Origin of the sequence: Hymenobacter metallilatus (assembly GCF_003944705.1) — a bacterium.
In the GTDB taxonomy this organism is placed as follows: Bacteria; Bacteroidota; Bacteroidia; order Cytophagales; family Hymenobacteraceae; genus Hymenobacter; species Hymenobacter metallilatus.
Map to the genome: position 1 here is coordinate 228,805 of NZ_RWIS01000003.1, position 57,671 is coordinate 286,475.

45 protein-coding genes and 1 tRNA gene (1 of these 46 running past the window's edge) are annotated in these 57,671 nt (G+C 60.5%); 19 read left to right on the forward strand and 27 right to left on the reverse strand.

What is annotated here, in order from left to right:
* Positions 1–21: 21 nt before the first annotated feature.
* The 6 genes from EI290_RS06550 to EI290_RS06575 form a co-directional block, all read right to left on the reverse strand.
* On the reverse strand, positions 22–639 hold the full coding sequence (locus EI290_RS06550) for a PKD domain-containing protein (RefSeq protein ID WP_125427934.1): 618 nt from the start codon (positions 637–639) through the stop codon (positions 22–24).
* A gap of 24 nt (positions 640–663) precedes the next feature.
* A complete protein-coding gene (locus tag EI290_RS06555; RefSeq protein WP_125427936.1) occupies positions 664–1,392 on the reverse strand; it encodes a LytR/AlgR family response regulator transcription factor in 729 nt (242 codons plus the stop codon).
* A 33-nt stretch (positions 1,393–1,425) separates the two neighbouring features.
* On the reverse strand, positions 1,426–4,968 hold the full coding sequence (locus EI290_RS06560; RefSeq protein WP_148103622.1) for a hybrid sensor histidine kinase/response regulator: 3,543 nt from the start codon (positions 4,966–4,968) through the stop codon (positions 1,426–1,428).
* A 167-nt stretch (positions 4,969–5,135) separates the two neighbouring features.
* Positions 5,136–7,181: an OmpA family protein gene (locus tag EI290_RS06565; RefSeq protein ID WP_125427940.1), complete on the reverse strand. Its 2,046-nt coding sequence runs from the start codon at positions 7,179–7,181 to the stop codon at positions 5,136–5,138.
* A gap of 151 nt (positions 7,182–7,332) precedes the next feature.
* Positions 7,333–8,400 carry a tetratricopeptide repeat protein gene (locus EI290_RS06570; RefSeq protein WP_125427942.1) on the reverse strand — a complete coding sequence of 356 codons (1,068 nt, stop codon included), beginning with the start codon at positions 8,398–8,400 and terminating at the stop codon, positions 7,333–7,335.
* 241 nt (positions 8,401–8,641) lie between these two features.
* Positions 8,642–8,935: a hypothetical protein gene (locus EI290_RS06575; protein ID WP_125427944.1), complete on the reverse strand. Its 294-nt coding sequence runs from the start codon at positions 8,933–8,935 to the stop codon at positions 8,642–8,644.
* A 169-nt stretch (positions 8,936–9,104) separates the two neighbouring features.
* Here EI290_RS06575 and EI290_RS06580 point away from each other — a divergent pair, with 169 nt between their 5' ends.
* Both EI290_RS06580 and EI290_RS06585 read left to right on the forward strand, forming a co-directional pair.
* Positions 9,105–9,527: a BrxA/BrxB family bacilliredoxin gene (locus EI290_RS06580; RefSeq protein ID WP_125427946.1), complete on the forward strand. Its 423-nt coding sequence runs from the start codon at positions 9,105–9,107 to the stop codon at positions 9,525–9,527.
* Positions 9,528–9,621: 94 nt separating this feature from the next.
* Entirely contained in the window at positions 9,622–10,350 is a 729-nt protein-coding gene (locus tag EI290_RS06585; RefSeq protein ID WP_125427949.1) for a GNAT family N-acetyltransferase, read from the forward strand.
* A gap of 63 nt (positions 10,351–10,413) precedes the next feature.
* On the opposite strand, the gene recQ is transcribed toward EI290_RS06585, so the two are convergent.
* Positions 10,414–12,612 (reverse strand): DNA helicase RecQ, encoded by a 2,199-nt coding sequence (recQ, locus tag EI290_RS06590; protein ID WP_125428286.1) that lies wholly within the window; start codon positions 12,610–12,612, stop codon positions 10,414–10,416.
* A gap of 174 nt (positions 12,613–12,786) precedes the next feature.
* Between recQ and EI290_RS06595 the strand changes: the two genes are divergently transcribed.
* Positions 12,787–13,764, forward strand: a complete 978-nt coding sequence (locus EI290_RS06595; RefSeq protein WP_125427951.1) for a KpsF/GutQ family sugar-phosphate isomerase — start codon at positions 12,787–12,789, stop codon at positions 13,762–13,764.
* 192 nt (positions 13,765–13,956) lie between these two features.
* Positions 13,957–15,084 carry a mannose-1-phosphate guanylyltransferase gene (locus EI290_RS06600; RefSeq protein WP_125427953.1) on the forward strand — a complete coding sequence of 376 codons (1,128 nt, stop codon included), beginning with the start codon at positions 13,957–13,959 and terminating at the stop codon, positions 15,082–15,084.
* Between the two features lie 72 nt (positions 15,085–15,156).
* On the opposite strand, the gene rlmB is transcribed toward EI290_RS06600, so the two are convergent.
* The 6 genes from rlmB to EI290_RS06630 form a co-directional block, all read right to left on the reverse strand.
* Positions 15,157–16,131 (reverse strand): 23S rRNA (guanosine(2251)-2'-O)-methyltransferase RlmB, encoded by a 975-nt coding sequence (gene rlmB, locus EI290_RS06605; RefSeq protein ID WP_317127464.1) that lies wholly within the window; start codon positions 16,129–16,131, stop codon positions 15,157–15,159.
* Positions 16,095–17,297, reverse strand: a complete 1,203-nt coding sequence (locus EI290_RS06610; RefSeq protein WP_125427955.1) for a GWxTD domain-containing protein — start codon at positions 17,295–17,297, stop codon at positions 16,095–16,097. The genes rlmB and EI290_RS06610 overlap by 37 nt, the downstream gene beginning before the upstream one ends.
* Positions 17,298–17,578: 281 nt before the next feature.
* Positions 17,579–20,566 carry a glycosyltransferase family 117 protein gene (locus EI290_RS06615; RefSeq protein ID WP_125427957.1) on the reverse strand — a complete coding sequence of 996 codons (2,988 nt, stop codon included), beginning with the start codon at positions 20,564–20,566 and terminating at the stop codon, positions 17,579–17,581.
* 264 nt (positions 20,567–20,830) lie between these two features.
* Positions 20,831–21,451, reverse strand: a complete 621-nt coding sequence (locus EI290_RS06620) for a T9SS type A sorting domain-containing protein (RefSeq protein WP_125427958.1) — start codon at positions 21,449–21,451, stop codon at positions 20,831–20,833.
* A gap of 179 nt (positions 21,452–21,630) precedes the next feature.
* The gene (locus tag EI290_RS06625) at positions 21,631–21,822 is read right to left on the reverse strand and encodes a hypothetical protein (RefSeq protein WP_125427960.1); all 192 of its coding nucleotides are present in this window, start codon (positions 21,820–21,822) and stop codon (positions 21,631–21,633) included.
* A 70-nt stretch (positions 21,823–21,892) separates the two neighbouring features.
* The gene (locus EI290_RS06630) at positions 21,893–22,684 is read right to left on the reverse strand and encodes a biotin--[acetyl-CoA-carboxylase] ligase (RefSeq protein WP_125427962.1); all 792 of its coding nucleotides are present in this window, start codon (positions 22,682–22,684) and stop codon (positions 21,893–21,895) included.
* Positions 22,685–22,699: 15 nt separating this feature from the next.
* Here EI290_RS06630 and rsfS point away from each other — a divergent pair, with 15 nt between their 5' ends.
* Positions 22,700–23,095 (forward strand): ribosome silencing factor, encoded by a 396-nt coding sequence (gene rsfS, locus EI290_RS06635; protein WP_125417949.1) that lies wholly within the window; start codon positions 22,700–22,702, stop codon positions 23,093–23,095.
* A 100-nt stretch (positions 23,096–23,195) separates the two neighbouring features.
* Positions 23,196–25,319, forward strand: a complete 2,124-nt coding sequence (gene ftsH, locus EI290_RS06640; protein WP_125427964.1) for an ATP-dependent zinc metalloprotease FtsH — start codon at positions 23,196–23,198, stop codon at positions 25,317–25,319.
* A 72-nt stretch (positions 25,320–25,391) separates the two neighbouring features.
* On the opposite strand, the gene EI290_RS06645 is transcribed toward ftsH, so the two are convergent.
* Positions 25,392–25,595: a hypothetical protein gene (locus EI290_RS06645; protein ID WP_125427965.1), complete on the reverse strand. Its 204-nt coding sequence runs from the start codon at positions 25,593–25,595 to the stop codon at positions 25,392–25,394.
* A 268-nt stretch (positions 25,596–25,863) separates the two neighbouring features.
* On the opposite strand from EI290_RS06645, the gene EI290_RS06650 reads away from it, so the two are divergent.
* The 4 genes from EI290_RS06650 (at position 25,864) to EI290_RS06665 (ending at position 31,253) form a co-directional block, all read left to right on the forward strand.
* Complete coding sequence (locus tag EI290_RS06650; RefSeq protein ID WP_125427967.1) at positions 25,864–26,526, forward strand: LutC/YkgG family protein; 663 nt, start codon at positions 25,864–25,866, stop codon at positions 26,524–26,526.
* The gene (locus EI290_RS06655) at positions 26,501–27,283 is read left to right on the forward strand and encodes a UDP-2,3-diacylglucosamine diphosphatase (RefSeq protein WP_125427969.1); all 783 of its coding nucleotides are present in this window, start codon (positions 26,501–26,503) and stop codon (positions 27,281–27,283) included. Before EI290_RS06650 ends, EI290_RS06655 begins: the two co-directional genes overlap by 26 nt.
* Before the next feature lie 271 nt (positions 27,284–27,554).
* Positions 27,555–28,277 carry a hypothetical protein gene (locus EI290_RS06660; RefSeq protein ID WP_125427971.1) on the forward strand — a complete coding sequence of 241 codons (723 nt, stop codon included), beginning with the start codon at positions 27,555–27,557 and terminating at the stop codon, positions 28,275–28,277.
* Positions 28,278–28,631: 354 nt separating this feature from the next.
* The gene (locus EI290_RS06665; protein WP_185816874.1) at positions 28,632–31,253 is read left to right on the forward strand and encodes a S8 family serine peptidase; all 2,622 of its coding nucleotides are present in this window, start codon (positions 28,632–28,634) and stop codon (positions 31,251–31,253) included.
* Between the two features lie 286 nt (positions 31,254–31,539).
* On the opposite strand, the gene EI290_RS06670 is transcribed toward EI290_RS06665, so the two are convergent.
* On the reverse strand, positions 31,540–32,343 hold the full coding sequence (locus tag EI290_RS06670) for a M57 family metalloprotease (protein ID WP_125427975.1): 804 nt from the start codon (positions 32,341–32,343) through the stop codon (positions 31,540–31,542).
* A 574-nt stretch (positions 32,344–32,917) separates the two neighbouring features.
* On the opposite strand from EI290_RS06670, the gene EI290_RS06675 reads away from it, so the two are divergent.
* Positions 32,918–34,315 carry a PSP1 domain-containing protein gene (locus EI290_RS06675; protein WP_246008875.1) on the forward strand — a complete coding sequence of 466 codons (1,398 nt, stop codon included), beginning with the start codon at positions 32,918–32,920 and terminating at the stop codon, positions 34,313–34,315.
* Positions 34,316–34,326: 11 nt separating this feature from the next.
* Positions 34,327–34,815 (forward strand): gliding motility lipoprotein GldH, encoded by a 489-nt coding sequence (locus EI290_RS06680; RefSeq protein WP_125427979.1) that lies wholly within the window; start codon positions 34,327–34,329, stop codon positions 34,813–34,815.
* 73 nt (positions 34,816–34,888) lie between these two features.
* On the opposite strand, the gene EI290_RS06685 is transcribed toward EI290_RS06680, so the two are convergent.
* Positions 34,889–35,080: a cold-shock protein gene (locus EI290_RS06685; protein WP_125417967.1), complete on the reverse strand. Its 192-nt coding sequence runs from the start codon at positions 35,078–35,080 to the stop codon at positions 34,889–34,891.
* A 138-nt stretch (positions 35,081–35,218) separates the two neighbouring features.
* On the opposite strand from EI290_RS06685, the gene EI290_RS06690 reads away from it, so the two are divergent.
* Positions 35,219–36,133: a hypothetical protein gene (locus EI290_RS06690; RefSeq protein ID WP_125427981.1), complete on the forward strand. Its 915-nt coding sequence runs from the start codon at positions 35,219–35,221 to the stop codon at positions 36,131–36,133.
* A gap of 67 nt (positions 36,134–36,200) precedes the next feature.
* Here EI290_RS06690 and EI290_RS06695 read toward each other — a convergent pair whose 3' ends face one another.
* Positions 36,201–37,073, reverse strand: coding sequence for a hypothetical protein (locus EI290_RS06695; RefSeq protein ID WP_125427983.1), 873 nt, complete (start codon positions 37,071–37,073; stop codon positions 36,201–36,203).
* 205 nt (positions 37,074–37,278) lie between these two features.
* Between EI290_RS06695 and EI290_RS06700 the strand changes: the two genes are divergently transcribed.
* Positions 37,279–38,040: a phosphatase PAP2 family protein gene (locus tag EI290_RS06700; RefSeq protein WP_185816875.1), complete on the forward strand. Its 762-nt coding sequence runs from the start codon at positions 37,279–37,281 to the stop codon at positions 38,038–38,040.
* A 95-nt stretch (positions 38,041–38,135) separates the two neighbouring features.
* Here EI290_RS06700 and EI290_RS06705 read toward each other — a convergent pair whose 3' ends face one another.
* A complete protein-coding gene (locus tag EI290_RS06705) occupies positions 38,136–39,185 on the reverse strand; it encodes a ComEA family DNA-binding protein (protein ID WP_125427987.1) in 1,050 nt (349 codons plus the stop codon).
* 175 nt (positions 39,186–39,360) lie between these two features.
* Positions 39,361–40,338 (reverse strand): hypothetical protein, encoded by a 978-nt coding sequence (locus EI290_RS06710; RefSeq protein ID WP_125427989.1) that lies wholly within the window; start codon positions 40,336–40,338, stop codon positions 39,361–39,363.
* 126 nt (positions 40,339–40,464) lie between these two features.
* On the opposite strand from EI290_RS06710, the gene EI290_RS06715 reads away from it, so the two are divergent.
* The 3 genes from EI290_RS06715 (at position 40,465) to EI290_RS06725 (ending at position 48,216) form a co-directional block, all read left to right on the forward strand.
* Positions 40,465–41,037 (forward strand): DinB family protein, encoded by a 573-nt coding sequence (locus EI290_RS06715; protein ID WP_125427991.1) that lies wholly within the window; start codon positions 40,465–40,467, stop codon positions 41,035–41,037.
* 264 nt (positions 41,038–41,301) lie between these two features.
* Positions 41,302–47,595, forward strand: coding sequence for an alpha-2-macroglobulin family protein (locus EI290_RS22850; RefSeq protein WP_125427993.1), 6,294 nt, complete (start codon positions 41,302–41,304; stop codon positions 47,593–47,595).
* A 168-nt stretch (positions 47,596–47,763) separates the two neighbouring features.
* A complete protein-coding gene (locus EI290_RS06725) occupies positions 47,764–48,216 on the forward strand; it encodes a hypothetical protein (protein ID WP_185816876.1) in 453 nt (150 codons plus the stop codon).
* Between the two features lie 87 nt (positions 48,217–48,303).
* On the opposite strand, the gene EI290_RS06730 is transcribed toward EI290_RS06725, so the two are convergent.
* From EI290_RS06730 to EI290_RS06755, 6 genes are all read right to left on the reverse strand, one after another.
* Positions 48,304–48,945, reverse strand: coding sequence for a hypothetical protein (locus tag EI290_RS06730; RefSeq protein ID WP_125427996.1), 642 nt, complete (start codon positions 48,943–48,945; stop codon positions 48,304–48,306).
* A gap of 333 nt (positions 48,946–49,278) precedes the next feature.
* Positions 49,279–49,605 carry a 2Fe-2S iron-sulfur cluster-binding protein gene (locus EI290_RS06735; RefSeq protein WP_125427997.1) on the reverse strand — a complete coding sequence of 109 codons (327 nt, stop codon included), beginning with the start codon at positions 49,603–49,605 and terminating at the stop codon, positions 49,279–49,281.
* Positions 49,606–49,697: 92 nt separating this feature from the next.
* The gene (locus EI290_RS06740; RefSeq protein WP_125427999.1) at positions 49,698–50,714 is read right to left on the reverse strand and encodes an NAD(P)/FAD-dependent oxidoreductase; all 1,017 of its coding nucleotides are present in this window, start codon (positions 50,712–50,714) and stop codon (positions 49,698–49,700) included.
* Between the two features lie 248 nt (positions 50,715–50,962).
* Positions 50,963–51,036 (reverse strand) — tRNA-Arg (locus EI290_RS06745).
* Between the two features lie 130 nt (positions 51,037–51,166).
* Positions 51,167–51,892, reverse strand: coding sequence for a TVP38/TMEM64 family protein (locus EI290_RS06750; RefSeq protein WP_125428001.1), 726 nt, complete (start codon positions 51,890–51,892; stop codon positions 51,167–51,169).
* 70 nt (positions 51,893–51,962) lie between these two features.
* Positions 51,963–52,898 carry a DUF2167 domain-containing protein gene (locus EI290_RS06755; protein ID WP_246008876.1) on the reverse strand — a complete coding sequence of 312 codons (936 nt, stop codon included), beginning with the start codon at positions 52,896–52,898 and terminating at the stop codon, positions 51,963–51,965.
* 211 nt (positions 52,899–53,109) lie between these two features.
* Between EI290_RS06755 and EI290_RS06760 the strand changes: the two genes are divergently transcribed.
* Both EI290_RS06760 and EI290_RS06765 read left to right on the forward strand, forming a co-directional pair.
* Complete coding sequence (locus EI290_RS06760; RefSeq protein WP_125428005.1) at positions 53,110–54,249, forward strand: cystathionine gamma-synthase; 1,140 nt, start codon at positions 53,110–53,112, stop codon at positions 54,247–54,249.
* A 141-nt stretch (positions 54,250–54,390) separates the two neighbouring features.
* Positions 54,391–55,092, forward strand: coding sequence for an SGNH/GDSL hydrolase family protein (locus EI290_RS06765; RefSeq protein ID WP_125428007.1), 702 nt, complete (start codon positions 54,391–54,393; stop codon positions 55,090–55,092).
* Between the two features lie 9 nt (positions 55,093–55,101).
* Here EI290_RS06765 and EI290_RS06770 read toward each other — a convergent pair whose 3' ends face one another.
* Positions 55,102–57,330: an efflux RND transporter permease subunit gene (locus EI290_RS06770; RefSeq protein ID WP_125428009.1), complete on the reverse strand. Its 2,229-nt coding sequence runs from the start codon at positions 57,328–57,330 to the stop codon at positions 55,102–55,104.
* A 92-nt stretch (positions 57,331–57,422) separates the two neighbouring features.
* Positions 57,423–57,671: the end of a hypothetical protein gene (locus tag EI290_RS06775; protein WP_125428011.1), read on the reverse strand. Its footprint extends 819 nt past the window's final position; 249 of the gene's 1,068 nt are visible here — the last part of the coding sequence; its start codon lies off the right edge, out of view; it ends in the stop codon at positions 57,423–57,425.

Below are 57,671 nucleotides of genomic sequence, written 5' to 3' on the forward strand. Positions count from 1 at the left end.
TAACGCGCTGCAACTGCATCATCAGGGAATGACGTGCACAATGCGACTGACGCAGTGGCTGGAAGGGCAGGCATCGGGGCCGTTGCCGCGCAGGCTCATGCGCACGGCGTACTGGCCGGGGCGGCGGAAGGCGTGCTGTACCTGCCGGCCGTTGGTAACGTAGCCGTCCCGAAAATCCCAGAGCACTACCACGTTCTGGCACAGCGGCAGCTGCGAGTCCAGGGCGTCGAAGCGCACGGGCTGGCCAATGCGCACGGTGTCTACGGCCCGAAAGTTCAGCACAATCTCCTGGGTGAAATCAACCGGAATCAGCTTTTCGGCAGTACGCACCTCACCGGTGGCTTCTTCCAGCACATCCAGCTGTACGGTGTATTTTTTGCGCTCCTGGTAGCAGTGCTGCACCACGGGACCAGTGAGCTGGGTGCCGTCGCCCATAGTCCAGCGGAAGGTGAGCGGGCCGGCGTCGGGGTCGATGGCACGGCGGGCATCCAGCTCCACGCACATTTCCACCAGGCGGGGCGCGGGGCAGTCTGCGCTTAGCGTGTCGCCGGCCTGCTGGGCCAGGGCGGGCCCGGCAGCCAGCAGGCCGGCCAGCGCCTGGAGTCGGCAAAAGAAGCGTACCAGACCGCGGAGCGTCATGGGCAGGCAGGAAGTAGCGAAGCGTTAGAATTTATTCAGCCGCTGAAAAACCTCGCGCAGGTAGGTCTGGCCGATGGGAATGTGCTTGTTATCGATGATAACGGTGTTGTCTTCGATGGTTTGTACCCGCTTGAGGTTAACTATAAAAGAGCGATGCACCCGCACAAACAATGACGACGGAAATTTTTCCTCCACGGCCCGCATGGTGCTGTACACAATCAGCTTGCTCTGGCTGGTAACGATGTGCACATAGTCGCCGAGGGCTTCCACGTAGCGCACATCGTCGAAAAGTACTTTTACCAGCCGGCTGTCTACCTTCACAAAGGTAAATTCCGTGTTCTGCGGAACTTCAATAGCATCGGCGGCGGGATTGTTGCGGGCTTCCACAGCCTCCATAGCTTTCTGGGCCGCTTTCAGAAACCGGGCGTAACTGATGGGTTTCACAATGTAATCAAGCACATCATGCTCAAACGCTTCCACCGCGTAGCCCTTGTTACTGGTAATGAGCACCACCAACGGCGGATTCTGCAGGGTGCGCAGCAAATCAAGGCCCGACATCAGGGGCATTTCCACATCCAGAAACAGTAGGTCGATGGGGTGCTGGCGGAGTACTTCGGCGGCGGCAATGGCACTTTCGCAGCTGGCCACGTGCTGCAGGAAAGGAGTGTTGCTAACGCAGTTTTCAACAATCTGAATAGCCAGCGGGTCATCGTCGACGACCAGGCAACGCAATGGAGCAGTGGTTTCAGCCATAGCGCCAAAGGTACAAGCTGACTGGGAAAAAGCCTATAATTTATGTTCAGCTTCCGTGAGTCGACTCAGTAAAATAGGGTATATTGTAAATAATTGATTGTCAATAAATTGAACTGATTCAAATAAGCTATTAGCCGGAATAGTGCTCTTGCTTTGCTGCTCCAGGTATTCCAGTTGGTCGGTGAGGGGTACCAGGCCGAAATACGCCACTTGGCCCTTTAGCTTGTGGGCTACCTGGCCCAGTTCGGCCCCGGTGGCCTGCTGCAGCTGTTCCACCAGCGGCGGAGCCTGCTCCAGGAAGGTGCGTACAATCTGTTGCACAAACGCCTCGTTGCCGCCGGCCAACTCTTCCAGCAGGCTCCAGTCGGGTTGCAGGGGCGTATCGGCCGGGGAGGACGTAGCCGGCTGGTGGGGGGGCTGCGGGCCGGTGGCTGGTGGTAGTGCCGGTGCGGGCGTTGCAGGTGTTGCGGGGGGCAGCGCCCGGCCGGTGAAGTGGGCTAGGCGGGCGTAGAGCACGGCCGGGTCGAAGGGCTTGGCCAGGGTATCGTTCATGCCGGCTTCCAGGGCCAGCACCCGGTCTTCGGGCAAGGCCGAGGCCGTGAGGCCAATGAGCGGCAGCCGGGCCGCGTCGGGGAACAGGCTGCGGAGCTGGCGGGCCGCTTCGTAGCCGTCCATTTCGGGCATCTGAATATCGAGCAGCACAGCGTCGAATTCCTGCTGGCGGGCGGCTTCCACGGCTAGGCGGCCGTTGGCGGCAATGGTTACCTGCACGTTCCAGGCTTCGAGGGTTTTGCGGGCCACCAGCTGGTTCAGGTCGTTGTCTTCGGCTACCAGCACCCGTAGCGGCGGCGAGAAAGGCAGCAGCGCCCCGCTGGCTTCCGTCCGGACCAAGGCAGCATCGGCGGGCTGGCAGGGAACTTCAAACCAGAACGTGGAGCCCCGCCCTTCCTGGCTTTCTACCCACAGCCGGCCGCCGTGCAGCTGCACTAGGTTGCGGGCAATGCTCAGGCCCAGGCCGGTGCCGCCAAACTGCCGGGTGGTGCTGGCGTTGGCCTGCGAAAAATCCTCGAAAATGGCGTCCAGCTTATCGGCGGCAATGCCAATACCGGTATCCGTGACGCCAAAGCGTAGCATTGCGGGCGCATTGTCGGCGGCCGGCTGCACGCTCAGCCGCAGGGTAACGCCGCCGGTAGTGGTGAATTTTACGGCGTTGCCCACCAGGTTTACCAGCACCTGGTTGAGGCGCACGGAGTCGCCGAGGATGGCAGCGGGCACATCGGGGGCTACCTCGGTGTGCAGGGTAAGGCCTTTGGCTTCGGTGGCAAACTGGAACATGCGCGCTACGCGCCCCACCAGCTCCGGCAGCCGGAACGGGGCCTGCTCCAGCGTCAGCTTGCCGGCCTCAATCTTGGAGGAGTCCAGGATGTCGTTGATGATGACCAGCAGGTTGTTGGACGACGACTGAATGGCCTGGAGGTATTCGCTCTGCTCTCCGCTGACGGGCGTATTACGCAGCAAATGGGTGAGACCAATCACTGCATTCATGGGCGTGCGGATTTCGTGGCTCATGTTGGCCAGAAACTGGGCTTTGGCCTTGCGAGAGGCTTCGGCGGCATCCCGCGCCATCACCAAATCAGCATTAATCTGCTCGATTTCGGCCTTCTGATGGCGCAATTCGGTGGTTCGCTCGCGCACGGTGGTTTCCAGCTGCAGCTTCTGCCGGCGCAACGTGGCGGTACGGGCGCGGGTGAAGGCGTACACCCCGGCTCCGGCCGCAAGCAAAGCCAGCGCGGAAAACCACCAGGTGCGCCAGAAAGGCGTGGCAATACTGAACCGGGAGGTAATTGGCTTCGACCAAGTGCCTTCGGAGCCCCGCCGGGCCCGCACTTCCAGGGTGTACCGGCCGGCATCCAGGCGCGGAAAATCGGCTTCGCCAGTTGTAGCGGGCCGGCTCCAGTTCTCCTGAAACCCCCGCAGCCGGTATTGGTACTGCCAGGTACCGGCTGGGCCCAGGCTGGCTACCCGGAAAAACCACGTAACGCGGTGGGGCCTGGCCGACAGCTCCGGCAAAGGCCCGGCGGGCTGGCGTATCCCGTCAACTTCAACAGCAGTAAATGTGGCAGGGGCAGCAGCCGTGATATGAAGCCCCGACAACTTTACCCGTACCAGTCCCGTCCGGGACGCCAGTAACACTGCCGAATCGGCCGGTGGGAGCGGGGCCGCAACGTTGGGCAGCAAGTCGCGGATGATGGGGTTGTTGGGGGTGGAAATGGCGGTGAACTGCATCCCACGGCCCAGAGAAAGGTCGTTGCGGTGCTGCACTACTAGGCCGGTGGGCGTGGGTTGCAGACCGTAGCAGTAGTTGCTGGCCAGTCCGCTGTTTTGGGTGGTAAACTGCCGGAACCGGCCGTTGGCAAAGCAGAACAACCCGTCGCCCTCGGTTCCAATCCAGACGCGGCCGGCGGCATCCTGGGTCAGGGTGGTGGCATCTACGCCGCCCGGCACCAAACGGTGTACCCGGAAGCGGCCGTTTTCCAGCACAGCCAGGCCGGTGCCGTGAGTGGCAAACCACACCCGGCCCTGCCGGTCGGGTAGAATGGCGTACACATCATTCTGGAGCAGGCCGTTGGCGGTGGTGTAGTGACGTACCTGCCGGCCAGTCACGTGAAAAGCGCCTTCACCAATGGTGCCTACCCAAAAACTCCGACTGCCGAGAAAGAAATTACTATTTGCTTTATCTAGAGTCAGGGTAGTGACATGCAGGTCAGCGGGCAAATGTGTCAAATCCGGAGGGTCGGTGTCCGTAGCCACCGATACAAAAGGATGTACACCCTTTCCGTCAGTTCCTGCCAAACTCCAATCACTAACAGGAAGCAATGCCGTTGCGGAACCACTTTGTAGTTCAGAATGAAAGTGTAACGTTAGTCCGTTAGGAGTGGGTAAAAGACGTCCCAACTGTCCATCAGCAGTTCCTGCTGCTATAAGAGCGCCTCGACCGGCTAAAGCCGTCAGCCGCGCCGCCGTTGGCGAGAAGCTCAGGTGCGCATCCGTCAGCCGCCACAGGCCCAGGCCCGTGGTGCCGATCCAGTAGGTTCCTTCGGCGTCGCGCAGTATCTGGTTGATGGCGGCATCGGGGGGCAGGGCGGGGTGGAACCGGCGACGGAAGCGGCCAATAGCGGCCGTATCAACAGTGGGTAGGCCTTTGACGCGGATCTGTTTGCCATCGGCAGCAGTGGCGCGCCGGAAGCCACTGCCTTGGCTAACGGATACGCCGCCCTGATAGTGGCTCACCCACAGCTGCCCGGTGCCCGCATCCAGGCTGAGCCGGGTTACGAAGTCCTCAGCCAGTCCCTCGCGGGTGGTAAACGTCTGGAACGTGGTGCCATCAAACCGCACCAGCCCTTCGCCGGTGCCAATCCAGAGGTAGCCGGTGCAGTCCTGGGCCAGGGCGTAGATAAAGGGCTGCGGCAGGCCCTCGGCCGCCCCGAACTGCTTGAGAAACTGCCGCTGCGGGAGCGGCTGAGCAACGGCAAAATGCGTGAGCAGGCAGAACAGGAGCAGCAGGTGGCGTATCACGAAGGGCAAGATACAGGCTACGGTGGAGCTACTGCTGTTTTCTCGGTGGAAGCGTGGTTGGGGACGTTCAGTCGGGTTTTTAGCCCGCAGAGGGCGCAGTGTTTGCGCAGAAGGCGCAGAGTCGTTCAACGGACTCTGCGCCCTCTGCGGTAACCGACGCCGGAACGTTATTTCCCTGTTACCTTGAACTCCGTGCGCCGGTTCAATTGGCGGCCGGCTTTGGAGGCGTTGGAGGCCACCGGCTGGGAGTCGCCATAGCCAGCGAAGGTCAGGCGGCCTTTGTCAATGCCTTTGGCCACGAGGTAATCTACCACGGCTTTGGCCCGGCGCTGGGAGAGGTCCTTGTTGTACTCGGCCTTGCCCACGTTGTCGGTGTGGCCCGAAATTTCGAGGCGCAAAGCCGGGGTTTCCACCAGCAGCTTTTGCAGGCGCTCCAGCTCATTGGTGCTTTCCTTGCGCAACGTGGCCTTGTCGAAATCGAAGAAGATGTTGTTGAGCACCACCTTCACGCCCACGTCGAGCTTCTTGAGGGCAATGTCCTTCACCACCTCCGCATACGCCGCTTTGGCCGGTAAATCGAAGTTTTCGGAGTGAAACAAGTAGCCATCCTTGCGTACCACAATGCCGTAGTTCACGCCCGAGGGCAACGACACTAGGTAGCGCCCCGACTGCGCGTTGCTCTGGAAGGAAGCAATGGTCTGGTTGAGCGAGTTGTCCACTACGTCGATGGTAGCCTCAATGGGCTGCTTGCTGGCCTCATCCGTCACCACGCCCTTTAGAATGGTCACCTGGGCGGCCACAATGGCTACCGGCGGAGCCAGCAGAGTTTCCTTCACCGGCTGCACCCGCGAGGCCAGCAGCTGGTCTTCCTGGCTGAGTACGGGCGGCTTCTCGGGGCCCAGGAAGGTAATCTGGTAAATGTCCTTAGAGCCCAGCCCATCATCCCGAAACGAGGAATAGTAGCCGTGCCGGCCCGAGGCGGAAATTACAAAGAACACGTCATCGTCGGGGGTATTGATGGGCCAACCCAGGTTTTCCGGCTGGCTCCACTTGCCGTTCTCAAACACCGATTTGAAGATGTCGTAGCCGCCCATGGAGTTGTGCCCTTCCGAGGAAAAGTACATCGTCTTGCCATCGGGGTGCAGAAACACGCCTTCCTCGCCGTACTGGGTGTTGATGACGGAACCCAGGTTCTGGGCCGGGCCCCGGCCTTCCATCTCAATCTTGTAGATGTCGCGCCCACCCAGGCCACCCTCTTTGTCGGTTACGAAGTAGAGGCTGCGCCCGTCCGGTGTGTACGCCGCCGATGACTCGTGGTATTTGCTGTTGATGCGGGAGCCGAGCTTCTGGGGCTTGCGCCACTCAGCCCCGCGCAGGTTGGCCTCGTGCAGGTCGCCGCCATTGTCTTCCATGTATACCAGCAGGCGCTGCCCGTCGGGTGAGAGGCCTACGGTGGCATCGTGGCCGTCGGTGTTTACGCCCTCACCCAGGTTGCGGGCATCCACCCAGCTGCCTTTGGTGGTGCGGGTGCTGGTGTAAATGTCTTCCATGAAGCCTCCGGTTTCGGGGTCCTTCTGCTCGCCCGTGGAGCCCGGCCGCCGCGAGGTAAACAGAATCACCGATTCGTCGGCCGTAATAACCGGACCGTATTCAGGATAAGGCGAATTCACGCCGGGGCCGGCATTATCAATAAACACCCGGCTGGGCTTAGCGGCCAGCTTGCGGCCGTTCTCGCACTCCCGAATCTTCTTCTGAATGTCCTGGGTGAAGCCGGCGGTGTTTTTGGAGCCGGAAGCCGGCGTGGCGCGCTTATACTCGGCAATGGCCTCGTCCCACTTCCCGTTCAGGTGCAGCCCCCGGCCCAGGGCGTAGTGAATGCGCGGGTCCACGTCGGGGTTGAGCTGGTAGGCTTTCTGCAGGTACTCCAGCGCCCGGGGCTTGAAGCCGGAGTGTAGGTAACTGTCGCCGATTTTGTAGTTGAGCTGGGCGTTGTTGGGGTTGAACTTCTGGGCGGCCAGATAGTGCGGCAGGGCCTGCTCGTAGCGGGCAGGGTCCAGGTCATAGAACTCGTCGCCGAGCTTGATTTCCTTGAGGGCCGCCTTCAAGCCGTCCTTGTCGTTGCCGAACTGGTCTTTGCTGAACTCTACGTTCTGGGCCAGTACCGAGGCCGGGGTACTCAACAGCAGCAGGGAGGCGAGTAGGTACTTATGCATGAGTATCAGATGCGTTGTGAAAAACCGTCATGCTGAGCGAAGCCGGAGGCGAAGTCGAAGCATCTCTACCTCTGACTAATTGCTACTACAACGAAGCGGTAGAGATGCTTCGGCTTCGCTCAGCATGACGTTCTTTTTTGTTCTTACTGTTCTACTCGGCCGCGCCGCAACCGGAGTTGGCGGCGTGGGTGTTGCCGACTTCCAGGCCCAGCTCGGCGGCCTTGCGCCAGTCCTGGCAGGCGGCGTCGGGGCTGCGCAGCATTTCGCGGGCGTGGCCCCGGTTCAGGTAGGCCTCGGCGTACTGCGCGTTCAGGCTGATGGCTTTGCTGGCATCGGCTTCGGCCTTTTTATAGTCTTCCAGCTTGAGGTAGGCGGCGGCGCGGTTGTTCCAGGCAAAGGCATACTGCGCGTCCAGCTCAATGGCCTTGGTGAGGTCGTCCACGGCGCCTTTGTAGTCGCCCTGCTCGTAGCGGGTGCTGCCGCGGTTGGTGTAGGCCAGGGCGTTGTCCTGCTTCTGGCGCAGGTAGTCGTTGTAATCCTGGAGGGCACCTTTCAGGTCGCCGGCGCGGCGGCGGGTGGCGGCGCGGTTCAGCAGGGCCGGCAGCAGCTCGGGCTGCAGCTTCAGGGCCTGGGTATAGTCCTGAATGGCGGCGGGCAGGTTATTGAGCTGGCGCTGGGCGCTGCCCCGGTCGTGCCAGGCGTAGGCGTAAGCGGGGTCGGCTTTGATGGCGGCGTCGAAATCAGCCTTGGCGGCCTGGTAGTCGGCCTTCTCGAAGCGCAGGGCCCCGCGGTAGTACCAGGCCGGGGCATAGTCGGCCTTCAGCTCGGCGGCTTTACCATAGTCCTGCTCGGCCTCAGCGGGCTGTTTAAGCGCCTCCCGGGCCTGGGCGCGCCCAAAGTAGGAAGTGAACGTGTTTGGGTCGAGCTTGATGGCCTGGTCGTAGTCCTGTACGGCCGTAGGGTATTCCTTCAGCTCGTAGCGTACGGCGGCGCGGTTGTAGTAAGCCTTGGCAAAATCGGGCTTGGCGGCCAGGGCCTTGTCGAAATCCTGGAGGGCAGCCCGGTAGCTTTTCTGGTTGAACTTGGCCACTCCGCTGTTGTAGAGCTTTTCGGCCTGCTGGGCCGGGGGCAGGGTGGAGGCCCGCACGGTATCCACCTGGGCGTGGGCCGTGGCGGCGGCCAGCAGCAGGCCAATAGAAAGGATATGGGTCTGGTTCATTCTATCCCGCCCGTTTCAGAGGCGTGGGATAAATGTAATTTTATTTGCGGAAAAGGCGGTCCGTGAAGATGTTAAATGTTAGCTGTTTGAACTTTGGCAAGATAGAACTAGACACTTGCTCAGGCACCAGCGCATGTGCTCCGCAATTGAGTGTGCCTATGCCCCCAGAGCTTTAGTGTAGCTTAGGTAAGCAGGGTATTGCTCCCGGGCGCGGGCGAAAGCACCGCTCCGGGTACAGGCTCTACTCTGGCAGTTGGGTCCGCACCATTTCTTCCCATTCCCGCCGCAACGAGCCGGCTACTACTGGCTGTCCGGCCCGTCGGTACCAATAAGCGGCATTGCCGGCGTCGCCCTCCTGCCGGTGCAGAAAAGCGTGCAACCAGTTGTGTAGGGCATCGTGCTCATTATCCTGAGCAATGCTATGGGCCCGGTGCCACTCGTCGCGGCCGGCATACCACAGGGCCTCCAACAGGGGCGAAAGACCGGCTGGTGGCTCGGGCTGCGTGAGGGAAGAAACAAAGTTGGCGTACGTCATAAGACAACACATTCTGGACTCATGAAAAAAGCAGCCTGCCCACAAACTTCCACCCCTGGCCGGGGTTCTATACGCCAACTGTGGCAGTGCGGCTGCAGTTGCGTAATTTTGTAAGGCCGTTGGGTAATTCGCCCCGGCAGTAGTTCATCTTAAAGCCTAGCTTTCACCTATGGCCACGTATCCCGAATACATGGTAGCCCCGATTCGTCAGGACCTCGTTGAGGCCGGTTTCGAGCAACTGATGACCCCTGAGGAGGTTGATACCGTCCTCAATGAGCAAAGCGGCACCGTGCTAGTGGCCGTAAACTCCGTGTGTGGCTGCGCCGCCGCCAAAGCCCGGCCCGCCCTGAAAATGGCCGTTTCCAGCTCCGACAAGAAGCCCGCCAAGCTGGTAACCGTGTTTGCTGGCATGGAAACCGATGCCGTGGCTAAGGCCCGGGAGCATATGCTACCCTACCCGCCCAGCAGCCCCTGCATTGCGCTGTTTAAGGATGGAGAGCTGGTACACATGATTGAGCGTTACCACATTGAAGGCAACGACCTGATGCGCATCGTACATAATCTTCAGGGGGCTTTTGAAGAATATTGCTAATTAGTTGTCTTTTTCCGTAATTTAATCGCCTGACCGTCTATGACACTACGTCATAGACGGTTTTTCGTATAGAACAGATATTCACATTCGCGCTATGTCACTGTTAATAGAATACGGGGTTCAGTCGTTGCCGTGGGATAGTCAGTTCTTCGGATTTCCGGTGGGGCGCCTGAAAGGGAAACGCTTCACAGAGGAGCAGTTGCGCGAAGTAATCCGGCTGGCTCGGGAGGAGGGTTGGCGGCTGGTGTACTGGTTTGTGGAGCCCACGGATACCGTATCAGCGGCTAGCGCCCAAGCTCTCCGGATTAAACTCACCGACCGCAAAGCCCGGTTTGCGCGGCCTGTGCCGGCCATTCCCCCGCCCGTTGCCCCCAACGTTCTGCCCACCGACGAGCTTACACCCCGCCTGCTGGATCTGGCCCGGCAAAGTGGTCATCATTCCCGCTTCCGGGTCGACCCCGTATTCCAGGCCGGGCTCTACGAGCGGCTCTATGAGCACTGGATCCGAAGCAGCGTAACCGGCCAAACGGCCCGGCAGGTGTTGGTCTATCATCCGGTGGCGCAGCCAGACGCCCTGGGCCTAATTACGCTGGGCTACCAAACCACACACGCTATTATTGGCCTGCTGGCCGTGCAGCACGAATACCGGGGGCAGGGTATCGGCAAGCAACTGGTTGAAGCCGCCCTACACTACGCCCATGCCTGGCAGCTACCCGAGGTGCAGGTAACCACCCAACTCGACAACAAAGGCGCCTGCCGTTTCTACGAGCGGGAAGGCTTCGAGCGAGTCCACGAGGAACACGTATACCATTTGTGGTTATAGAGGTGAGTTATGAATGATGAGTTTGTTGTTCAATCAACTCATCATTCATAACTCACCTCTCCCTTAGTTCGCCACTTCGCTCAGGAACTTGATGCGCATCAGGCGCAGGTCTTCCTCGGTGTAGTCATCGGTGCCTAGCTCTTTCAGGGCCACGGCAATATTATCGGTTTGGGCCGTCATGAAGTAGTCGTAGATTTCTTCCTGCCGCTCCTCATCCAGCACCCCGTTGATGTAGTAGTCGAGGTTGAGCTTAGTGCCGGAGTAACAGATGTGCTCGATTTCCTCCATCAGCTCCCGCATATCGATGCCCTTAGAAGAGGCAATTTCCTCCAGGTCCATCTTCTTATCAATCTGCTGGATGATGTAAATTTTGATTTTTGACTTATTGACGGCCGATTTTACCACCACGTCGGCGGCCGTCATAATGTCGTTGTCCTCCACGTACTTCTTGATCAGGTCCAGGAACGGGGCGCCAAACTTCTGCGCCTTGCCCTGACCCACGCCCGATACGTGCGACAAATCCTCCAGCTTGGTGGGGAACGTTGTGGCCATTTCCTTCAGGCTGGGGTCCTGAAACAGCACGTAGGGAGGCAGATTTTTCTGCTGAGCTACTTTTTTGCGCAGGGCCTTCAGCATCTCAAACAGGGCCTCATCGTGGCCGGCTGCCTGCTGCACTTCTTCCTGTTCCTGTTCTTCTTTCACCTCTTCCTCGTAGTTATGGTCCTTGGTGAGCTTGATGGAATGCGGATTCTCAATGAAATCAATGCCCTTGGAGGTGATTTTCACCACCCCAAAGTTTTCAATATCCTTCTCGAGCAGGCCGTTGAGCAGGCTCTGGCGGAGCAGGGAGTGCCAGAACTGGGCATCGTGGTCTTTGCCCAGGCCGTACACCGGCAACTTGTCGTGGCCGTAGCTTTCCACGTGGGGGTTGTTCATGCCCATCAGCACGGTGCCGATGTGGTCGAGGCCAAACCGCTCGTCGGTCTGCACCACCGCTTTTAAGGCATTCAGTACTTCGTTTTTGGCCTCAAACCGCTCCTTGGGATGCTTGCAGTTGTCGCAGAAGCCGCAGTCCTTCTCAAAGGTTTCGCCAAAGTAGTGCAGTAGCTGTTTGCGCCGGCACACGGCCGAATCAGCGTAGTTGGCCATTTCCTGGAGCAGCAGCTTGGAGTTGTCACGCTCCGTTACGGGCTTGTCCTTATTGAACTTCTCCAGCTTCACAATATCATCGTAGCTGTAGAACATCAGGCAGTCCCCTTCCAGGCCGTCGCGGCCGCCGCGGCCGGTTTCCTGGTAGTAGCCTTCAATACTCTTGGGCGTATCGTAGTGAATTACGAAGCGCACGTCGGGCTTATCGATGCCCATGCCGAAGGCAATAGTGGCTACAATCACATCGGCTTCCTCGTTCAGGAAAGCGTCCTGGTTAGCCATGCGCACGTGGGGGTCGAGGCCGGCGTGGTAGGGCAGGGCCCGCACGTCGTTCACTTTCAGCAGCTCGGCAATTTCCTCTACTTTTTTGCGGCTCAGGCAATACACAATGCCGGCCTGGCCCTTGCGCAGCTTCACGTACTGGATCAGCTGCTTTTTGGTGTTGTGCTTGGGCCGCACCTCATAGTAAAGGTTGGTACGGTTGAAGCTGGTCTTGAATACCGAGGCCTCATCCATTTGCAGGTTCTTCTGGATGTCCTGCTGCACCTTGGGCGTAGCCGTGGCCGTGAGGGCAATAATGGGCACCTGTACACCCAACCCGTCTATAATGCTGCGGATTTTGCGGTACTCCGGCCGGAAGTCATGGCCCCATTCCGAAATGCAGTGCGCCTCATCAATAGCCACGAAGCTGATGGTGGCTTTGTTCAGAAACTCAATGGTTTCGTCTTTGGTCAGGCTTTCGGGCGCTACGTACAGCAGCTTCACCTCCCCGCTAATCACGTCCTTTTTCACCTTGTTCATCTCCGACTTCGAGAGAGTCGAGTTCAGAAACTGGGCATTTACCCCGAAGGCATTCAGCTGGTCCACCTGATTTTTCATCAGGGCAATGAGGGGCGAAATGACGATGGCCGTGCCAGGCAGCACAAGGGCTGGGAGCTGGTAGCACAGGCTCTTACCAGCCCCAGTAGGCATAATGACGAAAGTGTTGTTGCCGGCAATTACGTTCTGGATGATGTCTTCCTGCACCCCGCGGAACTGACCGTACCCAAAAACTTCCTTTAACTTGCCTTTCAAATCAGCCTCTTGCTGCACTTGTTGTTTCACGGCTGGCATGGACATCCTCACTTACTCAGTTGGGTTGGCAGATTGGAGCAGCAGCACACCGGTGTTGCTTACTCAATCTAGGGATTTTAGGTATTCTGTACTAAGGAGTTAGGCGAAAGAATTTGGGTTTATGCAAATTTTGTCGTCACCGTCCTGCTTCCGAAATACAATATCAAATTTAGATTGAAACCGCAGAACGAACTTCATAGCATCGCAAAAAAAGTGCTTCAGCAGGAAGCTGAGGCAATTCAGGGAGTGGCAGAGGCCATTAGCCGTACCCCCGATTTTGCACAATGCGTAGAGGCAATACTCTCTTTGCGCGGCCGGGTGGTAGTCACGGGCATCGGTAAGAGCGCCCACATTGCGGGCAAAATGGTGGCTACCTTCAACTCTACTGGCACACCGGCCTTGTTTATGCACGCCGCCGATGCCATACACGGCGACCTGGGCATGATTCAGCCCGGCGACTTTGTGGTTGCCATCAGCAAATCTGGCGACACACCCGAAATAAAAGTGCTGGTGCCCCTGCTCAAGCGCAAAGGCGTACCCCTGGCAGCTTTGGTCAGCAACGCCGACTCCTACCTGGCCGTGCAGGCCGATTATGTGCTGCACGCTCCCGTGCGTAGTGAGGCCTGCCCCCACAATCTGGCTCCTACTACCTCTACCACTGCCGCCCTGGCCCTGGGCGATGCGCTGGCCGTGTGCCTGCTGGAAAGCCGGGAGTTTACGCGCCAGGATTTTGCCCGCCTGCACCCCGGCGGTACGCTAGGTAAGCAACTCTACCTGAAAGTAGGCGACTTGAGTCGCCAGAACCAGCAGCCTCAGGTGCCCGATACGGCTCCTTTGAAAGATGTCATTCTGGAAATTTCGGGTAAGCGCTTGGGCGCTACGGCGGTACTAGCCGATGGTGGCGAACTGGTGGGCATTATTACTGATGGAGACATTCGCCGTATGCTGACGACGTACGAAGGCCGGCTGGAAAGTGTGCGTGCCCAGGATATTCTGACTCCATCCCCGGTGACAATTGACGTGGATGATTTTGCGGTGGAAGCACTAGCGCGTATGCAAAGCCGTAACATCACGCAATTAGTTGTGCTGGAGCAAGGCAAGTTCAATGGGTTTATTCATCTGCATGACTTGTTGCGGGAAGGTCTCGTTTGAATTATTTTAGTTAAATAAATTAAAAGAATTGTTATATAAAATTCAGATTAGTTAATATTGCTTCAGCCGATACACGGCACGTACTACTTCCGTACCTTGGACGAAGTAGTATAGCTACGGTCGGGCCCTTGCCAGTAGAATCTGCTCTATCTACTTTTCTCTCTCCAATAACGGACGTTCGATCCGACTCCGATGGAACAGCACACCTACCTCGTTGTAATGGCCGGCGGCATTGGCAGCCGGTTCTGGCCTTTCAGCCGCACGCATCATCCTAAACAGTTTCATGACGTGCTCGGATTGGGCCGGTCAATGCTCCAGCTGACAGTTGACCGGTTTCGGGGTATCTGTCCGCCCGAAAATGTGTTTGTGGTCACCAACCGTGACTACATAGAGCTGGTGCATCAGCACCTGCCTGAGCTGCCGGCCGACCAGATTCTGGGGGAACCCATTGGCCGCAACACCGCGCCATGCATTGCCTATGCCAGCTACCGCATTGCCCAGCGCGACCCGGAAGCAGTAGTGGTGGTTACGCCAGCCGACCACGCCGTAATGCACGAGGAGAATTTCCGCGCAGCCATCCGCACGGCGCTGGATGGCGCCCGCACGCACGACGTGCTCATTACGCTGGGCATCCAGCCTTCCCGCCCCGACACGGGCTATGGCTACATTCAGTTTCTGGATGAGGTGGTGCGGCCCCAGGACGTGCAAACGGCCCCCGGCCACGAAGACGGGCAGTTTCCGCAGGAACTACGCAAAGTGAAAACCTTCACGGAAAAACCTAATTTAGAGCTGGCGAAGATGTTCGTGACCAGCGGGGATTTCCTGTGGAATTCTGGTTTGTTTGTGTGGCGGGCTGATGCCATTATTCACGCCTTCCATCAGTACCTGAGCGACATTGCGGAGGTATTTGACGAAGGTGAGGAGCAACTAGGTACAGCGCAGGAGGATGCCTTCATTGGTCGGGCCTATAGTCAGTGCCGCAACATCAGCATCGACTACGGGGTGATGGAAAAGGCCGATAACGTGTATGTACTTCCCGCCGACTTCGGCTGGAGCGACCTGGGCACCTGGGACTCCCTGCACCGCATGGGCCAGCACGACGCCGACGAGAACGTGGTGGACGGCAACGCCCTGCTCTACGACACCAAGGAGTGCGTCATTAAAACTCCGTCCGAGCGCCTGGTAGTAGTGCAGGGCCTGGAAGGCTACATTGTGGCCGAGTACGACAACGTGCTGCTCATCTGCAAACGCACCGAAGAGCAGCGCGTAAAGGACTTCGTAGCCGACGTGAAGTCGAAGAAGGGGGTGGGGTATAATTAGGATTAGGGATAAAAGGAGAAGGGATAAAGGACACCGTTCAACGACTGTCCTTTATCCCTTCTCCTTTTATCCCTAATCCTTCTTCAGACGCTGCCGCAGCACCTCGTACAGCATGATGCCACTGGCGACGCTTACGTTGAGGGAGCTGATCTGGCCGGCCATGGGGATGCGCAGCTTGTGGTCGGCGAGGCGCAGGTACTCGGGGCTGATGCCGTCTTCCTCGGAGCCCATCAGCACGGCCAGCGGCCCGGTCAGGTCCACGGTTTCGGCTTCCAGGCTAGCGTCCGACTTCTCGGTGCAAGCCACCACCTGCACCCCCGATTCACGCAGGAACGTGAGCGTGTCTTTGAGGTTAGACTCCCGGCATACCGGAATCAGGTTGAGGGCCCCGGCGGAGGTTTTCAGGGCGTCGCCGTTGATTTGAGCGGCACCGCGGCTGGGTACCACAATGGCATGTACGCCCATGCATTCGGCATTCCGGGCTATGGAGCCAAAGTTGCGCACGTCCGTTACGCGGTCCAGCACCAGCAGCAGCGGGGTTTTGCCTTCCTCGTACAGCCCGGCCAGAATGCTGTCCAGCGGCATGTAGTCGATGGGCGAGACGAAGGCGACGGCCCCCTGGTGGTTTTTGCGGGTGATGCTGTCGAGCTTCTCCACGGGCACCATCGACACGGGCACGTCGGCGGCTTTGGCCAGGGCAGTGATGTCCTGGGTCATGGAGTTTTTGGTGCCGCGCAGCAGGAAAATCTTGTCCAATGTGCGGCCCGCGTTCAGCGCCTCCAGAATGGGCCGCAACCCAAAAATCATGTCGATACTACGGTCCTGGGGAGGACGGTGGTACTGGCTTTTGTCGGGGCGGCTACTTTCGGCGCGGCCGCCTTCAAACCGGCCTCCCTCGGCACGGCTGCCCTCGAAACGCCCGCCTTCGGGGCGGCCTTCACCGTCGCGCCCGGCGGGGCGGCGGTTGGGTACCGGGCGGTTTTCGGAATCGTAAAATTGGCGGCGCTCGGTTAGCGGCCGGGCTGGGCGGTTCGTCCTTTTCTCCATTGCTCCACGGCGGCATACCAGAGTTGTTCGTACTCGGGGCGGCGCACCAGTTCGTAGTTGTCGGGGGCAAAGGTACTGGGTTTCGCGCGGAACACGAAGGTGCCGCTGCGCTCCACATCGGTGCGGTACACCCACCGCTCTGTGCCTGCCTCCCGGTACACACTTTCCGGTGGCCCCAGCACCAGATACAGCAGGCCCCGGTCCGTCAGCCAGCCGGCCTTATGAGCCGAAAACAGCTGGCTGGCCTCCATCGTGCGGCCATAATAAGTGCGGATCAGCTGGCGGGCAATGGGCTGACTATTGCTGGCCACTGTCAGCCAGAACTGATCCACGGCTTTCTTGGGGTCGGGCGCGTCGAAGAGCTTTTTACGCTCCTGGGAGGTCGTTAGGTAAATCAGCGGGGCAATCAGTTCGTCGGCGGTGGTCAGCTCTGGAAACTGGTTGTCTTCCACTAGCAAGCCACTCCGCAGGCGGGTGCCGCCCATCCGTAGCAAAAACAGCCCGGCCGGCAATTTCAGCAGCTGGTCAGCGCGGAACTGGGCCGAATCCTGCATACTGAGCGTGCGGGACTGAGCCCCTTGGATACCGGCCGCGGCCATTGGTGGAGCCGCGGCCAGGGAGCTAAGCGGGTAACGGTACACCGTCAGCCGCTGGTCGGGTCCGTAGGCACTCACCCCGAATACCTCCCGGGCGTGCAGGTAACGCCGCATCAGCGGCTGATTAAGTGAATCGGTGAGGATGAACGTGCGGGCCAGGTATTCCGGGCGGAGTTCCAGCCAAGCCGCGTCCCCGCTCACGGCTTCCTCAGCCGGCCCTACGGCCATGCTCAGTACTTGCCCGGCCCGCAGCTTACTGAGCGGCAGGCAGAAATCAACGCGGGCGGCTGGGCCATCAGGGCGCAGGCGGCGGCTCAGTTGGCGCACGGTGTCCTGCCACAGCGGGCGGCGGGTGTCATAATCGGTCCAGGCCACTACGTGCAGCGGAAAACCACGCCGCAGCAGGTTGCGGTCCGGGAAGCGCAGGTACACCCGCACACTATCACCCTCCCGCCGCGTGTCCACCTGAATGCGCCGTTCCGGCCGGTACTGTGTGGCAAAGTCACGGCGGGGGGCGGCGTGGAGGGATAGGGGGAAGATGAGCAGCAGTAAGAGCAAGTATGTTTTCATAGGCGTTCCTAGTTGCTTCACTCCCAACCCCTCTGCGGGAGGCGGGGGCTTTGGCTCTGGCTTCTAGCTGTAAAACGTGGTGGGTTTAGAACTGCAAGGACGATGTAGAGACGCAATATTTTGCGTCTCCTCGTTGCTGAGGTTACTTGGCTTTGACGGTCCTAAGTCGTTCAATGAGCAGACGCAAAGTATTGCGTCTTTACATCGTTCGGCCCCAGTTACGAAAAAAGCCGGCCCCGTTTCCGGAACCGGCTTCTTATACGCAAAAACCGTGCGGCTTACTAGCGGTAGTATTGCTGCAGCAGCGTGAGGGCGCGGGTGGCGCGCTTCTGGTCGCCGATGGCATCGGCGGCGCGGCCAATGCTGTTGAGGCCCAGCAGGTAGGTCTGGAACTCCTGGTCGAACAGGGCTTGGTTGTGGGTGCTGTAGTAGGCCAGAGCCCGCTCGGCGCGACCGGTCATGGTATCCATGATTTCGTTGGCCCGCTGCTGCTCGCCCACCGCCACCAGCGCCGGGATGAACTGCGGCACGTAGTAATCATATGGAATAGCCTTGTCGGGCATCACCTCGAAGCACTTGTCGATTACCTGCTTAGCGCGAGTCTTGTCGCCGGAGGCCAGCAGCGCATCGGCCAAGCGGGCAAATTTGTCGCGGTAGTTGGCCGGGAAGCGCAGGTTGTTCTCGTCGTAAAAGATGTTGGCGTTGTCGAGTCCCCGGAAGGCAAATTTCTTCATCAGGTTATCGTACATCAGGTTCTGGGCAATGTAGCCTTCCTCGGAGCCGCCTTTGGGGTCGAAGTTCGGATCCTTGGCGGGCAGAATGCGGTAGGCCATGCCTTCCAGCTGGAAGTAGGGCTGCAAACCCATGAAGTCGCGCGAGTCCACAGTGCTGCTGAAGTACACCGGGCGCTGCCAGTTATTGGTAGCCAGGATGTCCAGAATCACCAGGCTTTTCTTTTCGATGGCACTTTTGCCCACCTGCCACTCCATGCGCGGCACCAGCTGCTTGCGGCGCTCGGCCGGAATAATGCCCAGCTTCTCCACCGCGGCTGTATCCACGGGCAGGTAGAAGTTGCGGGTGGGGAAGGAGAGCAGGGACTTGGAACCATCACCGTAGCTCACCTGGAGCAGCGGGCTGTTCTGGTTGACCAGCTGCATGAACTCCTGCACGTTCACCTCCTTCACCGAGGGGTTCTCGGCGTAGGGCAGGTAGTCGTTGGTGCCCTGCTTGTAGTTGCCGTTCTGCATGGAAATGGGCAGCGGCTGCGACTTGTAAGCGCGGCGCTTCATCTGGTCGATGTACCAGTCGGTGTTCAGGTAGCTGAGCACGGCCACGCGCACGTCCGTCCGGATGCCTTCCACTTCCTGAGCGTACCAGAGCGGGAAGGTGTCGTTGTCGCCGTTGGTAAACAGGATGGCGTTGGGGGCGCAGCTGTTGAGCAGGTTTTTGGCCGAGTCGATGGAGTTGTAGCGGTTGCTCCGGTCATGGTCGTCCCAGCCCTGCGTCACCATCAGGCCCGGCACCACTAGGCCCAGGGCCGTTACCACACCGGCCCGGGCCGTGTCCGATTTCACCACTTTCTCCAGCAGCTCGGCCAGGGCCAGCACGCCCAGGCCAATCCAGATGGCGAAGGCAAACGTGGCGCCGGCAAAGGTGTAGTCCCGTTCCCGGGGCTCAATGGGGGGCTGGTTGAGGTAAATGACAATAGCTAGGCCCGTGAACAGAAACAGCAGGCCCACGATAAAGGCGTTGCGGCCGTCGCGGCGGGCGTGAAAGAACAGGCCCAGTACACCCAATAGCAATGGCAACGCGAAGAAGGCATTACGGGCCGGGCTGTCGGCTACCCGCTCGGGCAGGCCGGCTCCGTTGCCGCTGCCCCACAAAATGCCCGACTGCTGAATATCACCTTCGCGGCCCACGTAATTCCACATAAAGTAGCGCCAGAACATGTGGCCCATCTGGTACTTGGTCAGGAACGAGAGGTTCTGGCCCATGGTGGGTTTTACACCCTCCTGAATATCCACCCACTTTTTGTAGTTGTACAGGTGCAGCGGGTCGTTGCTGTAGAGGCGGGGGAGCAGCATCTTGTCCTCGGGGTTGTACTGCAGCACGGGGCGGTACTCGGCCACCACATACTTGTCGCCCTGGCGCACGTAGCGGGGGGCGCCGTCTTCCTGGGCAATGGGCTGGGCGTTGAACTGGGGGCCGTAGAGCAGCGGCCGGTCACCGTACTGCTCCCGCTTCAGGTAGCTCACAAAGCTGAGCACATCCTCGGGGTCGTTTTCGTTGATTGTGGGGTGGTAGGAGCTACGGATGGGCACAATCAGGTATGAGGAATACCCAATCAGGATGAACACAAAGCTCAGCATCACCGTGTTCAGCAGGCGGCTGCGGCGCTGGAACGAGAGCCGAAATCCGAACCAGATCAGGGCTACGAACAGCAGCAGGAAAATCACCAGCCCGTAGTTGAAGGGCAGGCCCACACTGTTCACAAAGAACACCTCAAACGCGCCTGCCAAGGTGGGCAGGCCGGGGATGATACCGGCCAGAATCAGGCCCACAATTACGCTGCTCACTACCAGCGTGATAATACCACCCAGGGCGGTAGGGTTCTGGGTGCGGCGGTAGTAATAGATGAAGCCCAGGGCCGGAATGGCCAGTAGGTTGAGCAAGTGTACCCCAATGCTGAGGCCGATAACGTAGGCAATGAGCACCAGCCACCGGTCGGAATCGGCCTCGTCGGCGCGGTTTTCCCATTTCAGCATCAGCCATACCACCACCGCCGTGCACAACGACGACATGGCGTACACTTCCGCTTCCTCGGCATTAAACCAGAATGAATCGGAGAAGGCGTAGGCCAGCGCGCCCACGGCACCGGCGCCCAGAATCAGTAGGCTCTGGCCGAAAGTGGGCTCCAGGGCCCGGTCGTCGTGCAGGCCGGGGCGGTGCAGCACCAGCTTCTTGGCCAGCATGGTGATAATCCAGAACAGGAACAGCACCGTGAACGAGGAGCTCAGGGCCGACAGCGTATTCACCAGTACCGATACCTTGGTTACGTCGCCGAAGCTCAGCAGGGAAAACAGCCGGCCCAGCAGCAGGAAGGTAGGCGCGCCCGGCGGGTGGGGCACCAGCAGCTTGTAGGAGCAGGCAATAAACTCGCCACAGTCCCAGAACGAGGCCGTGGGTTCCAGCGTGAGCAGATACACAATGGTGGCAATGGCAAACACCAGCCAACCGACCAGATTATTCAGACGGGAGTAACTCTGCATAAGTGGGGAAAAGGACCGCCGAAGCCGGCCCGTTGCTGAACGACGGGAATAAGGAGCTGAAAGAAATTCAGTGAAAGCCCAAAAATAGAGAATAAGTCCTGAGCCCGCGTCACTAAATCAACCAACCCCGGCGCCGGGCTCAACCAAACCCGCAAACCCGCCTGCCTCCGGGGCTAGTGCCCTACGGGCCGGGAGGATGGGCAGCAAAAAGCCCCAACCGGTCGGGTTGAGGCTTTGGGCACGGAGTAGTAAGCAGTGGATAGCTCAGTTCTGCAAGACAAGGCGTTTGGTAGACAGTACCTTATCATTCTGCACCAGGCTGTAGAAGTACATGCCGGCGGGCAGGTCCGAGAGGTTTAGGGGCATACCGCCGTCGGCGGCTTCGGGGCGTAGCGCCACCGTCCGGATTTCCCGCCCAATGATGTTGCTCAGGCGCAGCTTCAGCTCACTCTTTACCGGCAACTGGTTGATGGAAACCGTTACCTGCCCCCGGGCCGGGTTGGGATATACCGACAAGGTAGGTGAAAGGGCCTTGGCCGTGAGGGTAGGGGTAGCACTGCTAACCGTAATAATGCCATATTGCCCGGCTCCAGGTACGCCGTGCGCCGTGCAGTGGTATGGAAACGAGCCAGCCGTGTTGAAGGTAATAGACTTGCTAGGATTCGCCGCATTCATCGGAAATGTGGCCCAGGCCCCGTTGTCGGAGGCTGTAGGGTGGCTGCTCTGGCCCACAAACTGCCACATTACCACGTCGCCGGGGCGAATGGTCACAAACTGCGGGCTGTAGTAATTGTCGCCTACCTCAATGGTAATAGTGGCAGCCAGGGCCGAAAGCTGCGTAAGCAGCAACAGCAGCACCAACGTCAGACGAGTAGAAAATTTCATAAGTAGGATGGGAAAGTGGGTGCAAAAACCGGTGGGCGCCCGCCCCTGCGTAAGCAAGATACGCAATTGCCAGCGGCTACTGGTGTATAAAGACAATCATCATGCCCGTTCAGCGAGTGAACGTACCAGCCAGATGCTCCGTCAGACGATTCAGTTGCATTGGGGTTTAAGCAAGTGGGTTAGCCCGGGGTAGTGCCGTACACCAATAGTCCGCCAACCAGCAGGGCCTGTTTGCTCCGTAGTGCTGCCTGACCCACGGAATAGGGCACCAGCTCCCCGCCCAGGGCCGTAAACTCGATTTGGCGAAGCGGTAACACGGAATGGGTGGTGCGGCAACTAGCCGCGCGACGGTAGGCAGCAGGCGTAAACATGGCAAATAGCGAGCTATATGGATGTATAGCTGTCTACTCGGCACCATCTGCCAAAAGGTTGCCTTATGTTCTAGAGTAAATACTTTATTTCTTTCAAATCGAAGTACCGCAGTCCGTTGGTAGTGGCCAGAGCCAGGCGGCCGGCCTCATCTACGCCCACAATCTGCCCGCGCAGGCGCTGCCCGTGCGCTTCGTACTCGTGCTCTTCCTGAAACCGGTACAATACCCGCAGGTACTCGGTGCGCAGGCCCCCGATTCGGCCGCCGCGCAACTGTAGGTAGCGCCGTTCCAGGCTTTCGAGCAAGCGGGCTACCAGCACGGGCACCACGTAGGAGTGGTTGGTAATACTGGCCAGAGAGGTAGCCGTGGGCACGGCAAATTGGCGCTGATTGATATTTATCCCGATGCCCACAATACTATGCTGAATCTTTGTCCCGCTGAGTGTGTTCTCAATGAGGATGCCGCCCAGCTTCTGGTTGCCAAAAAACAAGTCGTTGGGCCACTTCACGCGCAGCTGCGAGTCGGGACCGAGCAGGCTGCTGAGCCAGTCGTGTACGGCCAGGGCTACGGCCTGGCTGAGCAGAAACTGGTCGGCAGCTGGCAAAAAGACCGGCTTCCACACCACCGACATCGTCAGGTTTTCACCCGGGGCCGCCTCCCACTGGTTGCCACGTTGGCCGCGGCCGGCGGTCTGTTTGTCGGTTATGACGCAACAGCCATCCGTGGCCCGGTTTTGGACAGCCAGTTGGTGTGCCTCCGTGTTGGTGGAGGGGCATTCGGGCAGCCAGAGAAGCTGTTGGCCCGTGAAGAGCGTTTGGGGGGATAGTGCCTCCACCTGTTTTTCGTACTTTGTGACGTTCAAACCTAACAATACCCTATGAAAAGTACCCTGGTTCGGCAGGATTCGGACAAGTTGGCAGATGTAGTAGTGCGCGGCATGCAGGAGAAGAAGGCCTCCGACATTGTGGTGCTCAATCTCAAAGACCTCAAAAATGCCGTGGCAGATTATTTTATTATCTGCTCGGCTTCTTCAGATACCCAAATCGATGCCATTGCGCGGTCCGTCGAGGAGGAAGTGGAAAAGCTGACCGGCCAGAACCCCTGGCAAACGGAAGGCCGCATGAACCGGGAGTGGGTATTGCTCGACTACGTGGACGTAGTAGTGCACGTTTTCCTGCGCGACCGGCGCCAGTTCTACGCGCTGGAAGAGCTCTGGGGTGATGCCGAAATTACGTACGTAGAAGACGAAGTAACTCCGGCCGCTGTAAAGTAAACTGCGGCTGCTTGCGTCTTCCTATAAGCAGGTGGGCTCGCCAACAAACGCGCGGTTGGCGTGTTCCGCCTTTGTTTTTTTGTTCTAGCAACCTCAATTCATGTCTGATACGACGCCCAAAAAGAAAAAACCTGCGCTGCCTAGCCCTGCCCCCCGGCCGGGTATGCAGCTCTGGGCGCTGATTGGTCTGGTAGTGCTCATCCTGGGGATGTTCTACTTTCAGCGCAGCGCCTCTCTGGTAGAAATTAAGCAACAGGAATTTGAACAGATGCTGGCGGCCGGTGATGTGGCCGATGTGGCGCTGGTGAATGACCGGCAAGTAAAAGTCACCCTAACCAAAGCCGCGCAGCAAAAGCCAGAGTACAAGCGCAAGCTTACGCCCCGCAGTCCGCTGATGGTACCCAACGAAACCGGACCGCAGTTTGGCTTCCGGGTGGTGGATGGCAAGACTTTCAAGGCCGACCTGGATAAGCTCCAAGCCGCCGTGCCCGCCAACCGGCAGGTGGGGCTGCGTGTGGCCCCCGATGAAACCAGCTACGGCGACTATATCACCACTTGGGGCTTCATGATTTTGTTGCTGGTGGGCTTCTGGCTGCTGATGCGCCGCATGAGCGGAGCCGGTGGACCTGGCGGCCAGATTTTCAACATCGGAAAGTCGCGTGCAGCCCTGTTCGAAGGCGGCGACAAAGTGAAGATTACCTTTAAGGACGTAGCTGGGCTGGAAGAAGCCAAGGAGGAAGTGCAGGAAATTGTGGAGTTCCTCAAGAACCCTTCTAAATTCACCATCCTGGGCGGTAAAATTCCGAAAGGGGCGCTGCTGGTGGGTCCTCCCGGCACGGGTAAAACCCTGTTGGCCAAGGCTGTAGCTGGCGAGGCCGATGTGCCGTTCTTCTCCCTCTCCGGGTCCGACTTCGTGGAAATGTTTGTGGGTGTGGGTGCCGCCCGGGTGCGCGACCTGTTTAAGCAGGCCAAAGCCAAGGCACCCTGCATCATCTTCATTGATGAGATTGACGCCATTGGCCGTAGCCGCAGCCGCGGCAACGTGCCGGGCGGCAACGATGAGCGGGAAAATACCCTGAACTCCTTACTGGTGGAAATGGATGGCTTTGGCACCGATTCCGGCGTCATTATCTTGGCCGCTACCAACCGCCCCGATACCCTCGACTCGGCCCTGTTGCGCCCCGGCCGCTTCGACCGGCAAATCAGCATCGACAAGCCCGATATCAACGGCCGCACCCAGATTTTCAACGTCCACCTCAAGCCTCTGACCCTGGGCCCCGACGTGGAAGCCAAGAAGCTGGCCGCCCAGACGCCCGGCTTTGCCGGGGCCGAAATTGCCAACGTCTGCAACGAAGCCGCCCTCATTGCCGCCCGCCGCGACAAAAAGATGGTGACTATGCAGGACTTCACCGACGCCGTGGACCGCGTAATTGGGGGCCTGGAGAAGAAAAACAAAATCATCAGCCCCGGCGAGAAGCGGATTGTGGCCTACCACGAAGCCGGCCACGCCATTGCCGGCTGGTTCCTGGAGCACGCCGACCCGCTGGTGAAGGTGAGCATTGTACCCCGGGGCGTGGCCGCGCTGGGCTACGCGCAGTACCTGCCCCGCGAGCAGTTCCTTTACAACACCGAGCAGCTCATGGACGAAATGTGCATGACGCTGGGTGGCCGGGCTGCCGAGGAGCTGGTGTTCGGTAAGATTTCGACCGGGGCCCTATCGGACCTGGAGCGCATTACCAAAGTAGCCTACAGCATCGTGACGATGTACGGCATGAATGCCAAGCTCGGCAACGTGTCGTTCTATGACTCCAAAGGCCAGAATGAGTACGGCTTCACCAAGCCCTATTCGGAAGCCACGTCGCAGATGATTGACGAGGAGGTGCGCACCATCATTGCGCAGGCATACATCCGAACCAAGGAATTGCTGACCGAACGGCGGCACGAGCTGGAAGTGGTAGCCAAGGAGCTGCTGGAAAAGGAAATCCTGCTGCAAGACGACCTGGAGCGGCTTGTGGGCAAGCGCCCCTTCGACAGCCAGACCACCTACCAGGCCCACATGGCCGGCACCGACCGGTCGGAGACGCTCAGTGAGCGGAAGCAGGAACACGCCGGGTTGCCCCTGGGCAACGACCTGCCCGACCTGAACCTACCCGGCGTAAATGAAGGCCCCGACGCCGCCGGAACAGCGCCGGAACCCAATGGTACGGCTGTAACGCCCGCGTAAGCGTATCTAAACACACCAGAGCCGGGCTTCTCACGTGAGAAGCCCGGCTCTGGCGCGTCTGTTAAAGGGATGTTACATTTCACCGGCTGGGTCGAAACCCGCCAGATACACCCGAAAAGCGGTTAGCTGTTGACCCTTGGCAAACCCCTGGTCGGCAATGGCTTGGCGCACGCCGGGCAGCAGTTCCAGCAGCCAGTGGTTGAACGCCGTTTCCGTAGCTTCCGGACTCAAGAATTTCAGGGGTGCCTGGCTGGAAATAGGAGGTAGTGTGTTCATTACCAAGTTGTTTTGGCGATGAAAAACTAAAAATGTGCCAAGCAGAAGTCGGGCAGATACCATGCGCTGAGCCACCGGCCCGCGACTAACTCCGAAAGACGCTGTACTGGCTGGCTAGGGCTATTTAACACCGAAGCAGTACGTGAGTATGCCAAAATTTTGTTGCTGAATTTACCCTCCGCTTCCGTCTTTCCAGCGGCTTAGCTCCTGATATGAGCCTGCGTGGAAGCGTAGCCGACGGTAGCGTAAACGCCGTACCTTTACCGCCATGTCGGATACCTCGCGTGAACTTGTGCTGCGCCGCATTCGGGAGTCGTTGCGGCAGGTGACTCCACAGCCGGAGCGCCCCGATTTTGCGACTCCATTGCACCCCCGGCCCGCTCCCGGCAACGACCTGGTGGTAGCTTTTGCGGAAAGCTTCGTGCGGGTAGGAGGCGTGTTCTTCTTCTGCGAATCGGAGGAGCACTTCTACGACCAGCTGTTTGCCTACAAGCAGGAAAAAAACCTGGAGCACCTGTACGTGTGGGAGCCGGAGCTGAAAAAGCTGCTCCACGCCGGCAACATTGTGTTTCAGGGAGATGAAACCGACTTTGTGGAACATGCCGACGCCGGCCTTACTACCTGCGAAGCCTTGGTGGCCCGCACTGGCAGCGTGCTGGTATCGGCCGCTACGGGCAGTGGCCGGCGCCTGAGCATCTATCCGGATCAGCACCTGATTCTGGCCCGTACCTCTCAAGTTGTTACTGACATCGGCGACGGACTACGGCTACTCCAGCAGAAATACGGGCCCGATAAGCTGCCCTCCATGATGTCGCTGACAACTGGGCCCAGCCGTACGGCGGATATTGAAAAGACACTGGTGCTCGGGGCCCACGGTCCGCGCAGTATAGTATTGTTTTTATTGGATGACGCGCCCGCCGCAACTACCTGACCTGGCACTGCCACCCGGCCGCCGGGTATATTTCGCCTCCGATTTTCATTTGGGTGCCCCCGATGCCGCCCGCTCCCGGGAGCGGGAGCAGCGCATTGTGCGCTGGCTGACCGAAGCTGCCCAGGATGCCGCCGCCGTCTACCTGCTCGGCGACATCTTCGACTTCTGGTTTGAGTACCGCCACGCCATTCCGCGCGGATTTGTCCGTTTGCAGGGCAAGCTGGCCGAACTCACGGACGCAGGTATTCCGGTGACTTTTTTCACCGGTAACCACGATATGTGGATGTTTGACTACTTTACTAAGGAGCTGAATATTCCAATTCTGCGACACCCGGTAAGCCAGCGCATTGGGGGACACCAGTTTCATATTGGCCACGGCGACGGTTTGGGCCCCGGCGACTACACTTACAAATTTCTCAAGCAGGTATTCGCCTCACCGGTGGCACAGTGGCTGTTTGCCCGCCTCCATCCCAACCTGGGTATTGGCATTGCCAACAGCTGGAGCCGGCACAGCCGCCTGCAGAATGGTGCTGCCGACGAGCAGTATTTCGGGGAGGAGGAATGGCTGCTGACGTATTGCCGGGAGGTACAGCAGCAGTTTCCGCACGAGTACTACGTATTTGGCCACCGGCACTTACCCCTGGACGTAGAAGTAGCCCCCGGCAGCCGTTACGTGAATCTGGGTGAGTGGGTCAATTATTGCTCCTACGGCGTATACGACGGCCAGCAGCTGTCCTTGCAGCATTATGAGCGTTAGGAGGGAGAAAATACTGATCTATCGGATGGGGCAGGCGGGGGCAGCAGTGGCTGCCCGGGCCTGCCGCTGCAGGCCTGTGCGCTTCGCCTTTGCGGTGGGCTTGTGTTTGCTCCGAGGCCAGGCACTTTTCTGCTTGCTCGCGCTTTGTCTGCCACTTTCTCTCTTTGCGCAGTCGGCGGGCTCCGTAGCGCCGGCTGGGCAGGCCGCACCGGTTGTGGCGACGCCGGGGGTATCCGGGGCGCCGGCCCGCCCAGTGACTAGCCGGCAGTTAGTGCGCACCCTGCCGCTGAGTCAGCCTGGGGCCGCTTCCTTGGACCGCCGCGGTAATCTGTATGTAACCGATGCCCAGAATAATCTGCATCAGTACAGCCCCGATGGGCAGGCCCTGAATACCTTTTCGCCGGCCTTGCCGGGCCATACCATGCAGGTGGAGGCCTGGAATACGGCTAAAGTGCTGGTGTTCTACGATGACCGCCAGCAGCTGGTGCTGCTCGACCGGTTTATGGCCCCCATTTCGGAGCTGGCCCTACCAGACTACCTCGACGGGCAGGCCCGGGTGGTCACGCTGGCTCCCGACGACCGGTTTTGGCTGCTGAACGAATCGGACCTGACCCTGCGCCAGCTCGACGTCAGCCAGAAGCGCTTTACCATTACCACCCCGCTCGATCTGCTGATTGGCCGCTCCCGGCCCGATTTCCGTTTTCTGCGCGAGTACCAGAACAACCTGTACTTAGTGGATAGGGCGAGTGGGGTGTACGTGTTCGATAATCTGGGCAACTACCGTAAAAAAATACCTTTTCCTGGCCTTACCTACGTTGGCTTCCGCGGCGACGAGCTGTATTATCTGGCTGCCGACGGGGTGCATTTCTTTCACTTGTACACCCTGCAGGAGCGCACTATGGCCCTGCCTACCACGGAGGCGACGCAAGTGCTGGTGGGAGAACAGTACGTATATATGCTCACGTCTGTCGGCGTGCAGGTCTATGCGCTGTAGAGTGTTGGGCTGGTGCGGGAACCTGCCTGGCTTACCTGAGGCAAAGGCCTTTACAACAGAACCTGGCCTCATTCAGCACCCCATCCGGAGCGGACTACCGCGCCCGGACTATGTCAGATACTCTTACCTCTCGAAAATCACGCTATAGCTGGGTGTTGCTTCTCCGGAACCAGCCATTGGCAGTGAGCCGTGCCAGGGAGTGGGTGCCAGAAAACCGGGCCGGAATGCCAAAATTTCGGGGATGCCAGTGGGTGGCAAGCGGAGCGAAGAGGGGGATTTGTGCTTACATTTGAAATTAGCTGCTCCGGTGGCTTTTCTTTGCTACTCTGCTCTGCCACAACCAACTCCATGTGTATGTCCGTTGCCGAATTCTGCCGCGCTGGCACCTTGTTTCTGTTGTTCAGCATGGGTATATCGGCAGGGTGGGCACAACAGAAAGCGGCTCCCGTACGGAGCCGGCTGGCCCCGGGGCTGGAGGCCAGTAACTCTCCTCGCTCGGTGCGGGTGAGCGTGACGGATGAAATAGCTTTTCGGAAATGGCTGGCCCAGGAACACGCGAAGGCCACGGTACAGGCCGAGCCCGGTCAGGTCCGGCTGCTGCGGGTGCAGGGCATAGCTCCGGCAGCCCTGGCAACCTGTCCGTGGGTTGACTTTGTGGAAGCTGCCGACCGGCGCGCCCGGCCGGAGCGCCAGCTCAACGGTGCCGACTTTACTGCCAATAAGGTAACCACCGTGCACGCCCGCTACCCCCGTATTACGGGGCAGGGGCTTACGGTATCGGTCAAGGAAAGTCCTCTGGATATCAACGACATCGATTTTAAAGGGCGCCTTGTAAATCCTGACCCCCAGGCCCAGCTGCTGAACTCCCATTCCACCATCATGGCTACCCTGATTGCGGGTGGGGGCAACTCTGCGCCCACTGGCAAAGGTGCCGCCTGGCAGGCCCGAATTGCCCAGTCGAGCTATGATAATTTGCTGCCCGACGACGGCGCGACCCTGGCGGCCCAGGGCGTATCGGTGCAGAACCATTCCTACGGGGTAAGCGTGGAAAGTTTCTACGGGCTCGAAGCCCGTGCCTATGACCAGCAGGCGCGGCAATACCCCAGCTTGCTGCACGTATTCTCATCCGGTAACTCGGGCACCCAGCCTGCCCCCGCCGGATCTTATGCCGGGTTGGCGGCTACCGGTAACCTAACCGGCGAATTCAAAAACTCCAAGAACAGCCTGAGCGTGGGCGCTACCGATGCCTTGGGGCAGGTAGCCCCGCTTAGCTCCCGGGGCCCCGCTGCCGATGGGCGCGTGAAACCCGAACTGGTAGCCTACGGCGACGGGGGCACCTCCGATGCAGCCGCCCTGGTATCCGGAGTCAGCCTGCTCACGCAGCACGCCTACAAAGAGCGGTACGGAAGCCTGCCTTCGGCATCCTTGGTAAGAGCGGTGCTGCTGAACACGGCTGATGATTCCGGCCGGCCCAACGTCGATTTTGTGAGTGGCTACGGGCAGGCCGATGCCCTGGGGGCGGTGAAAACCATGCTGGAAGGTCGTTTTCGGGAAGGTACCATCACGCAGGGTGGGCGGCAGGCCATTTCTATTCCGGTACCGGCCGGAACTCACCGCCTGAAAATCACCCTGGCCTGGACCGACCCCGAAGCGGCCGCAAATGCGCCGACTGCATTGGTAAATGACCTGGACATGACCTTGGTGGATGGGAATGGGACCCAGGTGTGGCAACCCTGGACGCTCAGTACCTACCCTCACCTCGACTCGCTGGCTTTACCGGCCCGGCGGCGGCCCAACCACCGCGACAATGTGGAGCAGATTACCCTCGACTACCCCCCAGCCGCCGGAGCATACACAGTGCAGATAAGCGGTTTTCGGGTAACACAGGGCCCCCAGGCCTACAGTGTGGCCTATGAGTTCGAATCGGCCCTCACCTGGGTACACCCCTCCAACGCCCGCAACCTGCGGGCAGCCGAGTCCGCGCTGTTGCGGTGGCAATGGGCAGGCCCGGCTACGGCGGCCCGCCTGGAGTATCGGCCCGTTGGGCAAACCGCCTGGACGGTAGTAAGCTCTTCTCTGGATCTGGCCCAGCAAACTTTTCGGTGGACCGCCCCGGCCGCTCCGGCGGTAGCGCAGCTTCGGCTGCTCACCGGGGCGGGCAGCACCGAGTCGGATACGTTCTTTGTGGCCCGTCCCCTGTTGCTTAATGTGGCCTACACCTGCCCCGATGAAACCCTGCTCACCTGGAGCCGCGTGCCGGGTGCCGCCCAGTATCAGGTGTATGCCTTAGGCAGCACCCACCTGCAGCCCTATCGGATGGTTGCAGATACGGCTTTGGTGCTTACGGCTACCGAAGCCGCCGCCCGCTATTTCGCCGTGGCCCCCGTAGTGCAGGGGCGCACGGGAGAGCGAAGCGGCACCGTAGACGTGGCCCAATCTACCCACGGCTGCTATTTCCGCTCCTTCCTGCCTCGCCAGTTGGTTACCGATACGGTTCGGTTCGACCTCACCCTGGGTACTACCTACCGTGTGCAAACCCTCAGTCTGGAGCGCCGGGCCACCGATGGAAGCTTTACGTCAATACAGACGCTGGCACCGGTTAGTACTACTTCTCTGGCGCTAGCCGACCCGGCCGCCTTGCCCGGCCGCAGTGAATACCGGGTTCGGCTACTGCTGACCACCGGCCAGGTATTATACAGCCAGCTCGAGGAAGTATATTTTATACCCTCTATTGCCGAAGTACAAGTATATCCGGTACCCGTAACAGCCGGAGAGCCGCTTACCGTGGTGGGCCCACCCGATCAGCTGCTGCACGTTCGGGTGTTCGATCTGACCGGCCGCCTGCGCCTGGACGTGCTTTCCGATACGGGCACCGTAAAGCTGTTGGATACCACCATTCTGAACCCAGGCGTATACATGCTCCGGATCAGCACCCCTGGTGGCCGTGAGGTAACCCGGCGGATAGCAGTACGCTAAACGCCGGGTTAGCCCTGCAGCCCTGGTAGTGGCAGGCTCTGTTGGGCGGATAAAATCTGCTTCCTGGTCCGGAAGGTAGCCAGTGTACAATACGGCTGGCGGGGCAAGCGTAGAAATAGGCTACACTACCCAAACGCCCAGCCTGCCAGGCTGCTCCTGGGGCCTGCCAGCAGGAGCATCAGGCAGGCTGTCCAGGCGCATTACCCACCTGGCGCAGCCCGGCTACGACCAAAAAAAGCCCCCACCTCAACGAGGTGGGGGCTTTTCCGTTGTGAGAAGCTAGAGCTTAGTACACGTAGTTCAGAGCCGTGCGGTCGTTCGAGTTGAACGGACGGTTGGCACCCGAGCCAATGCAGGCCAGCATCCAGGAGTTTGGATCTGGGCCCGAAGGAGTGCCGGGGATGTACACGGCACCAACCGTGCTGGCTCCTTCGTTTACTGCCGAGCCACCGCAGCTATACTGGCGGCTCATGTAGTCGGTGTGGCGGAAGCCAATGCAGTGACCTACTTCGTGCGCCAGAATGGTAGCAATGTAGGTGGTAGCGTTGGCCGTGCCAATGGCAGCCGAGTTAACCGAAACAGAGCCGTAGGGGTTGCCGCCGGAGGGGAAACCAGCCGACGCCAGGTAGCTGGATCCGGAAGGAGCCGCGCTCAGAACAATGTTGCCACCCGAAGTTACCCGGGAGAAACGCAATTGCAGATTTTCGGCGTTGTAACGACGAATCAGCTCGTCGGTGGCGGTAATGTAAGCGGAGGGCAGGCTGCTGGCTACCCGGATGGTGATAGTGCGGGGCAGGCCACCTACCAGGTTGGTGGTGCGGTACTGCTCGTCCTGTCCAACCCGTACCATGCTGTAGTCAGGCTTGCTGGCAAGCATTTCGTTGGTCAGCAGAATGTCGCCTTCTACCAACACACCGCCTTCTACTTTCTGAGCACCAGTAGCCGTAAAGCCCAGCGCCTTAATCTGGCTGATGGTAGCTTCCGATACTTCATTCTTTACCTCAACATTGGCTTTTTCCTGACACGACGAGAGGGACAGCGTGGTGGCTGCCAACAGCGCAAGTGGGGCGAGTACTTTTAGTGTTTTCATGTGTTTTGGTTGTGAATTGGTTAAAGAACGTGTCAAACATAGCGTATCGTTAAGGATATTTCAAAATTACACTCGATTAATTGTCAAAATTATATACGGCAATTTGCCCGTTTTATGCCCCTGCTCAGAAGGTGTGGGGGCTGTGCAATAGGATTATATGGTTTTATGAATTTTTAATGAAAAATGCATTTCAGTTAAACTGAGGCACAATTCTCTCTGGTTTAGATACTAGTATGGCTGAGGTTACCAGGTGCCCAAAAAAATATTTCACCCGAAGAAGTTTTTTTGTTCCACAGGACTGCATATCAGGCTAAGTCGGGGGGTAATGGCCGCCCCGGCTATTTGCCTATCTTTGTAAACAACCGATTTCATGCGGCTTCCTTTCCCCGCCGCTTAACTATAGATCTTTCAAGCCGTGGCTTGCTCATCCTGCTCCTCCGGCGGGGGTTGCTCCACTACAAGTGCTAAGGGCTGCGGCTCTAAAGGCAGCTGTAGCAGTGGCTGTACCCGCCTTAATGTATTCGACTGGCTCCAGGACCTGGACGTTCCCAGCGACTTTCGAGAATTTGACCTGGTGGAAGTCCGTTTCAAGGGCGGCCGTAAGGATTTCTTCCGCAATAAAAGCCGCCTGCCCCTTATCACCGGCGACGCGGTAGTGGTAGAGGCGGCCGGTAACGGCTGGCATCTGGGTCACGTGTCGCTGAAAGGCGAACTGGTGCGCCTGCAGATGAAGAAGAAAAAAGTGCCCCTGGACTCCAAGGAAATCCGGCCCATCCTGCGCATTGCTACTGAGCAGGATGCGGAACGCTGGCAGGCCGTGCGCGACCTGGAAACCGGCACCATGTTCCGGGCCCGGGCCGTGGTAGACGAGTTACGCCTGAAGATGAAGCTCTCCGATGTGGAATATCAGGCTGACCGTACCCGCGCCACCTTTTTCTACTCCGCCGACGACCGGGTGGATTTCCGGGACCTGATCAAGCGCCTGGCCGATGAATTCCGCGTACGGGTAGAAATGCGTCAGATTTCCCTGCGCCACGAAGCCGGCCGCCTGGGCGGTATCGGCTCGTGCGGGCGGGAGCTATGCTGCTCCACCTGGCTCTCCGATTTCAAGAGCGTGAGCACTACGGCCGCCCGCTACCAGAACCTGAGCCTGAACCCCGCTAAGCTGTCGGGGCAGTGCGGGCGCCTCAAGTGCTGCCTTAACTATGAGCTTGATACCTACCTGGACGCACTCAAGGATATTCCGCAGGTGCAGCGCCCCCTGCTCACTGAGCGGGGCGAATATATGCTGCAGAAAACTGACATCTTCAAGCGCAAGATGTGGTTTGCCGTGCGCGGCGACAATAACTGGGTGATAGTACCCACCGAGCGGGTGCGCGAAGTGCTGGAGTTAAACAAGCGCGGCGAAAAGCCCGAAAGCCTGTTGCTGCCAGTGCGGGAAGAAGAAAAAGCTCCGGAGGTTACGGCCATTGTAGAAGGCTCGCTGGAGCGCCTCGACGATAAGATTAAAGCCTCCAAACGCAGCAAGCGCGGGAAAAAGAAGAAGGGCGAAGAAGCTGCCTCCCCAGTTGCCGCTACTAAACCCAGCCGTTCCGGCCGGACTGGTGCTACCGAGCCCCGCGTTGCGGCGTCAGCCGATACGGCGGAGGCTACCGGAGCCGAGACTCCCGAAGAGCGGGCCCGGCCTCGGGGTGCGGCGGCCCGCCCCCTCAACCGGCGCGGCCGCGGCCGGGGAGAAGGCAAACGCCCCGACGCTACCCGCCCGGGGGAGGGCAACCCTCCGGCCGCCGATGCGCCTCGGCCAGCCCGGGAGGGTAGCAGCCGCTCGCCGCGCTCCGGCAGCGAAACCTCCGGCGGTCCGGCTCGTTCGGGCGGAGAAGCCGGCGAAGGACGGCGGAGCCGCTCCGGTCGCCGGGGAGGCCGCTCCGGTCGGGGCGGCGCATCAGAGGGTTCCACTCCGTCGGCTTCCTAACCAGCATTTGTATGCGTTTTTTGCTCCGATTAACCCCTATTTTACTTGCAGGGCTATTAGGTGCCTGTAACCCCAACGAGGTTTTTGAGAAAAACACCGACCTCAAATCACCCGCAGGAGAGCCCTACGTGTGGGCGGTACAGGACAAACCGACTTTCGAGTTTGACATTCCGGATACCACCCAGCGCTATAATGTGTACTTCAACATCCGGAATGCAGCCGACTACGAGTTCTACAACCTGTACGTGCGGCATACGCTCACCGGACCCGATGGGAGGCCCATTTCGCGGCAGTTGCACCAAATGCTGCTGATGGACCCTCAGACCGGAGAGCCCCGGGGCGACGGTTCAGGCGACATTTTCGACCACCGGTTTCTGGCCTTGCCGAACCAGAAGTTTTCCCAGACAGGGCCCTACAAAATCATGCTGGAGCAGTACATGCGCCAAGACCAGTTGCGTGGTATTATGGCGGTGGGCGTGCGCGTAATGAAACGCCCGTAGTAGCACCGGCACCCCATAAAAAAAAGCCTGTCGGATATACCAACAGGCTTTTTTATGGGGTGCCGGTGATGAGCTAAATGCGCTCTACTTTCACGGCATTCTGCCCTTTGCGGCCATCAATAACATCGAACGATACACGGTCGTTTTCGCGGATTTCGTGTACCAGGCCCGTTTGGTGCACGAAAATCTCCTGGCCATTTTCATCCTGAACGATGAAGCCGTAGCCTTTTGATTCATTAAAAAACTTCACTTTGCCGGTTTTCATAGCGGGTGTAAGCGGTTGTGGGTTGAAAGAATGGCGGTAAATCTACACCGTTTTCCAGATTGGCAAAAACCCTGGGGGCGGAACGTCGCCGCGTAGGCTGCGTATGAAACGGGTAGTTTTCACTTGTCTTCCCGCACCATGCCCGACGCACCCACTCCCGCCATGCCCGCCAACGAGCAGAACGCCACGCCACCGCCGCCAACGCCGGCCACCCCCGAAGCCGGTATGCCTGCCGAACTGCATACGCCCGCCAATACCACCGCCCAGCAACCATTTGCCCAGGACCGCAACCATGCGCAAAACGAGGTGGCTGGTGCTAGCCGGGGCGAGTTTGGGCGGCAGTCGGACCAAGGAAGCACGCAGGGCGGCTACGGCAACGAGGCCAGCCGGGGCGCTGCCACTTACGCCGGCACCCTCGATACGCCACCGGCTACCTCTGGCTACGTGGGGGAGCGGGAACAGCGCCAGGCGGGCTTTGCCTCCGAGGAAAACGGCAGCTTTGGTACCCAGGCGGTAGGAGCCGGCACGCCCACAGGTTCATCGGTGGGGGCGCATTTTGCCAACGATAACGCCGCTCCCCAAGGACCTGATTCTGGCTTTGCGCCCGATTACGGAACATCTTCGTTGGGTGGAGCACCCAACGCCGGGGCGCAGCCGGTCCCCAGTCAGCGCAATCAGCAGGAAGATTATACCCCCAACCATCCTGAGGGCGGACCCCAGGGCCTTCGCACCGGGGCCGCTCCCACCAATGCTCCCGCAGCCACTGACGAAGCGGAAGCTACCCCTTCTGAGGGAACCCGCAGCGGCTATACTGCCGGGGGCTCGCCAGATGCGCAGGGCGGAAGCGAAAAAGGATTCGGCTCGAAAGGCGGCTCGTATAATGATGAGTACGACGCGGCGGCTCCCAGCCAGCCCGCAGGCTCCCCAGCCCGCGGGGACTTCGGGCGCGAGGATGGTGCCCAAAACTATGGCAACGCCTCCGACGACCGTACCCAGCCGGAACAGTCGCCGGATTACGGGCCTGCACCAGGCCGCAGTGGCTCCCCTGACTAACGCAGGGCACCACTGCTAGCGAGTGGCCGCCCACCCGGTTACCTGCTCCGGCCTGCCACTGCCAGCCTCAGGGCTGGGATGGCAGGCCGGCTGGTTTTCGCGCAGCCAGGAACAACCGGCCTTTCTCGTTGCTGAAAACAAAATCCTGGTTATTGATGAATACCAGGGCCTCAGTTTGCCCGGATTTGGGGATGGAAATAGTGGTTTTCAGCCCATCGAACAAGCGGCGGCCGGGCAACCGCTCAAACTGGAAGACGTAGCCGGCGCCCAATAGAGCTACCCGGTGCCCGTCGGGGCTGATATCGGCGGCGGTAACCCAGGTAGGCAGGCGCAGGCTGTCGGCCAGGCGGGCGGTGTAGCGGCCGGGCTGGGCGGGCACCACGTACTGTTTTACCAGGCCGCTGGTACCCCGGTTTTTGGTGAAGAGGTAGAGGCTATCCTGATAGTAATAAAAAGCCTCGCAGTCGAAGTTGCGTTGGGGCTTCCGGGGCGGGAAAGACTGCTGATCGGGGTAGCGGATGTGCAGTGTATCCACTTGCCGCAGCTCGGGGCCGCTGAGGCGGTAGATACGCAGGTTCCGGCGCTTGTTCTGGTTGTTGCCAAAGTCGCCGATATAAAGGCGGTGGTCTTCATCCTGAGTTAGATCTTCCCAATCAATATTCTGCAAAGGTTCCAGGTCCAGGGCCTGTAGCAAGTCGCCCTGGCGGGTTATGCGGTAGAGGTGGGCCGTATTGCCGCCGTCGGCGTGCGTCCACAGGTCGCCCTCGGGACCGGCATTCTCCAGGCCCGAGCTTTCCCGGGCTCGGGAGCTGATGCGGCCAATTTCGGAAATAGTATAGTGTGCGGTGGCATCGGCAAAGGAGCCGCGGCCCTGGTCGGAGGAGCACCCGGCAACTACTGCTACTACACAAAGGGCACAAAAGCGGAAGGAAGGAACCATACAGAGCGGGGCCGGGGGCAGGGGTCAGCCGAGTTTCTGCCAGCTTACGCCGAGCAGGGGAATTCGGCCGCCGAAATTGCGGATTTTACTGGTTATGGCCGTTAGGGGCCAGCCGGACAAACCGGTATCTTGTTGGCAGCCCTACCTCATTCTGAGTCAGTTGTCCGGCATGCGCTACTTCATTTCCCTGCTTGTTGCTTCTTGTATGTGTAGTGGTGCGGCCCTGGGCCAGGTGTCTGCCACTCCCGATTCGGTGGCCGTTTTGCCCACGGCACCACCGGCGCCGGCGCCAGTGGCACCGTGGGCAAAACGGCCGGCCGTGTGGCGGGTGGCCCTGCCCGTAACCCTGGTTACGCTGGGCTACCTCAGCCGCAACGAAAACCTGCTGGATGAGCTGAAAGAAGAAGTGCACGAAGAAACCCGGGAGCATTTCCCGCACTTTCGCACCCGTCTCGATGATTACACGCGCCATGTACCCGTGTGGGGCGCGTATGGCCTCTACGCCGTGGGGCTGAAAGGGGAGCGGGGAGTAGTGCCATTTACCGTCTGCTACGGGCTGGCCCATGCGCTGAACACCGGTATAGTAAGCCACTTAAAGCGCATCAGTCGTACCCGCCGGCCCGATGACCCTACCGATTTCAGCTCATTCCCTTCGGCGCACACCGCCGAAGCCTTCATGACAGCTACGCTGCTGCACGAGCAGTTCGGGAAGGGCCGCCCCTGGTTGTCGGTGGCGGGCTACAGCGTGGCCACCGCTACCGGGGCAATGCGCATGCTCAATAACCGACACTGGGTGACGGATGTACTGGCAGGTGCCAGCATCGGGTTTCTATCGGCGGAAACCGTATGGCGCTTGTACCCGGCCGCCACCCGCCTGTTGCCCGAGAAGCTGGGGCGCAAGTTGCTGCTGGTGCCCACGTATGTGCCCGGCGGCAGCGTAGGAGTAATTGTCCGGTATGGGCTATAGGCAGCAGGCCGGCACCACATGCTACGGAATAGGAGGTAGGTTTTCCCTGCGCAGTATGCTGTACTTCACCGTACCCAATACCCATTCCTCTGCGGTTAGCGCAACATCAGGTAGGGCGCTAGTTTTTCCAGCGTAGCCGCATCCAGCAAGCGGATCTGCCGCAGGTCGGTGGGCTGATGAAACGGCCCGTGCTGCTGCCGGAACGCCACCAGCACCCTGGCCAGCCGCTTGCCCACGTACGGATGCGCCTGGAGCACTTCAAACGAAGCGTTGTTCACATCAAGGAGCTCAGGGGCGAAGCCGGGCGCTACAAACGTGTACTTGCGCAGGCTGTCTACCAGATCGGGCGCGTCGCGCAGGGCATAAATTTCCGTGAGCTGATCTTCCCGCAGAAAACCGCCCAGCCGCTGCCGGTACTCCACTACCCGCCGCGCATAGCCGCGCCCGATACCCCGGATCTGCATGAGCTGGGTGGTGTCGGCTGTATTTACATCGAAGGCAGCCAGGCGCGCCGGCTTGCGGGCAAACCGGCCGGATGTGGCCTCAAACGGCTGCCGGTCGGGGTAACGGCCGGATTGCGGGCGGGCATATGCGGCGGCCTCACGCGGCGGCAGCTGCTCCGGCAGCTGGATGTAGGGAGCCAGCCGGGCGTACGTAGTATCCGAAAGGCCATACGCTTTCCGAATCTGTTCCTTGGCCTTGAAGCCGCCCACTACATTCTTGTACTTTACCAACCGCTCGGCCAGCCAGGCGGGCAGGCCCCGGGCCTGCCAATCGAGGGCCGAGAAGGTATTGGGGTTGAATGGAGCCAGCGCCACCTGCGGTACCCGGGGCCGAGCGGCGTAGCTGCGGCGCGGGGTGCGGGGCCCAAACCGGGGTTGGGTTGTGCGGCGAGCGGCCAGCTCAGCGGCCCAGCTGTTGAGCCGCTGTTGGTCGGGGCTGGGGTTATAGTGCGGCAGCGCCGGCCGCAGCAGGGTGGGCAGCCACAGCCACAGTACCATCAGGAGCAGTAGCAGCACAAAGCCTGAGGTTTCGCGGCGGGAAAAGCCAAAGTAGCGGCGCAGTTTCCGTTGCAGAGGCTGTAGCAGAGGGCGGCAGGATGCAGAAGGCTGAGCAGGTGCCGGACGCTGGGCAGGAGCAGGCATAACGGGATACGCAACGGTAACGGATACAACCGCTGAGTTTAGAAGGAAAGCACTAGAATAGCAAGCCTGCACCGTAGAGCGGGTGCCCCCAAGCGGTGCCTCAGCCCGTAAGCGAGGCTACCTACCTGTTCCCGCAAACCAGGACACCGCTTCTATTAAACCACGGGCGGTGGGCTTACTTCCGGATTTTAACGTCTACCTCGTAGCGGTAGCGGGGCGGCCCTCCCAGCGGCACGGCAAAAAAGGGCAGGGCCACGTCATACTGATCGGTTACGTAGAACACCAGGTCGTTGGTGGCTTTGGAGAGGGAGGTAAGCTGTAAATCCAGGGACAAACCATGCTCCTTATCCGATATCAGGTGGGTGCTGCTGGTCCAGGCGTTGTCGCCGCTGGCCTTGGCTGGGTGGCCATTCTTGGCCACGCTGAAAATTTTCAGGGCCACATCCCCATCAATATCGAAGTTGCTTTGCTTGATGCTCACCACGTGGTCGTTCACGAAGGGGTAGAGGTGCGTTTTGGCCCGCTTCTGGGGCGAAAGGCGGAAGCTGTACTCGTAAGTGAAGGCGTTGCCGCCTTCCACAGGCACATTCTGGGTGGGCGAGGTGCTCATGAAGTAGCGGTACAGGTTACCGTCGTCGCCGGCTTTACCCTGGGCCACGAGCTTGAACACGTAGCCGTCAAATTCCTTTACAAACTCGCCTTCCAGGGGGTTTAGCGGCCCAAAGGTGAACCACTTGTTATCGTAGGCCTTATCGGCTCCAAATTTTGCCTGCTTCAGCAGGGTACCGGCCCGGAATTGGCCTTTGGGCTCGGTGGCGCGGGCATCGGGGGTAGAGTGGGCCCCGGCGCCGCCGTACAGGCTGAACTCGGTGCTGGTATTCCAGCCAAACTTAGCCTCATCGTACTGGCCGCCACAGTCGGGGTCGAACACGCGGATATAGACGGGCTGGCGGTTTTCCTTGGGCACCAGAAAAAAGAACGTCTGGGTGAAGTCATCGTCGCCCCAGCTTTTGTCGGCCTGGCTGCCAAACGTGACCAGAAAGGCAATATTTTCGCCAGGGTTGGGCACGGCCTGCCCCGAGGCGGCACGTACCGAAAACAGGAAACCGGTGAGCAACAAGCCGCTCAGGGCCCGCAGAAAAGACAATGCCATATCCCGAAAGTACCGCCCGCAACGGAATTTCGGTAAATCACTCGGCCAAATACTGGTTTGCATTGCCGAAACCGCGCCGGGCCCGTATCATTACAGCGTATTCTGCCTACCCACCAGTTAGTTTCTATGTCCTCTACCACCCGTACAACCGATTTTCTGGATGCCCTGGCTGCCGATGTGGAGCGAGTGCGGGAAATTACCAACCGCCGCTTCCGTCCCCTTACCGACGACCAGCTGAACCGGGGCCCCGGGCCCGGTAAGTGGAGCGTGGGCCAATGCCTGGAGCACCTTAATATTGTGGGTGGGCTGTATCTGCCAGTTATCAACCGCAAGGTGAAGGCAGCTAAGGAGCGGGGCTCCACTCCGGCCGAAACGGTGGCCCACGGCTTCTTCGGCCGCAAGATGACGGAAGCCATGCGCGTACCCGCTACGGAGAAGGCCATGAAAACCCCCCAACAATACGCCCCCAGCGGCTCGCGGCTGCCGCGTACGGTGCTGGAAGTATTCGGACGGCAGCTGGACGAGCTCAGTGGTCTGATTGAGCAGGCCCGCACCGTGAATGCCAACGCCATCCGCATTCCTAACCCCATTATTCCGCTGCTACTACCCCGCCTGACGGATGCCCTGGAGTTGCTGGTGGAGCACATGAAGCGCCACATCCGGCAGGCCGAGCGGGTACTGGACGGCCGGGAGCTGTAAGGAGTTGTTGAATCAGAAGAACGTCATGCTGAACTTGTCGAAGCATCTCTACCGCTCCGTTAGATAGTATGTAACGAAGCGGTAGAGATGCTTCGACAAGCTCAGTATGACGTTTCACTATCAACCAAAAAAGTCCTGCTGGCCGCTTGCCGGCGGGACTTTTTTGGTTGATGCCAGAAGATTTCTGCCGGTGCACGTGTGGAATCCGGCACCGGCCGGCATCTGGAGTTTTACCAACTTGCTCCGCTTAACCGTTACTGCTGCATGCGTCCTTTCCTGCTAAGCCTGTTTCTGCTGCTGATGTTCTTTGCCACCGGTTCCTCCCAAACGACTCCGCCCGGCGCGAGCGGCCCTAACCCGGCGGCTTGGAAAAAGATTGACCAGCTGCTGGCTAAAGACCAAACGGCCTCGGCGGCTAAGTTGCTGGAGCCGCTGTACCAGCAGGCCCGCCGCCAGCAGAACACCCCCGAGCACCTGCGCACGTTGCTGTACAAGCTGCGCCTGCTGGAAGCCCGCGAAGAAGAAGCCGACGTGCAGACCATCCGGCTGGTGGAGCAGGACCTGCAGACGGCCCGGTTTCCGGCCCGGCCGGTGCTGCACAGCCTGCTGGCCCAGCTCTACGCCCGCTACTACGATAACCACCGCTACCAGCTCTACGACCGGACCCGCACCAAAACCGACACCGCCGACCAGAGCCGCCAGGACCTGCGCACCTGGGATGCGGCCCGCCTGGGGGCGGCCGTGGTGCAGCACTACCGCGCCTCGGTGCAGGAGGAACCCCGCCGCCAGCAGCAGTTGAAGCTGGCCACGTTGGGCTACCTCACCCGGGGCGGCAGCACCGAGGGCCGCAAGATGCGCCCCACCCTCTACGATTTGCTGGCCCACCGCGCCGTGGAGGGCCTCGGCAACGATGAGCTGTACATCACCAAGCCCGCCCAGCAGTTTGAGCTGACGGATGCCGCCTTGTTCGGCCCCGCCCCGGAGTTTGCCCGCCTGAAGCTGACGGCCCCGCCGGCCGATTCCCTGAACGGGCAGTTCCACGCCCTGCAGGTGCTGCAGGAGCTGCTGACGTTCCGCCTCCAGGATGCCGGCAACCCCGCCGCTTTGGCCGATGCCGACCGGCTACGGCTGGAATTTGTGCACGAACACGCGGAGCTGCCCAACAAAACCGATCTGTACCGCACCGCTTTGGCCCGCGCCGCCGAGACGTATAAAGCCCTGCCCATCAGCGCGGAGTTACGGGTGCTGGAAGCCAGTACTTGGGAAAAAACCGACCCCGCCAAAGCCCACGCACTGGCCATAGCCGCCGAGCAGCAGTTTCCGAAATCCCGGGGGGCACAACAGGCCACAGCGCTACGCCAGCGGCTGGAGCGACTGGAGCTGAGCTTTACCACCGAGGACGTGCTATTGCCGGGACAGCCCTGGCAGCTGCGCCTGACGGTGCGCAACGCCCCGCGCCTGTACGTCACAGCCTACCGCATCAGCAGTACACAGCTGCTGCGGCAGCTGGAGCGGCCCGAGCTGTACGAGGATAAAACCTGGCAACAGCGCTACGCCCGCGCCCTGGCTGCCCAGCCCGCCGCCACCTGGACGCTGGACGTGCCCGGCCCCCACGACTTCCGTAGCCACACCGTGCAGCATGCCGGCCCGGCCCTGCCGCTGGGGCACTACCTCATCGTGCTGAGCACCACCGCCAGCAACCCCACCAAGGAGCAAGCCGGCGCGGTAACGGCCTACAGCCAGGTGCAGGTGAGTGAGCTGAGCTATGTGCGTCGCAGCGCCGACCGCACCGAAGGCCCCGAACTGTTGGTGTTGCACCGCCAGAGCGGCGCGCCCCGGCCCGGTGTGCGGGTGCTGCCGTTCTTTCAATACTACGACCAGAAAAAGCGCGAATACATGCAGCGGCGTGGTGAGCTACTGACCACCAGCACCGAGGGCCAGACCCAGATTCCAGTAGGCCAGTTCACTGGTGAAAACACGCAGATTGAGGCCGCCCTGTTCACCCAGGGGGCTGATTCGCTGCTGATGACCGAGAGCCTGGGCTACTTCACGCCCCGCCGCAACCAGCTGGACCGCCCGGAAGAAGCCCAACTGCGCACTTTCCTATACACTGACCGCGCCATCTACCGCCCCGGCCAGACGGTATACTTCAAAGGAATTCTGACGGAAACGCTGGCCGGAAAATCGAAGTTGCTGACCAAGCGGGCCGTGAGTTTGCGGCTGGTGGATGTGAACGGGCAGATGGTGAAGTCGCTCGATTTCGTCACTTCCGAATTTGGCTCCTTTCACGGCTCCTTTGTATTGCCCACGGGGCTGCTGAACGGGGAAATGTCGTTGCAGACCGAGTACGGCAGCCAGAGCTTTGCGGTGGAGGACTACAAGCGGCCCACGTTCCAAGTGACGTTTGAGCCGGTGAAGGGCACGCCGGTGCTGGGCCAACCGGTAACGGTGCGCGGTAAGGCCACCGCCTACGCCGGTCAGCCCATCGACGGAGCCACGGTGAGCTACCGGGTGGTGCGGCGCACGTTCTGGCCCTTCTTCGGCCGGGGCGGCTACGGCGGCGGCCGGCCCGAGCAGGAAATCCTCAGCGGCACGGCCCGTACCGATTCGGCCGGGGGCTTCGCCATCACCTTCGAGGCCAAAGGCGACGCTGCGGCGGCCAATAAGCGCGGCGGCTGGGGACCCGGCTACGCCTTCGAGGTAACGGCCGATGTGACGGACGCCGCCGGCGAAACCCGCACCGGCACCCAGCGCGTGAGTCTGGGCACCGAGGCCCTGACGCTGCGCATGGAGTTGCCTGAGCAACTTAACCGCGCCGAGCTGCCCACGCCCCGCCTCCTCAGCACCAATGCCGCCGGCGAGGCCCAGCCCGCCCGGGGCCAGCTGCGCCTCTACCGCCTCACGTCACCCGCCCGGCCGCTGCGCCCCCGCCTCTGGGAGCAGCCCGAGCGCGAGGCCCTGAGCCCGGAAGAATTTAAGCGCCGCTTTCCGCTGGATGTCTACGGCCGCGAGGACAACGACAGCACCTGGGCCCGCACGCTGGTGCTCACCCAGGACTTCGATACCGACAAAACCCCGCTGCTGCCCGCCCTGCAAACGGCCCTGGCCGCCCAGCAGCCCGGCCGCTACCTGCTGGAAGCCACCGCCGCTCCGGCCGTAGCCAGCCAGCCCGAGGCCCGCACTGAGCAGCGATTCACTCTCTTCGACCCCGCTGCCACCACGTTGCCCGTGCCCACGGCCGACTGGTTTGTGCCTTTGCAGGACAGCGTAGCGCCCGGCCAGACCGCCCGTTTTCTGGTGGGTAGCTCCCTGGACGGGGCCCGCGTGCTGCTGGAAGCCGAGGCCAAGGGCGAAACCCTGCGCCACGAGTGGCTGACCCTGCCCGCCGGTGAGCAGCGCGTGGTGGAAGTGCCCGTGCCCGCCGCCCTCGGCGAAACCCAGCTCTACGTGCATCTCACCCAGGTGCGCGACAACCGCCTCTACACCCACACGGCCCCTGTGCAGGTGGCCACGCCGCCCGCCCCGCTGGTGCTCAGCATTGCCACCTTCCGCGACAAGCTGCAGCCCGGCCAGAAGGAAACCTGGCGCGTCACCATCCACCAGACCAACGGCCAACCCGCCGACGCCGAGCTGCTGGCCACGCTCTACGATAAGTCGCTGGACGTATTCCGCCCCCACGATTTCGCCGCCCCGGAATTCTACCGGCACTACTTCCCGCCCACGTTAGCCTGGCAGGGCCGCTTCGGCACGGAGGATGGAGAGGAGTTGTTTGACGGGCAGCAGGAAATTGATTATGTAGCGGAAGTATGGTATCCTCACCTGAGCATGTGGGGATTGGATGGAAATGATGAAATTCCGGATCAGGAGGAGTTGAAGGATAAACGCCTTAGAACGGTTGTCAGAGCCGATGCGCAAGTAGCAAGAGGCAATGTCATGATGGAAGCTGCTGCAGCCCCTATGGCAGCTCGTGCGATGAAGTCGGCAGTTCCGCTTTCCATCAAGGCCGATTCTGAAGTTCAACGCTTTTCTGATTCAGCATCAGCGCCCGGCCGTGGTGCCGCTCCAACTCAGCCCGACCTCAGCACCGTGCAGGCCCGCAAGGATTTCCGGGAAACGGCCCTGTGGATGCCCGCCGTGCGTACCAATGCCCAGGGCGAAACCGTGCTGGAATTCCAGCTGCCCGAAGCCGTGACGCGCTGGCAGCTGCTGGCCCTGGCCCACGACCAGCAGCTGCATACCGGCCTGCTACGCCGGGAACTGGTTACGCAAAAGAGCCTCCAGGTGACGCCCAACGCCCCCCGCTTCTTCCGGGAAGGCGACCAGCTGACCTTCTCGGCCAAGCTCAGCAACCTCACCACCCAGGCCCTCAGCGGCACCGCCCAACTCCTCCTGCTCGACGCCCGCACCCAGCAGCCGTTGGAAAGCCAGCTTCTCAAAAGCCCCGCCCAGGTCAGCTTCAGCCTCAGCGGCAACCAGAGCCAGGCCGTGCGCTGGAACCTCACCATTCCCGAAACCACCGAAGGCCAGCTCCCCCTCGAAGCCATTACCTACCGGGTAGTAGCGCGGGGGCAGGTGAAAGAATTAAAAATTAAAAATGAAGAATTAAAAAATGGGCGTAAGGACCGCAAACAGCGCCGCCAGAACAACCGGACAACCGACAACCAACAACTAACAACTGTAGAAGATGGTGAGGAAAACACCCTGCCGGTGCTGCCGAACCGGGTGCTGCTGACCGAAACGCTGCCGCTGGCAGTGGTGGGGCCGGCTACCCGGGAGTTCGAGCTGAAGAAGCTGACCAGCACCACCTCCGGCACCCGCCGCAATTACTCGCTCACGCTGGAGATGACGCCTAACCCGGCCTGGTATGCCGTGCAGGCGCTGCCCTACCTGATGGAGTACCCCTACGAGTGCTCCGAGCAGACTTTCAGCCGCCTCTACGCCAACCTGCTGGCCGCTAAAATTCTGCAGAGCAACCCCCAGCTGCGCACCATGCTGGCCGAGTGGCAGCGCGCCGCCCAGTCTGGCGACAAAGCCGCCCTCACCAGCAAGCTGGAGCAAAACCAGGAGCTGAAGGCCCTGCTGTTGCAGGAAACGCCCTGGGTGCGCGACGCTCAGAACGAAACCGAGCGGATGCGCCGCCTCGCCGAGCTGTTCGACGAGCCCCGCCTCAAAGCCGAAACCGCCCGCGCCCTCGCCAAGCTCCGCCAGATGCAGCTGCCCGACGGCTCCTTCCCCTGGTTTGAGCGCATGCCCGCCGACCGGTACATCACCCAGCTCATCGTAGCTGGCTTCGGCAAGCTGCAGAAGCTGGGGGCCTTCGATGCCCAGCAGGACCCCACCGCCCGCCAACTCCTGCAAAACGCCGTAGCGTATCTGGATGGGGAGCTGCAGCGCGACTACACCCAGCTCCGAAAGCAACCTAAGGTAGATCTGAAGCAAGACCACCTCGCCGACCTGCAGGTGCAGGCCCTGTACGCCCGCAGCTTCTGGCCCGCGCTGGCTCTGCGCAAGGAGGCCCAGTCGGCCCAGGCGTACTACCAGCAGCAGACCGCCACCTACTGGCCGGGCCGCACCCGCTACCTGCAGGCCGAAATGGCCCTGGCTTTGCACCGCGCCAAAACCCAGCCTGCCACCGTGAAGGCCATCCTCACGGCTTTGCAGGAAAACGCCCTGCACTCCCCGGAACTGGGTATGTACTGGAAGGACGTGCGCGGCGGCTACTACTGGCGCGAAGCCCCCACCGAAACCCAGGCCACGCTCATCGAGGCCTTCGATGAGGTGCTGAATGACCAGAAGTCGGTGGATGAAATGAAGCTGTGGCTGCTCAGCCAGAAGCGCGTGCAGAACTGGGAAAGCACCCGCGCCACCGCCGACGCCTGCTACGCCCTGCTGCTGCGCGGCACGAGCTGGCTGCAGCCCACCCAGCCCCTGAAGGTAACGGTAGGAGGGAAGCCCGTGCAGCCCACCAGCCAGCAGGCCGGCACCGGCTACTACAAAGTAACCTGGCCCGCCGCCGACATCAAGCCCGCCCAGGGCCGCGTAACGGTGCAGAAGCCCGACGCCGGCGTGGCCTGGGGCGGCCTGTACTGGCAGTACTTCGAGCAGCCCGAGAAGCTGACGGCCGCCGTGGGCGGGCTGCAGCTGGAGCGCCGCCTGTACCGGGAGCAGCGCACCGCCGCCGGCCCCGTGCTGGAGCCCCTCACCGCCCCCACGCCCCTGCGCGTGGGCGACGTGCTGGTGGTGCGCCTAGTGCTCCGCGCCGACCGGAACCTGGAATACGTGCACCTGAAAGATCAGCGCGCCGCCGGCCTGGAGCTCATCGGCCAGACCTCGGGCTACCGCTACCAGAGCGGCCTGGGCTACTACGAGAGCCCCCGCGACGCGGCCACCAACTTCTTCATCAGCTACTTCCCCAAGGGCACCCACACCTTCGAGTACCGCCTGCGGGCGGCCCAGGCCGGCAACTTCTCCGGCGGCCTCTCACAGCTGCAGTGCCTGTACGCTCCCGAGTTTACGGCCCACTCGGCCGGTACGCGGGTGAGTATTTTGGGGCAGTAGAAGAAAGCTGTTCTAGGGTGTATTGGGCCGGAATATGCAGGGTTTTGCCGTGAACGGCCACGGCAAAACCCTGCGTATTCCACCCCGAGCCACTGCGCGAACATGCTAAAGGTTTGGCCTGCCCGCCGCTGGATTGTACATTTGCAGTCCGTTTGGTTTAAAGTAAGAATGAAGGTGTTACAACGAACTGCTTTTTTACTGTTTGCATTTCTGCTGAGTGCGGCCACTGCCTGGGCCCAGGATGAAGCCAAGGCCCCCTCGACACCAACCAATTTGCCCGGTGAGGAAAAACTATCGGCCCAGGAGCGGGCTGAGCGGGATTTCCTGATGCCGGTGCGCCGCAAGCAGGCCGCCAAGCTGCGGGCCGCCGCCGAGGAGGCAGGTGTACAGTCGCCCGCTGTAGAGGCTACAGTGCAGAATCTGGAAACCCTGCCGGAGGCAGAGAAGCTGGCTCCGGCCGCAACTCCTGAACCCAAGGCCGCACCAGCTGCTGCACCTCACCGCACGAGCAGTACGCACCGCCGCACTTCCTCGCGCTACCGCAGCACCCACACCTCATCGCGCAAAAAGACCACCATAAGGAAATCAACCACGAAAAAGAAAACGACCCGCCGCCGCTAACGGCCGTCTGCTCCACCAAAAAGCCCCGCTGAGACTGTATCAGCGGGGCTTTTTGGTAGATAGTACAACCGAGAAGAAAGTGGCTAGCTACGGCAGAGTTTCGAGAGCATCCTCTTCGTCAGCGCCGGGTAGGGCTAGGTGGTAGCGTGGCGTGTGCCAACGGGTTGCGCGAGCCAACGCTGGGGCCAGCCGCCAGCCGTAGCAAAACTGTAAGCTTGTATACGAAATACGCACTGGCACCACAAAGCGGCCATCGGTACGGAACTGGCCCGCATCAACGTAGCTGACCTGGGTAGAGCGGATTTCGGCCAGCGGTGACAGGCCGTGATGATAATTCAGGGAAATCAGTAGGTACTGCCGTTCGGCGAATTCGTAGCGGACTGCGGCTTCCGCTCCCAGTATAATGGTGCCCTGGCGCTTTTGCTGTTGCTCCCAAGAGGCCCACGGCTGCCCACTACCCGCACTACCTAACTGGCCCGTCTGGCTGACAATGGCGGGAGCTGCCCGGGCATAGGAGGTATGCATTGCAGCTTCCAGGGTCCACTGCAGGCCTAGCTGTACCAGTTCCAGTCGCCGTATCCCCAGGCCCGCCTGTATCATTCCGGTGAGCGGCACCCCACTGCTGCCGGCGCTGCGGTAGGCGTACCCTGTAGTCTGATAGCCTATTCCGGCCTGTAAACTGCTGACCTGCACCTGCGACTCCAGCATCCAGCGCGGTTTTATGGGCAAGAGGAACCGTATCGTGCCTCCCATTGCCACGTCGGATACGGTACGGAACTGCCGTGGCAGCTGTTCCCGGTGCATCGAAAGATGGGCCCTAGTTATACCTCCGCCCACTAACAGCTCCGGATACTGCTGTCCGTGAGCGGGGGCCGCTAGTGTGGATAGAGTTGCAGGACCAATAAAATGGTAAATGAAACGCATTATAGTAGAGAATAGCCGCACATAGGCTACTCAACGCTTCCTTACCCTTGCGCAGTATAGCCAATGCCGGCTATGCAACACGCCAGCTCCGAAGAGGGGCGGTATTGCATAGCCGGCATTGGCTATACTGCGGTTGTACTATGCGTCCTGGGGCATGAGGCGTACCACCAGTCCATCCATGCGCGGGTGCAACCGGATCTGGCAGGAGAGACGGCTGCCCTGCGTCATTACGGGCAGGCTTTCCAGCATGGCCAGCTCATCGTCGGAAGGCTCGGGCAGCTCGGGGCCGGCCAGCACCTCCACGTGGCAGGTGCCGCACAGGGCCATCCCGCCGCAGGTAGCCTGAATATCATAGCCATCGGCTTTCATCACCTCCATCAAACTCAGGCCCATGTCCGTGGGGGCCTGAATCTCGTGCCGCTGGCCAGGTGCTTCCTCTACATATATGCGTACGTCGTCAGTCATAAGTATTCAGTTGTCAGTTGATAGTTGCCGGTTGCCAGTGCCGCTGTTTCGAAGAACAAGCTGACAACGGACAACCGGCAACTATCAACTGCTTAGAGAGTAGGTACCCCGTTTACGGTGGTGTACTTGAGAGTATACTTTTTGTCGGGGAAAATGTGCTTGAAAGCGCCCTGGCACATGAGGGCTGCCTCATGGAAGCCGCACAGAATCAGCTTCAGCTTGCCGGGGTAGGTGTTGATGTCGCCGATGGCGAAGATGCCAGGCTCCGAGGTGGAGTAGTCCAGCGTATTCACTTTTACAGCGTCATTCTCAATTTCCAGGCCCCATTCGCCAATGGGCCCCAGCTTGGGCGTGAGGCCGAACAGCGGAATAAACGAATCTGCCTCTACCTGCTCGGCGTCGCCGGAGTTAGCCGTGATGGTCACGGCATTGAGGCGGCCATTGCCGTGCACATGCGTTACGTTGCTGCTCAGCACCAGCTTCACCTTGCCAGCTTCGTGCAGATGCTGCACTTTCTCGGCCGAATCGGCCGCGCCGCGGAAAGTAGTGCCGCGGTGTACCAACGTCACCTCCTTGGCTACATCAGCCAGGAAGATAGTCCAGTCCAGGGCTGAGTCGCCGCCGCCGGCAATTACCAGGCGCTGGTCGCGGAAGGTTTCCGGGTCGCGCACCATGTAGTATACGCCCTTGCCACCCTCAAAATTGGCAAGGCTTTCAATGGCCGGCTTACGGGGCTCGAAGGAGCCCAGGCCGCCGGCAATGGCAATGGCTTTGCAGTGAATTTCGGTGCCGTCGATGGTGGTTACCACGAACGAGCCATCCTCCAGCTTGCGGTAACCTTCTACCCGCTCACCCAGCGTAAAGGTGGGATGGAAGGGCTCAATCTGGCGCATGAGGTTGGTTACCAAATCACCGGCCAATACCTCCGGGAAGCCCGGAATGTCGTAAATCGGCTTCTTGGGGTAGATTTCCGACAGCTGCCCACCCACCTGGGGCAGGGCGTCCACCACGTGGCAGCGCAACTTCAGCAGGCCGGCTTCAAACACGGCAAATAGCCCCACCGGGCCGGCCCCGATAATGCAGATATCGGTGGAAATGGAATTGGTCATGCAACAACAGCGAAAAACGAAACAAATGGCCCGTAGGCCCAGCATATAACAGTAAACCCGGCCAAATCGTTGGGTATGAACCCAGAAAAGGGTGGGGCACCGTCTTACGCGGCCGCAAAGATAGGCAGCGAGTTGCCAGCCAGCAGGCTTCGGGCAAAACTATGTAATGTCAGCCAGCGGCAGCAATGCTAGCTCTGGTGAGGGATATAACGTAAAAAGGCCCTCAGCAAATAGCTGAGGGCCTTTTGTGGTCACGTAAGGAGTCGAACCTTAAACCTTCTGATTCGTAGTCAGATGCTCTATCCAATTGAGCTACGCAACCGTTTTTTACCAGTTTGGGAGTGTTCCTCCGTTTTGGTTGTGCAAAGATAGTAGGTAAAAAACGGGCGGTGCAAGCCAGTAGCTAAAAAAACCATCGTAAACACTGGTAAAAGCCTGCAAGGTGCTGAATTTCAGTCGGAATTTATTTGCGCTTTTTCTGCGCCTTTTGCCAAGGTGCGCTTCAGTGCCTGGTTGAACAGGTAATACAGCCCAAAAACCGACACTGCCAGTAGTACAGCCACCAGCACCTTGCCCATGGTGCCCGTGTCGGGGTCCTGAATGAGCAGCAGTACATCCTGCGCCTTGGTACCAAGCCAGTAGAAAAACAGGGTGCGCGGCAGCATACCTACCACCGAGGCCGTGAGGAACTGCCAGCGCGGCACGCCTACTACCGCCAGTATAAATGTAATAAGGGCAAAGGGCAGCACCGGCGAAAGGCGCGTGAGTAATACCAGCCGCCAACTGTCCCGGCGCAGCTCGTGCATAACGTTGTGAGCCTTCGGAAAGCGCTCCAGCAGCCCAATAAGCTTGCCTTGATCAAGCGAGCGGGCAATGAGGTAGCCCGCGTAGGCGGCCGCCATGTACGTGAGCAACATGCCCGGGAAGCCCGCCCAGCCAAAATAAAAGCCGGTTACCAGCACTACTACCGTGGTGTGGGTAAGGGCAAACGTCATAGTGAAAGCCACTACTGCAAAATAGAGCAGCATTTGCCAGGCCGTAGGTTGAGTCAGCCAGGTTTGATTTTCGTGCAGGCTCCAGGCCAGCACACTGTCGCCGGCCAGAGGGAGCAGCGTGAGCAGCACCAGGGAAATAAGCGTGGAGGTATTTTGCCGGAACAGCTCTTTAAAAAATGCCATAGTAGCTACGCAAACGGGCCGGCATTGGAAGGCCGGCCCGAAAGTAAGAACGTAAGAAAGACCGGGAAGGCTACACTTCCGGCTCGGAGGACGGGCCTTCCAGCGCCGGCTGAGGCTCCTCTTCGCGGGTGCGGCCGCCGAAAAAGCGCCGTACGGCCGTCCAGGCTCCGGCTGCCAGGGCCAGCACCACCTTCCAGAATTTCAGAATCAGGGCGAAGAAGCCCACTTTGGCCAGCACCTTGCCCGCTACCAGCCCGCCGATGCCGTAGGCAGCTACTTCGTCGAGGTCGGGGTTGAAATCAGCGTAGCGCAGGCCTTTGGCAAACGCCACGCTCTGGATAACGGTCGGAATGGTGCCTTTGATTTCGGGGAGTTGGCCTGGGCTGCCCACGGCGTTCAGGTTGAGCACGCCCTTGCGGCCCAGTAGGCGCACGTTGTAGTTGAGCGTGTTTTCGGTGGCTTCCCCAAACTTAATTTCCTTGGCCCAGTGCAGCACGTTCAGGTCCTTGTCGTAGTAGGGCTTGGCGGCCCAGCCGACCAGAGTAATGGGCTCGTAGCCGGCTTCGGTGCGCTCCTTGTTGCTTTCCTGGGTGTCTTCCTGCATTTCTTTCAGCAGGTCGTCGTAGTTGATGTCGGCCGCGTCGTCGTCCTTCACGTAGCCCATGCCTTCATACTGCAAAACGAAGGCCCAGTTGTTCTCGCTCACCGGGCCCCGGTCGGCGGGGAACAGCATACCCAGCGACTCCCCATCAGGGTTGCCCCAGATCTGGGTGAGCAGGCGCTTGCTCTGGTCGGCATCGAGGTAGCGGAAGCCCTGGGGCACAGTCAGGTCGCCGAGGCTTTCGGGCAGCTTCACCAGGCCGGTCTGGTAGTGAAAGGTGCCGTTGATAGAATCCAGAACGGCTTTTTGCCGGGCGGCCGAGTCGGCGGCGGTGGGCGGGGTAGGGGCGGCGCTGGTGCTATACTGGGCCACCAGCAGGGCCGCCAGGAGTAGTAGTTTCTTCAAGCTGCTACGGAATAAAAAATGAATAAACAGAGTATCCCGCAAGATACTTACCCGGCGGGTAGAGGTCCTAATCGGGTGCCGGAGTTTCGGGGAAAAATGCAGTTTATTCGGAGGGTTTTCCTGCTGCTAGGTTTGGGGGTGCGGCTCTCGGCAAAGCATCCTACCTTTGCCGGCCGGGCTCCCATCCTGCCCGCTCTCAACGCTCTACGATATGAAGTTCGGAACCAAAGCCATCCACGCCGGCGTGCACCCCGACCCCGAGACCGGGGCCATCATGACGCCGATTTACCAGACCTCGACCTACGTGCAACGCTCCCCCGGCGACCATAAGGGCTTCGAGTACTCGCGCACCCACAACCCTACCCGCACCCAGCTCCAGGATGCGCTGGCGGCCCTGGATGGCGGCCAGCACGGCCTGGCCTTCGCCTCGGGCATGGCGGCCATTGACTGCATCGTGAAGCTGCTGCAGCCCGGCGACGAGGTTATCAGCACCAACGACCTGTACGGCGGCTCCTACCGGCTCTTCACCAAGGTGTACGCCACCTACGGCATCAAATTCCACTTCGTGCCCATGCACGACATGACGGCCGTGGAAGCTGCCGTGACCGAGCGCACCAAGCTGATTTGGGTGGAAACGCCTACCAATCCGCTGCTCAACGTTATTGATATTGCTGCCGCCTCGGCCGTGGCGAAGAAGGCTGGCGCGTTGCTGGTGGTAGATAACACCTTCAGCACGCCCTACCTGCAAACGCCGCTGGCGCTGGGGGCCGATATGGTGATGTACTCGCTGACCAAGTACATGGGCGGCCACTCTGATACGGTGATGGGGGCCGTGGTGGTGAACGACGACGAGCTGCACCAGCGCCTGAGCTTCTACCAGAACGCCTGCGGCGGCACGCCCGGCCCCCAGGACTGCTTTCTGGTGCTGCGCGGACTGAAAACCCTGCACGTACGGATGCAGCGCCACTGCGAGAACGGCCGCGCCGTAGCCGAGTTCCTCAAGGCTCACCCCAAAGTGGAGAAAGTGTACTGGCCCGGCTTCCAGGACCATCCCAACCACGCCGTAGCCGCCCGGCAGATGCGCGACTTCGGGGGCATGATTTCCTTTGTGCTGAAAGGCGACCGGAAGGAGGATGCCATTGCCTGCCTCGAAAAATTTCAACTGTTTTCTTTGGCCGAAAGCCTGGGCGGCGTGGAAAGCCTCTCGGGCCACCCCGCCACCATGACGCACGCCAGCATTCCGGCCGAGGAGCGCCGCAAAGCCGGCCTCTCCGACTCGCTGATTCGCCTGAGCGTGGGCATTGAGGATGTAGAGGATTTGATTGAAGACCTGCGGCAAGCCATCGGGTAACGCCCGACTGCTCATCTGCCAAACGCCACCAAACGGCCGCCCGACTTATGTGGGGCGGCCGTTTGGCGTAGTAGGCCGGAGCGGCAAATCTGTTGGCGCGGGCGGTGCGTACATGGGCCAATGGGGGCAGTATTATATCGGATGCGTTTGTTGTTTGTGGTGTGGCTGTTGGCGGTGGGCTGTGTTTCGCAGGGAGCCGAGCCAGTGCCGGCCGCGCCGCCAACCAGCCCACCGCCCGCCCCCACGCGCCGCCTCAGCTTTCTGTCGCTCGGCGACTCCTACACCATTGGGCAGAGTGTACCGGCCGAGGACCGTTGGAGTGTGCAGCTAGCCCGCCTGGCCCAGGCCGATGGTCTGCAACCGCCCGATATCATTGCCCAGACCGGCTGGACCACCGGGGAGCTGCAACAGGCCATTGCGGCGGCCAATAATACCAACACCTACGAGCTGGTGTCGTTGATGATAGGGGTGAACAACCAGTATAGAGGCCTGCCTCTGGATACATACCGCCTGGAGTTTCGGCAGCTGCTGCAAACGGCCGTACGGTTTGCGGGCGGGCGGCCCCGGCGGGTGTTTGTGCTGTCCATCCCCGACTGGGGGCAGACTCCCGCCGGCCGGGGCTACCCCCAGGCCCGCATCAGCCAGGAAATTGATCAGTACAACGCGGTGGCCCGGGAGGAATGCGCGAAACTGACGGTGGAGTTTGTGGACATCACCGACCTGACCCGCACCACCAACTATGACCCCGCCCAGTTTGCCCCCGACGGCCTGCACTATTCCGGTCTGCACATGCGGCAGTGGGCTAGCCGGGCGCTGCCGGTAATACGCCAGTTGGTGCAGTAAAGCCGGGGCTTACTCCGGGTCGAAGCGTTTGAGCACCAGTGGGAAAATCACCAGCTCCCCGTAAAAAGCCCCGGCCACGGCCAGGGCCGTGAGCAGGCCGAACAGCTGCACGGTTTTCAGGGAGCCCAGCGTCATGACGGCGTAGCCCAGAAACAGCACCAGGCTGGTAAGCACGATGGTGGGGCCGACGTGGGCAATGGTGGTGAGGCGGGCCTCGGCGGGGGCCAGGCCCTGGCGGCGCTGCTGCTGGTAGCTGTACACGAAATGGATGGTATCGTCCACGCACAAGCTGAGCACGATGGAGGCAATACTGGCCGTGGCCGTATCCAGCGAAATGCCCAGCCAGCCCATAGCACCCAGCAGCACCAGCACCGGAAACAGGTTGGGCACCACCGTGAGCAGGGCCAGCCGGAAGCTGCGAATAAACGCCCACGTCAGCCCGAATACCAGCACGAAGGACAGCAGCAGGCTGTTGGTCTGGGACTCGGTGACGTAGGCCACGATGCCGGCGTAGAGGGGCTGGTAGCCCGCCGGCCGCACCCGCGCCACCGGCCCCAGCGTGGCCCGGGCAATGCCCAGCACGGTATCCACGGTGGCCGTGAGCTGCCGCGCCGACAGCATCCGCCCCGATACTGTGACGCGCCCCGTGCCCGTGGGCTCGTGGATAAACTGCCGGGTGAGGTTGGGGTAGTTGCGGCTGAGCTGCTGCTGCACTATGCGCAACGCGCCCTGGCTGGCGTGCAGGCGGCCGGCTTTGGCCCCGACCTGGGCCTCCAGCCCCGCCTGGTACAAGGAGAGAAACCCTACCACCGCGCCCACGCCCCGCAGCCGTTGCACCGAATCGGTGAAGGCGAAGGTGGCCTGCACCACGGCCGCATCGGCGAGAGTATGGCCGGGGCGGGGTTCAATCAGCAGCTCCAGCGGCATATAGGGGCCCCAGCTGGCTTCAATGGCGCGGTGGTCCCGCACTACCTGGTGGCTCGTCGGCAGGTAGCCGAGGGTGTAGGTATCGGAGCGGAGGCGGGGCAGGCCGGCGGCCAACAGCAGGGTGAGCAGCACCGAGAGGCCGCCGTAGAAGCGGGGCCGGGCCAGCAGGTAGGTGTAGAACGCCACGAGCCGATGAGCCACCACGTGGGTGGCGGCGGCGGTGCGAGCCGGGGCCTTGGCCAGCGGCAGCAGCAGCACCCCCAGCACGAAGGTGAAAAACAGGCATAGCGCAATGCCCAGGGCCGCAAACACCCCGAAGTTCCGCAGAATGGCCATCGGGCAGGAAAGCAGCGCCAGAAACCCGGCCACGGTGGTGAGCATGGTGAACAGGCAGGGCGCAAACACGTTGCCGAGGGCCTGCAAGGCGTCTTCCCGCGCCGGGCTGCCGGCCGTGTGCAAGCGGTTTCGCTCGTTGATGACGTGCATAGAATCCATGATGCCTAGCAGAATCAGGATGATGGGCAGCAGCACCGTAAGCAGGTTCACACGGTAGCCCAGCGCCCCGTACACCCCCAGCGTAACGTAGGTAGCCAGCCCCACGATGCCCAGCGTGTACAGGAGCAGCAGCCCGTTGCGGTACACCAGCAGCAGCACCCCAAACATCAGCACGTAGCCCAGCCCCAAAAACAGCCCAAAATCGTGCTGCGACAAGGCATTCAGCCCCGCGTACACGATGCCCACCCCGCCCAGGTGGGCCCGCTCCTTGGGAAAATGCCGGTACACTACCCGCTGCACCTGAGCCAAAAGGTCGCCCCGCCGGTCGTCGAAATCGGGGAGCTGGCGCAGGCGAATAAGGAAGCGGGCCGTGGTGTAATCGGGCGTGAACAGCGTCTGGCGCAGGGTAGGCAGCGTGAGCAGCGCCCCTCGTACGTCGGCGGCCGTGGTGGTGGGCGTGAGCAAGGGGCGGGGGGCGCTGAAAAGGCCGCGGCCGGGCAGAGTGGTGTTGCCGGGGCCCGTTACGCCGGCCACGTCCGGCAGCGCCTCCAGCTCCCGCGTCAGGCTTTGGAAGGCCCGCAGGTAGGCCGGTGTGAGGACCGGCTGCGCGTCGTGCACGGCCAGAATCACCACCTCGTCGTTGCCGAACCGCTGCTGAAACGCATGGTAGGCCCGCAGCGCCGGGTCGTCGGGCAGGAACCAGGCCGAGAGGCTGTTATCCACCTTCAGCGCCGCTTGCACCCCCGGCCACAGCGCCCCGCAGGCGGCAATAATGAGGATGAGCAGGAAGTAGCGGATGCGGTATAGATGAAGCATGAATGGATGAGTAACTGATTAGCATTACAACGAAGCAATAGAGATGCTTCGACTCCGCTCCGCTGCGCTCAGCATGACGGCCTTTTTAACATTCAGCCCAATTCCTGCTCAAACAGCGCGTAGCGGGCGGTTTCGGAGGGGAGGCCGTCGGTGAAGTGCAGGGAGAAGTTGTCGGTGCGCATCAGGCAGAAAATCACCTGCTCGTACAGCTCCCGGAACGGGAGCATCCCGTAGGCCCCGAGGTAGCTCATCAGCTGCTGCTGGCGAAAATCGGGGTGGACGCCCACGGTTTTGGCCAATAGGGTTTTGTGGGGCAGGCGGGGGTAGTCGCGCCGGAAGTC

Coding starts and splice junctions, on each gene's coding strand:
- EI290_RS06725 (WP_185816876.1), top strand. CDS start 47,764: ATGAAGGTGTTACAACGAACTGCTTTTTTACTGTTTGCATTTCTGCTG.
- EI290_RS06740 (WP_125427999.1), bottom strand. CDS start 50,714: ATGACCAATTCCATTTCCACCGATATCTGCATTATCGGGGCCGGCCCG.
- EI290_RS22850 (WP_125427993.1), top strand. CDS start 41,302: ATGCGTCCTTTCCTGCTAAGCCTGTTTCTGCTGCTGATGTTCTTTGCC.
- EI290_RS06625 (WP_125427960.1), bottom strand. CDS start 21,822: ATGTTTACGCCTGCTGCCTACCGTCGCGCGGCTAGTTGCCGCACCACC.
- EI290_RS06750 (WP_125428001.1), bottom strand. CDS start 51,892: ATGGCATTTTTTAAAGAGCTGTTCCGGCAAAATACCTCCACGCTTATT.
- EI290_RS06570 (WP_125427942.1), bottom strand. CDS start 8,400: ATGAACCAGACCCATATCCTTTCTATTGGCCTGCTGCTGGCCGCCGCC.
- EI290_RS06580 (WP_125427946.1), top strand. CDS start 9,105: ATGGCCACGTATCCCGAATACATGGTAGCCCCGATTCGTCAGGACCTC.
- EI290_RS06600 (WP_125427953.1), top strand. CDS start 13,957: ATGGAACAGCACACCTACCTCGTTGTAATGGCCGGCGGCATTGGCAGC.
- EI290_RS06655 (WP_125427969.1), top strand. CDS start 26,501: ATGACGCGCCCGCCGCAACTACCTGACCTGGCACTGCCACCCGGCCGC.
- EI290_RS06680 (WP_125427979.1), top strand. CDS start 34,327: ATGCGTTTTTTGCTCCGATTAACCCCTATTTTACTTGCAGGGCTATTA.
- EI290_RS06735 (WP_125427997.1), bottom strand. CDS start 49,605: ATGACTGACGACGTACGCATATATGTAGAGGAAGCACCTGGCCAGCGG.
- EI290_RS06705 (WP_125427987.1), bottom strand. CDS start 39,185: ATGCCTGCTCCTGCCCAGCGTCCGGCACCTGCTCAGCCTTCTGCATCC.
- EI290_RS06690 (WP_125427981.1), top strand. CDS start 35,219: ATGCCCGACGCACCCACTCCCGCCATGCCCGCCAACGAGCAGAACGCC.
- EI290_RS06765 (WP_125428007.1), top strand. CDS start 54,391: ATGCGTTTGTTGTTTGTGGTGTGGCTGTTGGCGGTGGGCTGTGTTTCG.
- EI290_RS06665 (WP_185816874.1), top strand. CDS start 28,632: ATGTCCGTTGCCGAATTCTGCCGCGCTGGCACCTTGTTTCTGTTGTTC.
- EI290_RS06685 (WP_125417967.1), bottom strand. CDS start 35,080: ATGAAAACCGGCAAAGTGAAGTTTTTTAATGAATCAAAAGGCTACGGC.
- rsfS (WP_125417949.1), top strand. CDS start 22,700: ATGAAAAGTACCCTGGTTCGGCAGGATTCGGACAAGTTGGCAGATGTA.
- EI290_RS06585 (WP_125427949.1), top strand. CDS start 9,622: ATGTCACTGTTAATAGAATACGGGGTTCAGTCGTTGCCGTGGGATAGT.
- EI290_RS06620 (WP_125427958.1), bottom strand. CDS start 21,451: ATGAAATTTTCTACTCGTCTGACGTTGGTGCTGCTGTTGCTGCTTACG.
- EI290_RS06575 (WP_125427944.1), bottom strand. CDS start 8,935: ATGACGTACGCCAACTTTGTTTCTTCCCTCACGCAGCCCGAGCCACCA.
- EI290_RS06715 (WP_125427991.1), top strand. CDS start 40,465: ATGTCCTCTACCACCCGTACAACCGATTTTCTGGATGCCCTGGCTGCC.
- EI290_RS06615 (WP_125427957.1), bottom strand. CDS start 20,566: ATGCAGAGTTACTCCCGTCTGAATAATCTGGTCGGTTGGCTGGTGTTT.
- EI290_RS06710 (WP_125427989.1), bottom strand. CDS start 40,338: ATGGCATTGTCTTTTCTGCGGGCCCTGAGCGGCTTGTTGCTCACCGGT.
- EI290_RS06770 (WP_125428009.1), bottom strand. CDS start 57,330: ATGCTTCATCTATACCGCATCCGCTACTTCCTGCTCATCCTCATTATT.
- EI290_RS06670 (WP_125427975.1), bottom strand. CDS start 32,343: ATGAAAACACTAAAAGTACTCGCCCCACTTGCGCTGTTGGCAGCCACC.
- EI290_RS06550 (WP_125427934.1), bottom strand. CDS start 639: ATGACGCTCCGCGGTCTGGTACGCTTCTTTTGCCGACTCCAGGCGCTG.
- EI290_RS06555 (WP_125427936.1), bottom strand. CDS start 1,392: ATGGCTGAAACCACTGCTCCATTGCGTTGCCTGGTCGTCGACGATGAC.
- ftsH (WP_125427964.1), top strand. CDS start 23,196: ATGTCTGATACGACGCCCAAAAAGAAAAAACCTGCGCTGCCTAGCCCT.
- EI290_RS06610 (WP_125427955.1), bottom strand. CDS start 17,297: ATGAAAACATACTTGCTCTTACTGCTGCTCATCTTCCCCCTATCCCTC.
- EI290_RS06645 (WP_125427965.1), bottom strand. CDS start 25,595: ATGAACACACTACCTCCTATTTCCAGCCAGGCACCCCTGAAATTCTTG.
- rlmB (WP_317127464.1), bottom strand. CDS start 16,131: ATGGAGAAAAGGACGAACCGCCCAGCCCGGCCGCTAACCGAGCGCCGC.
- recQ (WP_125428286.1), bottom strand. CDS start 12,612: ATGCCAGCCGTGAAACAACAAGTGCAGCAAGAGGCTGATTTGAAAGGC.
- EI290_RS06565 (WP_125427940.1), bottom strand. CDS start 7,181: ATGCATAAGTACCTACTCGCCTCCCTGCTGCTGTTGAGTACCCCGGCC.
- EI290_RS06695 (WP_125427983.1), bottom strand. CDS start 37,073: ATGGTTCCTTCCTTCCGCTTTTGTGCCCTTTGTGTAGTAGCAGTAGTT.
- EI290_RS06650 (WP_125427967.1), top strand. CDS start 25,864: ATGTCGGATACCTCGCGTGAACTTGTGCTGCGCCGCATTCGGGAGTCG.
- EI290_RS06760 (WP_125428005.1), top strand. CDS start 53,110: ATGAAGTTCGGAACCAAAGCCATCCACGCCGGCGTGCACCCCGACCCC.
- EI290_RS06700 (WP_185816875.1), top strand. CDS start 37,279: ATGTGTAGTGGTGCGGCCCTGGGCCAGGTGTCTGCCACTCCCGATTCG.